The organism is Streptomyces sp. NPDC026246 (genome assembly GCF_055567995.1).
In genome coordinates, this window is sequence record NZ_JBVHPJ010000004.1 from 499294 (window position 1) to 554414 (window position 55121).

General features: G+C 73.6%; 57 protein-coding genes and 1 riboswitch (2 of these 58 only partly in view). Of the genes, 21 read left to right on the top strand and 36 right to left on the bottom strand.

Annotated elements, in window-relative coordinates; translation table 11 throughout:
* Nucleotides 1-782 carry the 5' portion of a FecCD family ABC transporter permease gene (locus ACZ4M5_RS14230; RefSeq protein ID WP_467736394.1) on the bottom strand. It extends 271 nt beyond the left edge of the window, so only the first 782 of its 1053 coding nucleotides appear in the window; it begins with the start codon at nt 780-782; its stop codon lies off the left edge, out of view.
* Entirely contained in the window at nt 779-1804 is a 1026-nt protein-coding gene (locus ACZ4M5_RS14235; RefSeq protein WP_467736396.1) for an ABC transporter substrate-binding protein, read from the bottom strand. Before ACZ4M5_RS14235 ends, ACZ4M5_RS14230 begins: the two co-directional genes overlap by 4 nt.
* 69 nt (nt 1805-1873) lie before the next feature.
* Nucleotides 1874-2060, bottom strand: a riboswitch (cobalamin riboswitch).
* Nucleotides 2061-2138: 78 nt separating this feature from the next.
* Between ACZ4M5_RS14235 and ACZ4M5_RS14240 the strand changes: the two genes are divergently transcribed.
* Nucleotides 2139-2549 (top strand): CoA-binding protein, encoded by a 411-nt coding sequence (locus tag ACZ4M5_RS14240; protein WP_467736398.1) that lies wholly within the window; start codon nt 2139-2141, stop codon nt 2547-2549.
* Nucleotides 2550-2627: 78 nt separating this feature from the next.
* Nucleotides 2628-3851 (top strand): 4-hydroxybenzoate 3-monooxygenase, encoded by a 1224-nt coding sequence (locus ACZ4M5_RS14245; protein ID WP_467736400.1) that lies wholly within the window; start codon nt 2628-2630, stop codon nt 3849-3851.
* Here ACZ4M5_RS14245 and ACZ4M5_RS14250 read toward each other — a convergent pair.
* Entirely contained in the window at nt 3845-4408 is a 564-nt protein-coding gene (locus ACZ4M5_RS14250) for a YbaK/EbsC family protein (RefSeq protein WP_467736402.1), read from the bottom strand. The genes ACZ4M5_RS14245 and ACZ4M5_RS14250 overlap by 7 nt on opposite strands.
* A gap of 43 nt (nt 4409-4451) precedes the next feature.
* Nucleotides 4452-5024, bottom strand: coding sequence for an XRE family transcriptional regulator (locus tag ACZ4M5_RS14255; protein ID WP_369198341.1), 573 nt, complete (start codon nt 5022-5024; stop codon nt 4452-4454).
* A 97-nt stretch (nt 5025-5121) separates the two neighbouring features.
* Between ACZ4M5_RS14255 and ACZ4M5_RS14260 the strand changes: the two genes are divergently transcribed.
* A complete protein-coding gene (locus ACZ4M5_RS14260) occupies nt 5122-5979 on the top strand; it encodes an EamA family transporter (protein WP_467736404.1) in 858 nt (285 codons plus the stop codon).
* A 27-nt stretch (nt 5980-6006) separates the two neighbouring features.
* Here the strand turns inward: ACZ4M5_RS14260 and ACZ4M5_RS14265 are convergent, their stop codons facing one another.
* Nucleotides 6007-6771, bottom strand: a complete 765-nt coding sequence (locus ACZ4M5_RS14265) for an acyltransferase (RefSeq protein ID WP_467736406.1) — start codon at nt 6769-6771, stop codon at nt 6007-6009.
* A gap of 111 nt (nt 6772-6882) precedes the next feature.
* Here ACZ4M5_RS14265 and ACZ4M5_RS14270 point away from each other — a divergent pair, with 111 nt between their 5' ends.
* Complete coding sequence (locus ACZ4M5_RS14270; RefSeq protein WP_467736408.1) at nt 6883-7410, top strand: gamma carbonic anhydrase family protein; 528 nt, start codon at nt 6883-6885, stop codon at nt 7408-7410.
* A gap of 53 nt (nt 7411-7463) precedes the next feature.
* Here ACZ4M5_RS14270 and ACZ4M5_RS14275 read toward each other — a convergent pair whose 3' ends face one another.
* From ACZ4M5_RS14275 to ACZ4M5_RS14290, 4 genes are all read right to left on the bottom strand, one after another.
* The gene (locus ACZ4M5_RS14275) at nt 7464-8102 is read right to left on the bottom strand and encodes a DedA family protein (protein ID WP_467736410.1); all 639 of its coding nucleotides are present in this window, start codon (nt 8100-8102) and stop codon (nt 7464-7466) included.
* A 72-nt stretch (nt 8103-8174) separates the two neighbouring features.
* Nucleotides 8175-10559 carry a phosphoketolase family protein gene (locus ACZ4M5_RS14280; RefSeq protein WP_467736412.1) on the bottom strand — a complete coding sequence of 795 codons (2385 nt, stop codon included), beginning with the start codon at nt 10557-10559 and terminating at the stop codon, nt 8175-8177.
* Nucleotides 10560-11312: 753 nt separating this feature from the next.
* Complete coding sequence (locus ACZ4M5_RS14285; protein ID WP_467736414.1) at nt 11313-13133, bottom strand: RICIN domain-containing protein; 1821 nt, start codon at nt 13131-13133, stop codon at nt 11313-11315.
* A gap of 360 nt (nt 13134-13493) precedes the next feature.
* Nucleotides 13494-13946: a DUF4442 domain-containing protein gene (locus ACZ4M5_RS14290; RefSeq protein WP_398108635.1), complete on the bottom strand. Its 453-nt coding sequence runs from the start codon at nt 13944-13946 to the stop codon at nt 13494-13496.
* Between the two features lie 163 nt (nt 13947-14109).
* Here ACZ4M5_RS14290 and ACZ4M5_RS14295 point away from each other — a divergent pair, with 163 nt between their 5' ends.
* Both ACZ4M5_RS14295 and ACZ4M5_RS14300 read left to right on the top strand, forming a co-directional pair.
* Nucleotides 14110-15117, top strand: a complete 1008-nt coding sequence (locus tag ACZ4M5_RS14295; protein WP_467736416.1) for a DUF8017 domain-containing protein — start codon at nt 14110-14112, stop codon at nt 15115-15117.
* A gap of 25 nt (nt 15118-15142) precedes the next feature.
* Nucleotides 15143-16480 (top strand): MFS transporter, encoded by a 1338-nt coding sequence (locus tag ACZ4M5_RS14300; RefSeq protein ID WP_467736418.1) that lies wholly within the window; start codon nt 15143-15145, stop codon nt 16478-16480.
* Here the strand turns inward: ACZ4M5_RS14300 and ACZ4M5_RS14305 are convergent.
* Together ACZ4M5_RS14305 and tuf are read right to left on the bottom strand one after the other, a co-directional pair.
* A complete protein-coding gene (locus tag ACZ4M5_RS14305) occupies nt 16442-17287 on the bottom strand; it encodes a spermidine synthase (protein WP_467736420.1) in 846 nt (281 codons plus the stop codon). The genes ACZ4M5_RS14300 and ACZ4M5_RS14305 overlap by 39 nt on opposite strands.
* Before the next feature lie 104 nt (nt 17288-17391).
* Entirely contained in the window at nt 17392-18561 is a 1170-nt protein-coding gene (tuf, locus tag ACZ4M5_RS14310) for an elongation factor Tu (RefSeq protein WP_467736422.1), read from the bottom strand.
* A gap of 366 nt (nt 18562-18927) precedes the next feature.
* Between tuf and ACZ4M5_RS14315 the strand changes: the two genes are divergently transcribed.
* Nucleotides 18928-19719, top strand: a complete 792-nt coding sequence (locus ACZ4M5_RS14315; protein WP_467736424.1) for a TVP38/TMEM64 family protein — start codon at nt 18928-18930, stop codon at nt 19717-19719.
* A gap of 43 nt (nt 19720-19762) precedes the next feature.
* Here the strand turns inward: ACZ4M5_RS14315 and ACZ4M5_RS14320 are convergent, their stop codons facing one another.
* Complete coding sequence (locus ACZ4M5_RS14320; protein ID WP_467736426.1) at nt 19763-20932, bottom strand: thiolase family protein; 1170 nt, start codon at nt 20930-20932, stop codon at nt 19763-19765.
* A 103-nt stretch (nt 20933-21035) separates the two neighbouring features.
* On the opposite strand from ACZ4M5_RS14320, the gene ACZ4M5_RS14325 reads away from it, so the two are divergent.
* Nucleotides 21036-21515 (top strand): winged helix-turn-helix transcriptional regulator, encoded by a 480-nt coding sequence (locus tag ACZ4M5_RS14325; RefSeq protein WP_467736428.1) that lies wholly within the window; start codon nt 21036-21038, stop codon nt 21513-21515.
* Nucleotides 21516-21525: 10 nt separating this feature from the next.
* Here the strand turns inward: ACZ4M5_RS14325 and ACZ4M5_RS14330 are convergent, their stop codons facing one another.
* The 6 genes from ACZ4M5_RS14330 to ACZ4M5_RS14355 form a co-directional block, all read right to left on the bottom strand.
* A complete protein-coding gene (locus ACZ4M5_RS14330) occupies nt 21526-22881 on the bottom strand; it encodes a hypothetical protein (protein ID WP_467736430.1) in 1356 nt (451 codons plus the stop codon).
* Nucleotides 22882-23040: 159 nt separating this feature from the next.
* A complete protein-coding gene (locus ACZ4M5_RS14335) occupies nt 23041-23238 on the bottom strand; it encodes a hypothetical protein (protein ID WP_376326096.1) in 198 nt (65 codons plus the stop codon).
* A 159-nt stretch (nt 23239-23397) separates the two neighbouring features.
* A complete protein-coding gene (locus ACZ4M5_RS14340; protein WP_467736432.1) occupies nt 23398-23583 on the bottom strand; it encodes a CsbD family protein in 186 nt (61 codons plus the stop codon).
* 21 nt (nt 23584-23604) lie between these two features.
* Entirely contained in the window at nt 23605-25233 is a 1629-nt protein-coding gene (locus ACZ4M5_RS14345) for an MFS transporter (RefSeq protein WP_467736434.1), read from the bottom strand.
* Between the two features lie 160 nt (nt 25234-25393).
* Entirely contained in the window at nt 25394-28045 is a 2652-nt protein-coding gene (locus ACZ4M5_RS14350) for a winged helix-turn-helix domain-containing protein (protein WP_467736588.1), read from the bottom strand.
* A gap of 112 nt (nt 28046-28157) precedes the next feature.
* Nucleotides 28158-28649, bottom strand: coding sequence for a DUF7144 family membrane protein (locus tag ACZ4M5_RS14355; RefSeq protein WP_467736436.1), 492 nt, complete (start codon nt 28647-28649; stop codon nt 28158-28160).
* 393 nt (nt 28650-29042) lie between these two features.
* On the opposite strand from ACZ4M5_RS14355, the gene ACZ4M5_RS14360 reads away from it, so the two are divergent.
* The gene (locus tag ACZ4M5_RS14360) at nt 29043-29918 is read left to right on the top strand and encodes an undecaprenyl-diphosphate phosphatase (RefSeq protein WP_467736438.1); all 876 of its coding nucleotides are present in this window, start codon (nt 29043-29045) and stop codon (nt 29916-29918) included.
* Nucleotides 29919-30025: 107 nt separating this feature from the next.
* On the top strand, nt 30026-30205 hold the full coding sequence (locus ACZ4M5_RS14365) for a hypothetical protein (protein WP_467736440.1): 180 nt from the start codon (nt 30026-30028) through the stop codon (nt 30203-30205).
* A 20-nt stretch (nt 30206-30225) separates the two neighbouring features.
* Here ACZ4M5_RS14365 and ACZ4M5_RS14370 read toward each other — a convergent pair whose 3' ends face one another.
* A complete protein-coding gene (locus tag ACZ4M5_RS14370) occupies nt 30226-30828 on the bottom strand; it encodes a DUF4291 domain-containing protein (RefSeq protein WP_467736442.1) in 603 nt (200 codons plus the stop codon).
* A gap of 209 nt (nt 30829-31037) precedes the next feature.
* On the opposite strand from ACZ4M5_RS14370, the gene lnt reads away from it, so the two are divergent.
* The gene (gene lnt, locus ACZ4M5_RS14375; protein ID WP_467736444.1) at nt 31038-32612 is read left to right on the top strand and encodes an apolipoprotein N-acyltransferase; all 1575 of its coding nucleotides are present in this window, start codon (nt 31038-31040) and stop codon (nt 32610-32612) included.
* Here lnt and ACZ4M5_RS14380 read toward each other — a convergent pair.
* Nucleotides 32536-33441, bottom strand: a complete 906-nt coding sequence (locus ACZ4M5_RS14380) for a Gfo/Idh/MocA family protein (protein ID WP_467736446.1) — start codon at nt 33439-33441, stop codon at nt 32536-32538. The two genes, lnt and ACZ4M5_RS14380, sit on opposite strands and share 77 nt — an antisense overlap.
* Nucleotides 33413-34639, bottom strand: coding sequence for an FAD-dependent monooxygenase (locus ACZ4M5_RS14385; protein ID WP_467736448.1), 1227 nt, complete (start codon nt 34637-34639; stop codon nt 33413-33415). The genes ACZ4M5_RS14380 and ACZ4M5_RS14385 overlap by 29 nt, the downstream gene beginning before the upstream one ends.
* A 302-nt stretch (nt 34640-34941) precedes the next feature.
* Here ACZ4M5_RS14385 and ACZ4M5_RS14390 point away from each other — a divergent pair, with 302 nt between their 5' ends.
* The 3 genes from ACZ4M5_RS14390 to ACZ4M5_RS14400 all read left to right on the top strand — a co-directional run bounded on the left by ACZ4M5_RS14390 (nt 34942) and on the right by ACZ4M5_RS14400 (nt 36645).
* Nucleotides 34942-35472, top strand: coding sequence for a TetR/AcrR family transcriptional regulator (locus tag ACZ4M5_RS14390; RefSeq protein ID WP_467736590.1), 531 nt, complete (start codon nt 34942-34944; stop codon nt 35470-35472).
* Between the two features lie 42 nt (nt 35473-35514).
* Nucleotides 35515-36027, top strand: coding sequence for a DinB family protein (locus ACZ4M5_RS14395; RefSeq protein WP_467736450.1), 513 nt, complete (start codon nt 35515-35517; stop codon nt 36025-36027).
* 111 nt (nt 36028-36138) lie between these two features.
* Nucleotides 36139-36645, top strand: a complete 507-nt coding sequence (locus tag ACZ4M5_RS14400; RefSeq protein WP_467736452.1) for a hypothetical protein — start codon at nt 36139-36141, stop codon at nt 36643-36645.
* 6 nt (nt 36646-36651) lie between these two features.
* On the opposite strand, the gene ACZ4M5_RS14405 is transcribed toward ACZ4M5_RS14400, so the two are convergent.
* From ACZ4M5_RS14405 to fabG, 5 genes are all read right to left on the bottom strand, one after another.
* The gene (locus ACZ4M5_RS14405) at nt 36652-37161 is read right to left on the bottom strand and encodes a hypothetical protein (RefSeq protein WP_467736454.1); all 510 of its coding nucleotides are present in this window, start codon (nt 37159-37161) and stop codon (nt 36652-36654) included.
* Nucleotides 37162-37285: 124 nt separating this feature from the next.
* Nucleotides 37286-37969: a uracil-DNA glycosylase gene (gene ung / locus ACZ4M5_RS14410; RefSeq protein WP_467736456.1), complete on the bottom strand. Its 684-nt coding sequence runs from the start codon at nt 37967-37969 to the stop codon at nt 37286-37288.
* Between the two features lie 92 nt (nt 37970-38061).
* Nucleotides 38062-39642, bottom strand: coding sequence for an ABC transporter substrate-binding protein (locus ACZ4M5_RS14415; RefSeq protein ID WP_467736458.1), 1581 nt, complete (start codon nt 39640-39642; stop codon nt 38062-38064).
* A gap of 221 nt (nt 39643-39863) precedes the next feature.
* Nucleotides 39864-40622 (bottom strand): SDR family oxidoreductase, encoded by a 759-nt coding sequence (locus ACZ4M5_RS14420; RefSeq protein WP_467736460.1) that lies wholly within the window; start codon nt 40620-40622, stop codon nt 39864-39866.
* A 12-nt stretch (nt 40623-40634) separates the two neighbouring features.
* Nucleotides 40635-41396 (bottom strand): 3-oxoacyl-ACP reductase FabG, encoded by a 762-nt coding sequence (fabG, locus tag ACZ4M5_RS14425; protein WP_467736462.1) that lies wholly within the window; start codon nt 41394-41396, stop codon nt 40635-40637.
* A gap of 227 nt (nt 41397-41623) precedes the next feature.
* Between fabG and ACZ4M5_RS14430 the strand changes: the two genes are divergently transcribed.
* A complete protein-coding gene (locus ACZ4M5_RS14430; protein ID WP_467736464.1) occupies nt 41624-42136 on the top strand; it encodes an excalibur calcium-binding protein in 513 nt (170 codons plus the stop codon).
* A gap of 20 nt (nt 42137-42156) precedes the next feature.
* On the opposite strand, the gene ACZ4M5_RS14435 is transcribed toward ACZ4M5_RS14430, so the two are convergent.
* Together ACZ4M5_RS14435 and ACZ4M5_RS14440 are read right to left on the bottom strand one after the other, a co-directional pair.
* Complete coding sequence (locus ACZ4M5_RS14435; protein ID WP_467736466.1) at nt 42157-42570, bottom strand: DUF3037 domain-containing protein; 414 nt, start codon at nt 42568-42570, stop codon at nt 42157-42159.
* Nucleotides 42567-43322, bottom strand: a complete 756-nt coding sequence (locus ACZ4M5_RS14440; RefSeq protein ID WP_467736468.1) for a HipA family kinase — start codon at nt 43320-43322, stop codon at nt 42567-42569. Before ACZ4M5_RS14440 ends, ACZ4M5_RS14435 begins: the two co-directional genes overlap by 4 nt.
* 195 nt (nt 43323-43517) lie before the next feature.
* Here ACZ4M5_RS14440 and ACZ4M5_RS14445 point away from each other — a divergent pair, with 195 nt between their 5' ends.
* Nucleotides 43518-44003, top strand: a complete 486-nt coding sequence (locus ACZ4M5_RS14445) for a Rieske (2Fe-2S) protein (protein ID WP_467736470.1) — start codon at nt 43518-43520, stop codon at nt 44001-44003.
* Nucleotides 44004-44182: 179 nt separating this feature from the next.
* Nucleotides 44183-44653, top strand: a complete 471-nt coding sequence (locus ACZ4M5_RS14450) for a pyridoxamine 5'-phosphate oxidase family protein (RefSeq protein WP_467736472.1) — start codon at nt 44183-44185, stop codon at nt 44651-44653.
* Between the two features lie 170 nt (nt 44654-44823).
* Here the strand turns inward: ACZ4M5_RS14450 and ACZ4M5_RS14455 are convergent, their stop codons facing one another.
* On the bottom strand, nt 44824-45741 hold the full coding sequence (locus tag ACZ4M5_RS14455) for a LysR family transcriptional regulator (protein ID WP_467736474.1): 918 nt from the start codon (nt 45739-45741) through the stop codon (nt 44824-44826).
* Nucleotides 45742-45816: 75 nt separating this feature from the next.
* On the opposite strand from ACZ4M5_RS14455, the gene ACZ4M5_RS14460 reads away from it, so the two are divergent.
* A complete protein-coding gene (locus ACZ4M5_RS14460) occupies nt 45817-46764 on the top strand; it encodes a DMT family transporter (RefSeq protein ID WP_467736476.1) in 948 nt (315 codons plus the stop codon).
* On the opposite strand, the gene ACZ4M5_RS14465 is transcribed toward ACZ4M5_RS14460, so the two are convergent.
* Nucleotides 46755-48086, bottom strand: a complete 1332-nt coding sequence (locus ACZ4M5_RS14465; protein WP_467736478.1) for an aminotransferase class I/II-fold pyridoxal phosphate-dependent enzyme — start codon at nt 48084-48086, stop codon at nt 46755-46757. The two genes, ACZ4M5_RS14460 and ACZ4M5_RS14465, sit on opposite strands and share 10 nt — an antisense overlap.
* A gap of 23 nt (nt 48087-48109) precedes the next feature.
* On the opposite strand from ACZ4M5_RS14465, the gene ACZ4M5_RS14470 reads away from it, so the two are divergent.
* Together ACZ4M5_RS14470 and ACZ4M5_RS14475 are read left to right on the top strand one after the other, a co-directional pair.
* Nucleotides 48110-48805: a pyridoxamine 5'-phosphate oxidase family protein gene (locus ACZ4M5_RS14470; protein ID WP_467736480.1), complete on the top strand. Its 696-nt coding sequence runs from the start codon at nt 48110-48112 to the stop codon at nt 48803-48805.
* Between the two features lie 170 nt (nt 48806-48975).
* Nucleotides 48976-49107 (top strand): hypothetical protein, encoded by a 132-nt coding sequence (locus ACZ4M5_RS14475; protein ID WP_467736482.1) that lies wholly within the window; start codon nt 48976-48978, stop codon nt 49105-49107.
* A gap of 9 nt (nt 49108-49116) precedes the next feature.
* Here the strand turns inward: ACZ4M5_RS14475 and ACZ4M5_RS14480 are convergent, their stop codons facing one another.
* The 4 genes from ACZ4M5_RS14480 to ACZ4M5_RS14495 form a co-directional block, all read right to left on the bottom strand.
* Nucleotides 49117-50070: a DMT family transporter gene (locus ACZ4M5_RS14480; RefSeq protein WP_467736484.1), complete on the bottom strand. Its 954-nt coding sequence runs from the start codon at nt 50068-50070 to the stop codon at nt 49117-49119.
* A gap of 222 nt (nt 50071-50292) precedes the next feature.
* Complete coding sequence (locus tag ACZ4M5_RS14485; protein ID WP_467736486.1) at nt 50293-51297, bottom strand: EamA family transporter; 1005 nt, start codon at nt 51295-51297, stop codon at nt 50293-50295.
* A gap of 76 nt (nt 51298-51373) precedes the next feature.
* Complete coding sequence (locus ACZ4M5_RS14490; protein ID WP_467736488.1) at nt 51374-51931, bottom strand: peptidase; 558 nt, start codon at nt 51929-51931, stop codon at nt 51374-51376.
* A gap of 221 nt (nt 51932-52152) precedes the next feature.
* Complete coding sequence (locus tag ACZ4M5_RS14495) at nt 52153-52779, bottom strand: PadR family transcriptional regulator (RefSeq protein WP_467736490.1); 627 nt, start codon at nt 52777-52779, stop codon at nt 52153-52155.
* Between the two features lie 174 nt (nt 52780-52953).
* On the opposite strand from ACZ4M5_RS14495, the gene ACZ4M5_RS14500 reads away from it, so the two are divergent.
* Nucleotides 52954-53772: a PhzF family phenazine biosynthesis protein gene (locus ACZ4M5_RS14500; RefSeq protein WP_467736492.1), complete on the top strand. Its 819-nt coding sequence runs from the start codon at nt 52954-52956 to the stop codon at nt 53770-53772.
* Between the two features lie 51 nt (nt 53773-53823).
* Here the strand turns inward: ACZ4M5_RS14500 and ACZ4M5_RS14505 are convergent, their stop codons facing one another.
* Together ACZ4M5_RS14505 and ACZ4M5_RS14510 are read right to left on the bottom strand one after the other, a co-directional pair.
* Nucleotides 53824-54624 (bottom strand): CPBP family intramembrane glutamic endopeptidase, encoded by an 801-nt coding sequence (locus ACZ4M5_RS14505; protein WP_467736494.1) that lies wholly within the window; start codon nt 54622-54624, stop codon nt 53824-53826.
* A gap of 68 nt (nt 54625-54692) precedes the next feature.
* Nucleotides 54693-55121: the 3' end of a glutamate-cysteine ligase family protein gene (locus ACZ4M5_RS14510; protein WP_467736496.1), read on the bottom strand. 1086 nt of this gene lie beyond the right edge of the window; only the last 429 of its 1515 coding nucleotides appear in the window; its start codon lies off the right edge, out of view; the stop codon is at nt 54693-54695.

A 55121-nucleotide genomic window follows, 5' to 3' on the forward strand; every position in this document is an offset into this window, starting at 1 on the left:
GTGACGCACAGCAGCACCAGGCGGGTCCGGGCCACGGAGACCCCGAGGGCGGCGGCGGCGTCCTGCCCGAAGGCGAAGGCGTCGAGGGTACGGGCGTACCCGAGGCACACCACCAGGGCGACGGCCAGGGCGGCGAGGCACAGCCGGACGTCGGTCCAGCCCGCGCCGCCGAGCGAGCCGAGCAGCCAGAACAGCACGCCGCGGGTCGTCTCGGCGTCGGCCGAGGTCATGACGACGAACGAGGTCAGCGCGGAGAACAGCTGCATGGCGGCCACGCCCGCGAGGACGACCCGGTCGGTGGTGCCGCCGAGGGTGTGGCTGAGCAGCAGCACCAGGGCGAAGGAGACGAGGGCGCCGAGGAACGCGCCCGCGGACACCGACACGGCGCCTCCGCCGACGCCCAGCACGACGACCGCGACCGCTCCCGTCGAGGCACCCGAGGACACCCCGAGCACGAACGGGTCGGCAAGCGGGTTGCGCAGCAGCGACTGCATCACCACCCCGCACACGGCGAGTCCGGCCCCGCACACGGCGGCGAGGAGGGTGCGCGGCAGCCGCAGCTGCCAGACGATGCCGTCCCGCACGGGCGTCAGCCCGGAGTCCCCGAGGCCGAGGTGGGCGGCCACGACCGACCACACGTCCCCGACGCCGATGTCGGCGGGGCCGATCGTGATGGCCGCGGCGACCGAGACCACGAGGGTCAGGGCTCCGGCCGCGCCCAGCGCGAGCCCGGCGGCGCGGCGAGGGCGGACGCCGGGAGCGGCCGGATCCAGGGCGGTCACTCGGCCAGCCCGAAGCGGCGCAGCCCGGCGGCCACCTGCTCCACTCCCTCGACCGTGCGGATGGTCGGGTTCATGGCCTGCCCGCTGAGCAGCACGTACCGCCGGTGGCGGACGGCGTCCATGGTCCGGGTGACCGGGTTGGACTCCAGGAAGGCGATCTTCTTCGCGGCCGACTCGGCGGTCTGCGACTTCCGGGTCAGGTCGCCGATGACGAGGACGTCCGGGTCGCGGTCGGCGACGGTCTCCCAGTTGATCTGCGGCCACTCGTCATGGGTGTCGTCGAAGACGTTCTTCGCGCCGAGGGCCCGGGTGATGATGCCGGGCGCGCCGCAACAGCCCGCCATGTAGGGCGAGTCGGAGTTGGCGAACCAGTACAGGAGGGTGACCCGGGAGGCGTCGAGGCCCGCGGTGGCCTTGTCCAACCGCCGTTGCAGGGAGGCCACGAGCCGCTCGCCGCGCTCCCGCTCGCCGAACACCGTGGCCAGGTCGCGTACTTCCCGGTAGACGGTGCCGATGCCGAGGGGCTTGTCGCGGGAGCCGTCGCCGCCGGAGCTGTTGTCCTTGCCGGCGCAGTCGGACGGGGAGACGTAGGTGGGGACGCCGAGTTTCTCGAACTGTTCCCGGGTGGCGACGCCGCCCTTGCCGAGGGTGGAGACGAACGAGGCGGCGACGAAGTCGGGGTCGGCGTCCAGGACCCGCTCGAAGGAGGGGTTGTCGTCGGCGAGCCGCGGCACCTCGGCGTTCTCCTTCTCCAGCCCCTTCATCACGGGGTCGGTCCAGGTGGCCGTGCCCGCGAGGCGGTCGGCGAGACCGAGGGAGAGCAGGATCTCGGTGGTGCCCTGGTTGAGGGAGACGGCGTGCCGCGGCGGGGTCTTCACGCGGACCTCGTGACCGCAGTTGCCGAGCGTGACGGCCGTCTTTCCGTCACCGCGGCCGGAGGGTTCGGTGCCGCCGCAACCGGCGAGGAGCAGGGAGCAGACGGCGAGCAGCACGGCCGCGCGGGCGGGTCGGGCGAGGGGCACGGGGAACCAGTCCTCGGTCGTCGAGGGCTCGATCGCGGAGCCCGGTCGTACGGTGCTCCCCCGCCGCGTCTGCCGCGGGGGCCGCCAGCAGGTCTTCGGACTCGGGTTCGTCCGGATCGGGGCGCCTTCCCGGACACGCGGTGCGTCCAGTGGCCGAGGCCCCGCCCGTCCCCCTCACCGCTGCGCGTCAGTTCCGGATTCGCACCGGATTCCCTGACCCACGTACATGGGTTCGACTGGCCTCGGCAAGCTATCACGGGGGTGGGGGGAATCACCGGGCGGCCCGGGTCGTTGACCGGGAACAGTTCTTTTGCGAATTCCGAGGAGGCCACCGGTGTACGGCGACGAGGCAGCGGTCCGCAGGATTCTCACCGGGCTCGGCGACACCTGGGCCGTGGTGGGCCTGTCGTCGAACCGGCAGCGTGCCGCGTACGGCGTGGCCGCGGTGCTCCAGCGCTTCGGCAAGCGCGTGGTGCCGGTGCACCCGAAGGCGGAGACGGTGCACGGCGAGCAGGGGTACGCGAGCCTTGCGGACATCCCCTTCGAGGTGGACGTCGTGGACGTCTTCGTGAACAGCGACCTGGCCGGCGCGGTCGCGGACGAGGCCGTCGCCAAGGGCGCGAAGGGTGTCTGGTTCCAGCTCGGCGTCGTCGACGAGGCGGCGTACGAACGGACCCGTGCGGCGGGTCTGGAGATGGTGATGGACCGCTGCCCGGCCATCGAGATCCCCCTGCTGGGGCGGTGACGAGGGCCGTCGTCCGGCTGCGGGCGGCCGGGGCCTCGGCCGTTCCGCCGGCCGGGGCCGGCCCCCATAATGAGCCGCATGACCGACGCCTCCTCCGGCCCCAAGTCCCTTTCCCCGCAACACTTTCCGGTCGTCGTCGTGGGCGCCGGGCCCGCCGGGCTGACCGTCGGCAACATCCTGCGGGCGGCCTCGGTGGACTGCCTGGTGCTGGAGACGGAGACCCGCGCGTTCATCGAGCGGCGGCCCCGGGCGGGGGTCATCGAGGAAGGGGCCGTGCGGGGCCTGGAGAAGCGGGGTCTGGCGCGGAACCTGCTGGACCGCGCCGAGTTGCACACCGCCTGCGAATTCCGCTTCGGCGGGGAACGCTACCGCTTCCCCTACGGCGAGTTGACGGGTGCTCACCACTTCGTCTATCCGCAGCCGCTGCTGGTGACGGACCTGGTGCGCGAGTACGCCGACGTCCGCGCCGGCCGGATCCGCTTCGGCGTCCGGGACGTCCGCGTCCACGACGCCGACACCGGCCACCCGTCGGTGTCCTACCTCTGCCCCGACAGCGGTGAACGGGTCGTCGTGCACTGCGACTTCATCGCCGGATGCGACGGGGCGCGCGGCGCGACCCGGGCCGCACTGCCTCCGGACCGGGTGCGGGTCGCCCGGCACGACTACGGCATCGGCTGGCTGGCCCTGCTGGCCGAGGCCCCGCCGTCCGCGGACTGCGTCCTGTTCGGCTGTCACGAGCGCGGCTTCGCCGGCCAGATGCCCCGCAGTCCCGAGGTCACCCGCTACTACCTCCAGTGCCCGCCCGGCGACGATCCCGGGAACTGGCCGCACGAGCGGGTCTGGGCGGAGCTGCGGGAGCGGCTCGGGGCGTCCGGCGTCCCGCCGCTGACGGAGGGACCGCTGATCGAGAAGCGCGTGCTGGACATGCACGACCACGTGGTCGAGCCGGTGACGTTCGGGCGGCTCCACCTCGCCGGGGACGCCGCCCATCTCGTCGCCCCGATCGCGGCCAAGGGCATGAACCTCGCCCTGCACGACGCCTTCCTGCTCGGGGACGCGCTGGCCGCCCGGCTCACCACGGGCGACGACAGCGGCCTGGCGGGCTACGCGGCGGCGAGTGCGCGGCGGGTGTGGGACTACCAGGAGTTCTCGCAGTGGCTGTCCGAGGTGTTCCACGGCACCGCGGCGGGCGACCCGTTCCGTGCGGGCACCACGCTCGCCCGGCTGCGCCGGCTGTTCACCTCGCCGGTGGCGGCCGCCGCGTTCGCCGAGCAGTACCTGGGCACGGCAGCCCGCTACTGAACGGGAGCCCCGAGGCCCTCCACGACCACCGCGCCCGGCAGTTCGGCGAAGGCCTTGCCCGGGACCAGCAGCTTGCCGCGGCGCCGGCCACTGCCGACCAGGACGTAGGGCAGGTCGACCACGGCCGCGTCCACCAGGACGGGCCAGTCGGCGGGCAGCCCGATCGGGGTGATGCCGCCGTACTCCATGCCGGTCTCGCCGGTCGCCGTGTCCGTCGCGGCGAACGAGGCCTTGCGGGCGCCCAGTCGGCGGCGGACCACGCCGTTGACGTCGACCCGGGTGGTGGACAGCACGACGCACGCGGCGAGCGTGGTCTCCCCACCGCGCTTGCCCGCGACGACCACGCAGTTCGCGGAGCGCTCCAGCAGGTCCTGCCCGTAGTGCTCCACGAAGGTCGCGGTGTCGGCCCAGGCGGGGTCGGTCTCGACGTAGACGATCTGGTCGGCGGGGACGCTGCCCCGCCAGTGGCGTACGGCGTCGGCGACGGGGGTGGTCAGCTCGTCGAGGCAGGCGGGGGCGGGCCGGGCGTCGTCGAAGTGTCCGAGGGGTGCGCGCATGGCCGCACGCTAACAACACCGGACGGACCGCCGCCCGGGCGTCTCAGGAGACGGGCGGCACCGAGACGGCCATGACCATCTCCATCGGCACGTCCCCGGTGTTGCCGTACGTGTGGGGGACGCCGGCCTCGAAGTGGACGCTGGCGCCGGCGGGCACCCGGTGCTCGGCCCCGTCGACGGTGAGGGTCAGCTCTCCGGCCGTGACGTGCAGCAGTTCGGTGGTGCCGGCCGGGTGCGGGTCGGAGGGGCTGCTCTCCCCGGGCATCAGCCTCCAGTCCCACATCTCCAGCGGCCCGGGGGCCTCGGTGCCGGCGAGCAGCCGGTTGTAGCTGCCGGCGTCCGTGTGCCACAGCCGGACGGCCTGCTCGGCGGGGACGACGCGGACGTTCGGGCCCTGCTCGTAGTCGAGGAGGGTGGTGATGCTGACGCCGAGCGCGTCACCGATCTTCACGACGGTGCCCAGGCTGGGGTTGGTGCGGGCCTGCTCGATCTGGATGAGCATGCCGCGGCTGACTCCCGCGCGGGCGGCGAGCACGTCCAGCGTGAAGCCGCGCACCGCGCGCCAGTGCTTGACGCTGCGCGCCAGGGACTGGGTCAGCAGGTCGAGGTCCGACACGTTCCGTCCAATATTCTGTATGACATAGTGCAGCGTGCTGCACTATGGTGTGGTTGACCTGATCGTTCACTGAACTGTACTGCGAGGCATCCGTTCCATGACAGCGCTCTTCGCCCTGGCCACCAGCCTGCTCTGGGGCCTGGCCGACTTCGGCGGCGGACTGCTGACCCGCCGCACGCCCGCGCTCACCGTGGTCGTGGTCTCGCAGTCGATCGCGGTCGTCGTCCTGGGCGCGGTCGTCGTCGCCACGGGCGGCTGGAGCGAGGCCGGGCCGCAGCTGTGGTTCGCCGTGGCCGCCGGGCTGGTCGGGCCGGTGGCGATGCTGGCCTTCTACAAAGCCCTGGCCCTCGGGCCGATGGGCGTGGTCTCGCCGCTGGGGTCGATCGGCGTCGCCGTGCCCGTGGGGGTGGGACTGGTGCTGGGCGAACGCCCCGGCCTGCTGCAGTTCGTCGGGATCCTCGTCGCGGTCGCCGGCATCTGTCTCGCCGGTGGGCCGCAGTTCCGCGGCGCGCCCGTGCAGCGCCAGGCCATCGCCCTGACCCTCCTCGCGGCGTTCGGCTTCGGCGCGGTGATGGCCCTGATCGCCGAGGCGTCGCACACCCTGACCGGTCTGTTCCTCGCCCTGTTCGTGCAGCGGGTGACCAATGTGGCCGCGGGCGGGGCGGCCCTGTACGTCTCGGTGCGGCGCGGCGCCCCCGCCCTTCCGGCGGACGGCTTCCCCTGGCGCTCCCTGCCCGCCCTCGCCTTCGTGGGCCTGGCGGACGTCGCCGCGAACGGCACCTACTCGATCGCCGCCCAGCAGGGTCCGGTCACGGTGGCGGCCGTGCTCGCCTCGCTCTACCCGGTGGTGACGGCGGTGGCCGCGCGCGGCGTGCTGCGCGAGCGGCTGCGGGCGGTCCAGGCGGCGGGCGCCGGACTGGCCCTGGTCGGTACGGTCCTGCTGGCCTCGGGCTGAGCACGCCGGCGGGGGCCGCCCCGAGGCTCAGGAGCCCGGTTCGAGCTCCGCGAGGGCGGCCGCGGCCTCCTCGTCCAGCTCATGCAGCGCCCGCAGCTGCTCGGGCGTGACCCCCTCCGGGATGGGCACCGGCGGCGGGGTGCGCAGCGGCGGCTGCCAGCCGTCGGCGGGTGTCCAGCGGCGTACGACGCGGGCCGGCGCGCCCGCCACGACGGAGTGGTCCGGCACCGCGCCCCGGACGACCGCGCCCGCCGCCACCACCACGTTCCGGCCGATCCGGGCGCCGGGCAGGATCACCGCGCCCGTGCCGATCCAGCAGCCCGGCCCTATCTCCACCGGCTCCATGCGCGGCCACTGCCTGCCGATCGGCTGGTGCGGGTCGTCGTAGGAGTGGTTCGTGGAGGTGACGTAGACGTAGGGGCCGAAGTAGCAGTCGCTGCCGATGGTGACCGTCGTGTCCGCGATGACGTGGCTGCCGCGGCCCAGGACCACGCCGTCGCCGATCCGCAGGATCGGGTCGGGACCGAGGTCGAGGTCGGGCATCAGGCCCGCGGTGAGGGTGACCTGCTCGCCGATGATGCAGTGCGAGCCGAGGCGGATCCACGGCTCGCCGAAGACCGTGCCCAGCGGGAAGGCGAGCCTGGTACCCGTTCCCATCGCGCCGAAGCGGTACCGGCCGGGGTGCTCGGCGGTGACGGAGGCCGTCCGCTGCAGCCAGGCCCAGCCCGCGTGGACGGCGCGCTGCGTCAGGCCCCGCCGCCAGGATGAGAACGTGTTCTTGCGCTTCGGCACGGGAGTCACCGTACTCAGCCGGGCGAGCCCTCATGGGGGAGAGGGCCTGTGATCTTCGCCCCACGGCGTGGCGTACGGTGCGGATCGGCAACGACGTGAGTGGAGGCGGGCATGGGTCAGCAGGCGATGATCACGGGTATCGGCGGCCGGGAGCCGGAGATCGACGGGACGGCGTTCGTGGCGCCGACGGCGTCGGTGATCGGGGGCGTGACGCTCGGGGCGGGAGCGAGCGTCTGGTACGGGGCGGTGCTGCGCGGCGACGTCGAGTCGATCTCCGTCGGGGCCGAGAGCAACGTCCAGGACAACTGCACGCTCCACGCCGACCCCGGCTTCCCTGTGCGCGTCGGTGAGCGGGTCAGCATCGGGCACAATGCCGTGGTGCACGGGGCGACCGTCGAGGACGACTGCCTGATCGGCATGGGGGCCACCGTGCTGAACGGGGCGGTGATCGGGGCGGGATCGCTGGTCGCCGCGCAGGCGCTGGTGCCGCAGGGGATGGTCGTGCCGTCCGGTTCGCTCGTGGCCGGGGTGCCCGCGAAGGTCCGGCGGGAGCTGTCGGAGGAGGAGAAGCAGGGCGTCACCCTCAACGGCACGATGTATGCGGAGTTGGGGAAGGCGCATCGGGACGTGCACGCGTAGGTCGGCCGGCGGGTGCGGGCTCGCCGGGGCGTGTCGCGCGGTTCCCCGCGCCCCTACGGGGTGGGCGCCTCGGCCGCTTCCAGGTTCTGGCCGGCCTTCCTCGCCTTGCGCTTGAGCACCAGCATGGAGGTCAGGCCCACCAGGACCGCCGCCACCAGCCCCAGCCACGAGAAGCGCTTCAGCCACGACTCCGCGACGATGCCGACGTAGTAGATGACGGCGGTCGTGCCCCCGGCCCAGACGATGCCGCCCAGGACGTTGGCGATGAGGAACTTCCAGTACGGCATGCGCAGCACGCCCGCCAGAGGGCCGGCGAAGATGCGCAGGAGGGCGACGAAGCGGCCGAAGAAGACGGCCCACATGCCCCACTTTTCGAAGGACCGCTCGGCCGTGGCGATGTGGCCCTCGCTGAAGTGCCGGGGGAATTTCCGGCCCAGCCAGGCCAGCAGGGGCCGTCCGCCCTTGCGGCCGATGGCGTAGCCGATCGAGTCGCCGATGATCGCGCCGGCCGTGGCGCTGGCGCCGAGGACGACGGGGTCGATGTCGCCGTGCTGGGAGGCGAGCAGCGCGGAGGAGACCAGGATGATCTCCCCCGGCAGCGGGATGCCCAGGCTCTCCAGGCCGATGACCACGCCCACCAGCGCGTAGACGGCGACCGCCGGTACGGTTTCGAGCCACTCCTGGACGTGCAACGCCGGTTCCTTTCGCTGAGCCTCCCTGCGTGCCCGGGGAAGCCTACCGGCTCTGAGGACGCCCCTGACGGCTCAGGCGTTCCAGCTCCACTCGGCGACCTCGGGCAGATCCGTACCGTGCTCGCGGATCCAGGAGTGGTGGCGGGTGCGGGCGTCGGCCATCCGCTGCCGTACGGCCGTGGCGCGCACGGCGAGGCCCGGGACCCGGTCGATGACGTCCATGACCAGGCGGTAGCGGTCGAGGTCGTTGCGCACCACCATGTCGAAGGGCGTCGTGGTGGTGCCGGCCTCCTTGTAGCCGCGCACGTGCAGGTTCTGATGGCCGGTGCGGCGGTAGGCGAGGCGGTGGATGAGCCAGGGGTAGCCGTGGTAGGCGAAGATCACCGGCTTGTCCGTGGTGAACAGCCCGTCGTACTCGAAGTCGCTCATCCCGTGCGGGTGCTCCTCCTGGGGCAGCAGCCGGGCCAGGTCCACGACGTTCACCACGCGGACGGACAGCTCGGGCAGGTGCCGGCGCAGCAGGTGGGCCGCGGCCAGGGTCTCCTGGGTGGGGACGTCCCCGGCGCAGGCCAGGACGACGTCGGGATCGCCGCCGTCCTCGGTGCCGGCCCACTCCCAGGTGCCGGCGCCGCGGGCGCAGTGCACCCGGGCCTCGTCCATGGACAGCCAGTCGAAGCAGGGCTGTTTGCCGGCGACGATCACGTTGACGTAGTCGCGGCTGCGCAGGGCGTGGTCGGCGACCGACAGCAGGGTGTTGGCGTCCGGCGGCAGATAGACCCGGACGGCCTCGGGGCTCTTGTTCAGGACGTGGTCGACGAAGCCGGGGTCCTGGTGGGAGAAGCCGTTGTGGTCCTGCCGCCAGACGTGCGAGGTCAGCAGGTAGTTGAGGGAGGCGATGGGGGCGCGCCACGGCAGGCGGCGGGAGGTGCGCAGCCACTTGATGTGCTGGTTGACCATCGAGTCGACGATGTGCACGAACGCCTCGTAGCAGGAGAACAGCCCGTGCCGGCCGGTGAGCAGGTACCCCTCCAGCCAGCCCTGGCACAGGTGCTCGGAGAGGACCTCCATCACCCGGCCGTGCCGGTCGAGTTGCTCGTCGACGGGGAGCGTCTCCGCCTGCCACGCCTTGCCACCGGCGTCGACGACGGCCTGGAGCCGGTTGCTGGCGGTCTCGTCCGGGCCGACCAGGCGGAAGTCGCGGCGGTCGGCGGTGTCGCGCATGATGCGGGCGAGCAGGTCGCCGAGCACCCGGGTCGGCTCGTGCAGCGTCGTGCCGGGCTTGTCGACGGGCACGGCGAAGTCGTCCAGCGACGGCACCGGCAGGTCGCGCAGGAGCAGTCCGCCGTTCGCGTACGGGGTGGCGCCCAGGCGCCGGGTGCCCTCGGGGACGCAGGCGAGGACGTCGGCGACCGGGCGGCCGTCGGCGTCGAAGAGTTCCTCGGGCCGGTAGGAGCGCAGCCAGTCCTCCAGCGCGCGCAGGTGCTCCGGATTGTCGCGGACCCCGGACAGCGGCACCTGGTGCGCGCGCCAGGTGCCTTCGACCGGGTCGCCGTCCACCTCGGCCGGGCCGGTCCAGCCCTTGGGGGTGCGCAGCACGATCACGGGCCAGCGCGGGCGTTGCGTCGAGCCCTCCTCGCGGGCGGCGTGCTGGAACCGCGCGATGCGGTCCAGGGCGCCGTCCATGGCCTCGGCCATGGCCCGGTGCACGGCCGCCGGGTCGTCGCCGGTGACGTGGATCGGCTCGTGGCCGTAACCGCGCAGCAGCGCGTCGAGCTCCTCCCGGGGGAGCCGGGACAGCACGGCCGGATTGGCGATCTTGTAGCCGTTGAGATGAAGGATGGGCAGGACGGCACCGTCGTGCACCGGGTCGAGGAACTTGTTGGCGTGCCAGGAGCCGGCGAGGGGGCCCGTCTCCGCCTCGCCGTCGCCGATCACGCAGGTGACGAGCAGGTGGGGGTGGTCGAGGGCGGCGCCGTAGGCGTGGGCGAGGGAGTAGCCGAGTTCACCGCCCTCGTGGATCGAGCCGGGCACCTCCGGGGCCACGTGGCTGGGCACTCCCCCGGGGAACGAGAACTGCCGCATGAGCAGCTCCATGCCCCGGGCGTCCCGGGACGCGTCGGGGTACTTCTCGCCGTAGCTGCCCTCCAGCCACGCGTTGGCGAGCACGGAGGGCCCGCCGTGGCCGGGGCCCCAGATGCACAGGGCGTCCAGGTTCCGCGCCTTGATGACGCGGTTGAGGTGCGTGTACACGAGGTTGAGCCCGGGTGAGGTGCCCCAGTGGCCGAGGAGCCGCGGCTTGATGTGCTCGGGCCGCAACGGCTCGGTGAGCAGCGGGTTCGCCAGGAGGTAGATCTGACCGGCCGCCAGGTAGTTGGCGGCGCGCCAGTGCGCGTCGAGGGTGCGCAACTCCTCGTCGGTCGGTGTGGTCCTGCTGTCCAGGCGCGGGGCCTCGGGCATGCGTCACTCCCTGGGTTCTGCGGCTGCCTCAGGAGGAGTACCAGTCTGTGCCGGTTCGATGCGCGGCGCCTCCCGGCGATCCGTCCGCCCGCGCCCGCTCCGGCCATGTACGCGCCCACCGGCTCGCGGCCGGCCACCGGCGGGCGGGCGCCTCCTGCGCCCGCCGGAGCGGCTTTGCGACGGCCCCGGGGCGGGCGAACCCTTGAGGCACGCGAGGCGGCCGGGCCCCGGGGGGCCGGGCCACCCGGCTGCGTGCCGCGTGGCGCCAGCCGACCTGCCCCAGCAGCGGCACCCTGCCGGACACGCCGTCGAGCGGCCCGCTCCCCCGGCGGCACCCCGGGCGCCGTTTCGGCGCAGCAGCCCACCTGCACGGCCCATGGGGAGTACCGCTCCGGCTACCCCGACGCGGGCGGGCCCGAGGCCGGTCGGGTCCCGGTGAGCAGCGGCACCGTGCCGGACACGGCCGTCGTCACGGCGTCGAGCGCGCCGGTCACCTCGTGCCCGACCCGCGGGGAATACCGCTCCGGCGGCCCCCGACGCGGGCGGGTCCGAGGCCGGCCGGGGGCGGCACCCCGGGGAACGCTCTTCAGCGCAGGCCGACCTCACCGAGCAGCGGCACCGTGCCGGACACGACCGTCGTCACGGCGTCGAGCACGCCGGTCACCTCGTGCCCGACCCGCGGGGAGTACCCCTCCGGCGGCCCCGACGCGGGCGGGTCCGACCGGCCGGGGGCGGCACACCCGGGAACGCCCTTCAGCGCAGGCCGACCTCCCCGAGCAGCGGCACCGTGCCGGACACGGCCGTCGTCACGGGGTCGAGCACGCCGGTCACCTCGTGCCCGGCCCGCTCCCCCACCGGCACCCCGGGCGCCGCTTCGGCGCAGCAGGCCACCTGCGCGGCCCGCGGGGAGTACCGCTCCGGCGGCGGCGTCGCGTGCCCGGACCCGGTCCGCGGCGGCCTCGGCCGGGGCACCGAGCCGGGCGGCGCGGCGTCCGGCGGGTGCTCCTCCGCCCTCCGCGGGCTCGTCCCGGAAGGCTCCTCGGCTCCCCGGCCGGCCGGGGGGCCGCCCGCGGCGAGCGCCGGTTCCAGCGCCCAGCGCTGGGACGCCGAGCCGTCGCGCGGTGCGACCGTGACCTCCCTGCCCCTTCGCGGAGCCAGGGCACCGCCCTTCCCTTCCCGCGGCAGCAACTCCCCCCGCACGGTCAGGTCGTAGCGGACGGTTCCGGCGTGCACGAGGCAGCCGGCCAGCAGGACCGATCCCTCGGCCGCGTCGGATCCCAGGCAGAGCCGCGGGTCGGCGGCCGAGCGCAGCAGGCCGTCCTCCCGGTACGTCCACTGCGGCGACCCCGCGGAGCAGTCCGCCAGCGTCACACGGGAGTCGGCGCGCAGGCGCCCGCCCCTGACGTCGAGGCACAGGTCCCTGTCGAGGTTGCGCAGCCGCCCCCGGGCCACTTCGGCGGGGTGGGCCGCGGGGGCGGCGGACGCGCCGGGGCGTATCGGGGAGGTTCCCGCGGTGTCCGGGTCGACGCTGTGGCCGCCGGCCGCTTCCCAGGTGGCCTGCGAGGCGGCGGTGCCGGCTTCCTCGCTCCAGCCTCGGGCTGTCAGCAGGGTCGCGAGCAGCACCAGGGACGTCACGCCGACCGCGGCGGCCAGCGCCTTGGCGTGGCGCCGGGAACCACCGGGCCGGCCGTCGCCGTCCGGGGTGCGGGCCTTGAGGCGGTGGCGTCCGCCCGCGGCCGGGGTGCCGTGTCCCTGGTCGCGGCCCGGCCGCGACTCCAGGTAGCGGCGGGCGCCCCACCCGAGCACGGTCTCCGCGAGCAACTCCTCGAGCCCGCCCTCGAAGTGACTGAGCTGCTCGGCCGCGTGCCGGCAGTAGCGGCAGGCCATCAGATGCTGCTGCACGTCCGGCAGCAGGGCTCCCCCGCGGCGCATCGGGACGTCCAGCAGCCGGTTGTAGTAGCGGCATTCCCGGGTCGGCGCGAGTTCCCGGTGGGCGCGTGCGCAACCCGCCCTGAATTGCTCGCGCGCGTGCTCCAGCGCGGCCGCCGCGGTACCGGCGTCCACACCCAGCAGACCGGCCGGTACGGATAGGGACTCGGCCTCGACCTCGGTGTGCCAGAGCAGGCATTGGGAAGCCCCTGGAAGGGCCCGGAAAGCGCGCTCGGCAAGGCGTCGCCTTTCGGGTGTCACGAACCGGGCAGCGCGCAGACCGCGGGCGCCGACGGTTTTGCGGAGTTCCGGCAGCAGAGCGGATATGCCGTCGTCGGCCGCCCACTCCCCGACGGTGTCGCGGACGGCCGTGAGCAGTCGCGGGCGCAGGGCGCCGCCGCCCGGCCGGGCCAGTTCCCGGCGGAACGCGGCGGCGGCCGCCATCGACGCCGAGTCCTGCGAGCAGGCCAGGCAGATCACGGCGTACTCGTGGACCGCACGCCAGTGCCGCGCGAGCAGCAGCGCGACGGCGCGCGGACCCTCACCCGGTTCGGCGACCCGGGCGAGGAGATTGCGGTCGGAATCCGCGGGCCCCGCTCCGGGGCGCGGCGGGTACGGCGGGCGTGGGGGGTGGGGGGACGGCACGGAACCATTTCCTTCCAGCCGCAGGACGGCAGGCGAATGGCGCGTCCGTCCGAATGCAGGGATGTGGCGGGTGCATACCTGTGCCGGGTCGGTTACGGACCCGGCTGTGAGGCGGCTCACCTTCGCACATAGGACTGACAAGTAACAAGGAGTTCGGACGACTTGAGTGCGCGGTACGAGGAAATGCGAATTGTTACCGGCGGTATCCGCACCGGCTTTCGAAGAAACAGCTCGACGGGAAGTGCGAGTTGTGCACGGACAAAGGCGATCGGTCCACGAAATCTCCCCTCGGTCCGGCGCACGACACAGAAGAGCCCCGGCACGCGGCCGGGGGGGCTCGGGCGATACGGCGACGGATCGTCAGCCGTTGGGCCGCAGGGTCCACACCACCGTCATCTCGCCGGTGACGGCGCCGTCGGCGCGCCGGATGGCGATGGCGACCGGGAACTCCGGCCGCTCACCGGCGTCGAGTTCGGCGACGACCTCGGCGGCCGGGCGGCCCAGGGTGGCCGTGGCGGTGACGACCCCCATCGCGAGCTTCTTGTAGGCGATCTCGGCACGGACGGCCAGCGGCACGGCACGCGAGAGCTGGTCCCCGAACGCGGCCAGCACGATCGCCCCGCTCGCGGACTCGCCCAGCGTGAACATCGCACCGGCGTGCGGCCCGCCCACGTGGTTGTGGTACTCGCCCTGGTCCGGCAGGGAGACGACCGCCCGCTCCGGCGAGGTCTCGAGGAACTCGAGGTTCAGGGTCCGGGCCATGGGCACCGTGGCGGCGAGCATCTCGCCGATGGACATCTGGTCTGCGCTCATGCCCGCATGTTACTCACGAGTAGAGTCGTCTGGCCAGGGCCGTGTGACGACCACCGCACACTCCTCCGCCGCATGTCCCGCACGACTCCGTTCCCGGGTTGCTACGCCTCCGTCCACGGGCGGTGACCGAATCGTGTCCGAAGCGCGGCTAGGGTGACTGCCCATGTGGCCAGGACAGCAGCCGCCCGGGGGCGAGCAGAACCCGCAGACGAACAACCCGTACCAGCAGCCGGGGTACCAGCAGCCGAATCCGTACCAGCAGCCGGGCTACCAGCAGCCCGGCCCCTACGGACAGCAGCCGCAGTGGGGCAGCCCCGCGCCGGCCGGTGCGCCGCAGCCCCCGCAGGGCGGCGGCAACCGGACCAAGCTCGTCGCGATCATCGCGGCGACCGCGGTCGTGGTGGCCGCCGGTGTCACCGGCTTCCTGGTGCTGGGTGGTGACAAGGACGACACGGCGGACGGCACGGACGGCAAGAAGAAGCCGTCCCCGACGGCGTCCAAGGACCCCTCGGCCGATCCGAGCGCCTCGGGCGGTGGGGACAACCCGCGCGGCGGCGGGCCGGAGAAGGCGACCGTGCCGGGCTGGAAGGTCGTCGCCAACCCGCGCTTCGGCACCAAGTTCGACGTCCCCTCCGACTGGGAGATCGAGACGCCGGACACGAGCGTGGGCTTCGAGTGGGAGAAGAAGGACGGGGAGATGGACCGCACCACCGTCACCGCCCCCGCCTACTTCAAGTCCAAGTGGTGCACGAGCGACGCGAACAAGGACGGGCGCGAGGAGGACACCGCGCTGGCCACCGCGGGCACCCGCGGCGAGAACGGCGCGAAGAACACGGACATGGCGGCCGAGACCCGCGTCCCGTGGTGGATCTTCGGCGGTTACACCCAGCCCGACAAGAAGAGCGTCAAGTACACCAAGCCCAAGCCCTACACCACCAAGTCGGGCATCAAGGGCAGCGTCGCCACGGCGCACTCGGAGAACACCCCGCAGAACGGCAAGTGCGACAGCGAGGGCAAGGCCATCACCTTCGCCTTCAAGAACAGCGCGGGCGATTTCGTGACGTGGAACCTGTACGGGGCCAAGGGCGTCAAGGACGAGCTGCCCGAGGCGACGATCCAGAAGATCCTCAGCACGGTGCGCCTCACCGAGGAAGCGCCCACGGACTCCTGACCGGGCGGGGCCGACCCGCGCCGTTTTGGCAAGCCGGCCCCTTCCCGTGGATAGTCACGGGGTGCCGACCACCTTCTCCCGCCGCCCCGCCTGGGCGGGCCGCAACTACTCCCTGCTGACCGCCGCCGCGGTCGTCACCAGCCTGGGCAGCGGCGGCGCCCTCGTCGCCGCGGCCTTCGCCGTCCTCGAAGCGGGCGGGGACGGCGGCGACGTCGGCCTGGTGGCGGCGGCGCGGACGCTGCCGCTCGTCCTGTTCCTGCTGATCGGCGGTGCCGTCGCCGACCGGCTGCCCCGGCACCGGGTGATGGTCGCGGCCAACGCCCTGAACTGCCTCTCGCAGGCCGTGTTCGCCGTCCTCGTACTGGCCGGGGACCCCCTGCTGTGGCAGATGATGCTGCTGGCCGCCCTCGGCGGTACCGGGCAGGCCTTCTTCGGCCCGGCCGCCGAGGGCATGCTCATGTCCTCGGTCCAGGGCGAGCAGGCGGGCCGCGCCTTCGCGGTGTTCCGGATGGCGATGCAGGGAGCCGGTCTCGGCGGGGCCGCGCTGGGCGGTGCCATGGTCGCCGCGATGGGTCCGGGCTGGGTCCTGGCCGCGGACGCGGCCGCCTTCGCCGTCGCGGGAGCGCTGCGGGCCTTCCTCGACGTGGGCCACATACCGCCCCGGGCGCCGGGCGGCGGCCTGCTCGCCGACCTGCGCGAGGGATGGCGGGAGTTCGCGGGCCGGCCCTGGCTGTGGGGCATCGTCGTGCAGTTCTCCGTCGCCAACGCCGTGGTCGCCGCCGCCGACGCCGTGTACGGCCCCCTTGTCGCCCGCGACCACCTCGGCGGCGCCGGGCCCTGGGGTCTCGCCCTGGGCGCGTTCGGCGCGGGCACCGTCGCCGGCGCGCTGCTGATGACCCGTTGGAAGCCGCGCCGGCTGCTCCTGGCCGGCACCTTGTGCGTGTTCCCCCTGGCGCTGCCGTCGGCCGCCCTGGCCGTCCCGGTGCCCATCGGCGTGCTGTTCGCGGTGATGTTCGTCGCCGGGGCGACGGTCGAGGTGTTCGGCGTCTCCTGGATGACGGCCCTGCACCAGGAGATCCCGGAGGCCAAACTCTCGCGCGTCTCGGCGTACGACTGGTTCGGCTCCGTGGCGTTCGTGCCCCTGGCCACCGCGGCGGCCGGACCGGCCGAGGACGCCTTCGGCCGCACCGCGGCCCTGTGGGGCTGCGCCGGTCTGGTGGTCCTGGTGACGGCGGCGGTGCTGTGCGTACCGGACGTGCGCAATCTGCGCCGCAGGACCACACCGGTGGCCAAGGGCGTCACCGGTGAGGCCGCCGGACGGCCGTCAGCCGATGCCGAACGCCCCGTCGGGGGGCTCGGGTGACGGTACGGCGTCCTCGTCCCGTACGGCCCGCGCGGCGCCGGTGAACTCCCGCAGCGCGGCGCCGTGCACCACCCGGGCCGGGAAGGCGTCGGCGGCCACGAGCCGGGCCAGGGCGGCGACGTCGACGGGCCCGTGCGCGGCGACGAGCACCGCGTTCCCGAACCGCCGCCCGCGCAGCACCCCGGGCTCGGCGACCAGCACGGTCTCCTCGAAGGCGGTCGCCAGGGTGGCGAGTTGGGAGCGCAGGAAGGCGAAGGGCGCCGCGTCGGGCAGATTGGCGAGGTAGACCCCGTCGGCCCGCAGCACCCGCGCGGCCTCGCGCACATAGCTCACCGAGGTGAGGTGCGCCGGCACCCGGGAGCCGCCGAAGACGTCCGCGACGACGACGTCCGCCGAGTCGCCGGGCGCCTCCTCCAGCCAGCGCCGCGCGTCCGCCGCGTGCAGCGTCACCCGGGCCCCCGCGGGCAGCGGCAGGTGCCCGGTGACCAGCTCCAGCAGGCCGCGGTCGGCCTCGACGACGTCCTGCCGTGAGCCGGGCCGGGTGACGGACACGTACCGGGGCAGCGTGAGCGCCCCGCCTCCGAGGTGCACCACGTCCAGCGCCCGCCCCGGCTCGGCCACGACGTCCAGCGCGTGCCCGAGCCGGCGCGTGTACTCGAACTCCAGGTGGGCCGGGTCGTCCAGGTCGACGTACGACTGGGGCGCCCCGTCCACGGTGAGCAGCCAGGCACGCTCCCGGTCGACGTCGGGCATGAGCTTGGCGAACCCGTGATCGACGGACCGGGCGACGGGGAGTGCTTCCTTCACCCCTCGATTGTGCCGGGGACGGGCACCGGGGAGAGACCGGGGGCCGTGCCCCCGTGCGGCTGCTCCGCACGGGGGCACGGCCGGTGGCGCGGTGCCGCGCCGCCTCAGCCCACCGTGGTCACGGTCCCCGCCCCGACGGTCCTGCCGCCCTCGCGGACGGCGAACCCGAGGCCCGGCTCCAACGGCACGTCCCGGCCGAGCTCCACGCTCATCGCGACGGTGTCCCCGGGCCGGGCCACCGCCCGCTCGCCGAGGTCGACGACCCCGACCACGTCCGCGGTCCGGATGTAGAACTGCGGCCGGTACCCGGTGGAGACGGCCGTGGTCCGCCCGCCCTCCCGCGCGGACAGCACGTACACCTGCGCGGTGAAGCGGCGGCCGGGCACCACGCTCCCCGGCGCGGCCACCACGTGCCCCCGTCGGACGGCGTCGCGCGGCACACCCCGCAGCAGCAGCGCCACGTTGTCCCCGGCCTGCGCCTCCTCCATGGGCTTGCCGAAGGTCTCCAGCCCGGTCACCACGGTCTCCACCGCGGCCCCGAGCACCTCCACCCGGTCGCCCACGCGCACCACGCCCCGCTCGACGGCGCCCGTCACCACGGTCCCCCGCCCGGTGATGGTCAGCACGTTCTCGACGGACAGCAGGAAGGGGGCGTCCAGGTAGCGCTCGGGCATCGGCACGTAGGTGTCCACCGCGTCGAGCAGCGCCTCGACCGACGCCGTCCACCGCGGGTCGCCCTCCAGCGCCTTCAGCCCGGAGACCCGGACGACGGGCACCGAATCCCCGCCGTAGCCGTGCGCGGTGAGCAGGTCGCGGACCTCCAGCTCGACCAGGTCGGTCAGCTCCTCGTCGCCCGCGTCGGCCTTGTTGAGGGCGACGACGACGTGGTCGACGCCCACCTGCCGGGCGAGCAGGACGTGTTCGGCGGTCTGCGGCATGATCCCGTCGAGCGCGGAGACCACGAGGATCGCCCCGTCGAGCTGCGCGGCGCCCGTGACCATGTTTTTGACGTAGTCGGCGTGGCCCGGCATGTCGACATGGGCGTAGTGGCGGGTGTCGGTCTCGTACTCGACGTGCGCGATGTTGATGGTGATGCCGCGCGCCGCCTCCTCGGGCGCCCGGTCGATCCGGTCGAACGGCACGAAGGCGCCGGTGCCGCGGTCGGCGAGGACCTTGGTGATCGCGGCGGTCAGGGTCGTCTTGCCGTGGTCGACATGACCCATGGTGCCGATGTTGAGATGCGGTTTCGTACGGATGTAGGCCGTCTTGGACATGGCTGTACCTCGAAGCGTCTGGCCGGAGGCGCGATGCGCGCGGCGGCGGAGAGAAAAAAATCCGGGGACCCCGAGGCGCTGCCCGACCCTCCCCTCGCGGGGCCCGCCGGACGAACCGGGGAGGGTCAGCTTCGGGCGCCGTCCGCGACGGCCGCGACAGTGACGACGGCAGCCTTCGGAGCGCCCTTGACCAGGGCTGCAGCGAGAGCGAAGGCGTGCCGGAACATGAGGTCGATCCTCGCCGACAACACCCCGCGCGTCGAATGGTTTTCCCCCGGCCCCGGCACCGCGCGCACCCGGGTTCCTGTGACGCTCGTGAGACGAACCATACGGCGATCACACACATATGTCGGTTAGTGTCACCGGATGCTCGATGCCACCAACCGCTCTGGGGGCACCGCAACGGCCTCTCCCCGGGCCGCCACCGCGGAACTCGCCGTCGCCGCTCCCCGGACCACGACCGCCCCGTCCACCGCGTCCTCCGGTTTCGCCGCCCGCTGCACCAGACTTCTGTTCTCCCCGTGGTCCCGGCTGTCCCTGCTCGTGGCGCTGCTCGGCGCCGGTGCCTGCGCGGTGCTGCTGTTCGAGCCGCAGCGACTGCTGACGGAGGGCTGGCCGCCCTACATCGGGGGTGCCATGGCGGCCGTGGTGTTCGCTGCCGCGTACGGCGTGTGCACCGTGGCGTTCGTGCCGAGGCCGCTGCTCAATCTCGCGGCGGGTGCGCTGTTCGGTTCACAGCTCGGCCTCGGCGTGGCCCTGTCGGGCACGGTGCTGGGCGCCGGGATCGCCTTCTGCCTGGGCCGGGCGCTCGGCCAGGACGCCCTGCGGCCGCTGCTGCGGGGGCGCTGGCTGAAGGCCGCGGACGGCCAGCTCAGCCGGCACGGCTTCCGCTCGATGCTGGCGGTGCGGCTGTTCCCGGGCGTGCCCTTCTGGGCCGCGAACTACTGCGCCGCGGTCTCCCGGATGGGCCTGGTGCCGTTCCTGCTGGCGACGGCCCTCGGCTCGATCCCGAACACCGCCGCCTACGCCGTCGCCGGCGCCCGCGCCTCCACGCCGACCTCCCCGGCGTTCCTGATCGCCCTGGCCTGCATCGCCCTGCCGGCGCTGGCGGGCGTGGTGGTCGCCTGGCGCAAGCGGCACCGTCTGCGCGGGCTCTGACCGCCCCTCAGCCGGCCGCTCCCCCGACCCGCGCCGGCCCCGCTCAGACCCGTTCCAGCACCATGGCGTTGGCCAGTCCGCCCGCCTCGCACATGGTCTGCAGCGCGTAGCGGGCGCCGCGTTCGCGCAGGGCGTGCACCAGCGTGGTCGTCAGCCGGGTGCCGCTGGCGCCCAGCGGATGGCCGAGCGCGATGGCGCCGCCGTGCACGTTGACCCGCTCCAGGTCCGCCCCCGTCTCCTGCTGCCAGGCCAGGACCACGCTGGCGAACGCCTCGTTCACCTCGAACAGGTCGATGTCGTCCAGGGTCAGGGAAGCCCTGCGCAGCACCTTCTCGGTGGCCGGGACGACGCCCGTGAGCATCAGCAGCGGGTCGGAGCCGGTGACGGCGAAGCTGTGCAGCCGGGCGAGCGGGCGCAGCCCGAGCCGGGCCGCGGTCTCGCTCGAGGTGATGAGCACCGCCGAGGCGCCGTCGTTGACGGGGCTGGCGTTGCCGGCCGTGACGTTCCACTCGATCTGCGGGAACCGCTCGGCGAAGTGGGGGTCGTGGTAGGCGGGCCTGAGCCCGGCGAGGGCCTCCCTCGTGCTGCCGGGCCGGACGCACTCGTCGCGCGTGACGCCCTCCAGGGGCGCGACCTCGGCGTCGAAGAGCCCGGCCGCCCAGGCGGCCGCGGCCTTGCGGTGCGAGGAGAGCGCGAAGTCGTCCATGCGCTCGCGGGTGAGGGACCACTTGGCGGCGATCAGCTCGGCGCTGATCCCCTGCGGCACGAGCCCCTCGGGGTAGCGCGCGGCGACGCCCGGCCCGAACGGGTCCGCGCCCGCCGGCACGTTGGACCACATCGGCACCCGGCTCATCGACTCCACCCCGCAGGCCACGACGAGGTCGTAGGCCCCCGACAGGACGCCCTGGGCCGCGAAGTGCACGGCCTGCTGCGAGGAGCCGCACTGGCGGTCGACGGTCGTCGCGGGCACCGACTCCGGGAAGCCGGCCGACAGGAGCGCGTAGCGGGTGGTGTTCATGGCCTGCTCGCCGACCTGGTCGACGGTGCCTCCGATGACGTCGTCGATCAGCGCCGGGTCGACGCCGGAGCGTTCGACGAGGGTGCGCAGGGTGTGGGCGAGGAGCTCCACGGGGTGGACGTGCGCGAGGGCGCCGTTCGGCTTGCCCTTGCCGATCGGTGTGCGTACGGCTTCGACGATGACTGCGTCACGCATGGCGGGCCTCCACGGCTACCAGTGAGCTACCAGTGGGTAGGAAATCCGAACTCACAGTAGACCGGCGGGTTGGAAATTCCAACCCTCTCCTACACTGGAGCCCATGGCCGCCACCAAGGACCCGCGCCCCTGCTCCATCGCCGACACACTGGCGCTCGTCGGCGAGAAGCACTCCTTGCTCGTGTTGCGCGAGGTGTGCCTCGGCAACGGCCGCTTCGACCAGCTCGTGCGCAACATCGGTGCGCCGCGCGACATCCTCGCCACCCGGCTGCGCCGGCTCGTCGACGCCGGGATCCTGACCCGGCGGATGTACAGCGAGCGCCCGCAGCGCTACGAGTACCGCCCGACGCAGGCCGGTCTGGAGCTGGAGCCGGTGCTCTGGACCCTGATGGCCTGGGGCGACCGCCATCTCCAGGCGGACGGCGACCGGCCGATGCTGCTGGAGCACTCCTGCGGCCGGGCCCTGGACCCCGCGCTCACCTGCCGGGCCTGCGGCGACGAGGTGCACCACCAGGACCTCACGGCCCATCCGCAGGCGCCGGGCTGGACGGTCACGGGACCCGTGGCGGCCCGGCAGGACTGAGCCGCCGCCCTCAGGTGGCCACCCGCCGCCCGGCCCGGTCCGCCTCCTGGCCGGGTGGCCCGGCGGCGGCGAGGACCGCCGCGGCGATCAGCAGGGCCAGGGCGAGGCCGAGGACGAGGACGACGGCCCCGGCACTCGGCCGGTTCCAGAGCAGCAGCGCCAGCGCCCCGCCCGCCAGGACGACACCGGTGATCCACGTCCGGTGCCGGTCCAGCCAGGACCCCAGCGCTCCGGTGCGCACTCCCGCCCGTCCGAGGGCGCGGCCGGCGGCGGAGGTGCTGCGGTCCGCCGTGCCCCGGACACCGCGGGCGAGCCGTCCGGGGCCGTGGAGATACGCGATCAGCGCGGTGACCACCGCCACCACCAGCAAGGTGGTGGCGCTGTCGCGCAGGAAGCGGACGAAGGTGTCGAAGACGGCCGCGGCGGCGTCGGCGGGCAGGGCCGCGGGGGGAACGGAGTCGAGGTAGACCCGCCGGACCAGGGCCAGCGCGACGAGCAGTACCGCCATCATCACGGCGACGCCGGTCGCGGTGATCAGCAGCATGATCCGGTGGGCCGGAGCGGTCCACACGGCCAGCGCGGCCAGGACGACGGTGAGGACGGGCAGCCAGGCACCGAGGACGTCCAGCAGCCGCATGGCGTCCTGGGCCCGGCCCAGTTGCTCGGTCTCGAACAGCGTGACGGTGCGGTCGGTGTCCGGGATGGCGGCGGCCTTGTCGAACCCCGCGTCGACGAGCCGCTGTTGCACCTGGTCGACGATCTCGCCCACGTTCAGCTGGACGGTGCCGTTCTCCTGGCTCACGGCGCCCTCGCGGTCACCCGTGAGCATGTTCACCACCGCGGCGTGCGAGCGCCGGTTGGCGCCCTCCCAGACCTGCCGGAAGGCATCGCTCGTGACCACCCCGGCGACGGCGCGGTCCACGGCCGTCCGGACCGCGTCCTGCAAGGGCCCCTCCAGCGCTGCGGCCCCGTCGACGACACGGGGTGGCGCGCCCGCGTCCTGAAGGGTTCGCGCCAGCGAGTCCGTGACCGCTTCGACGTCGATACGGTCCACGACGCGGTCGGTGAGACGCTCCGTCAGGACCGCCTGCACGGCGGGGTCGGACGCCAGCGGGGCGACCGTGCTCACGTAGCCGTCGGTGTCGGACACCGTGTCCTCGATCCACGCGGCCACGACGGCCAACGGGGCGAGCAGCAGGGTCAGCAGGAGCAGGACCGACGCCCCGGCCCGACGCGATCGCCGGTGGCGGACGGACGCCTGACGGCGCAGCCGCTCGTAGTCCGACCTCTCCCCCGGGGTCAGCGGCTGCTTCCCTCGCGCGGCGTCGCCCGGATCGGGCCGGCCGGGGTCCGCGGCGTTTCCCATGGGTGCGCCCTCCGACGTTCCGCCGACCGTTGCACTGCCGTGCCCGCGGCTGCGGCAAGTGCCTTGCGCTCGGTACGACCGTCCCAGCCTCGCGCCGTGGGGGGCTGTCGGGATCACCCACCGTGGGTGAACCTGCGGGAAGGGCCACGCGGGGGGGCCTCACTCCGGCGTGGGGCGCATCTCCACGACCCGCAGGCCCAGCGACTGGCAGCGTGCCAGCAGCCCGTACAGGTGCGCCTCGTCCACGACATGGCCGTACAGGACCGTCTGCCCGGCCATCACGACATGTCCCAGCTCGGGGAATGCCTTGGCCAGGGTCTCCGACAGGTGGCCCTCGACGCGGATCTCGTAGCGCACGAGCTTCCTCCCACGGTTGCCCGGGACAGGCGGACGGCGCCCTGTGAGTCATCATCCGGCCCGGTGCCGGGATGGCACCTCACCCGGAGCAGGTGAGCCGTCGCGGGCCGGCGCCGGGCCCTCGACGACCGGGCCGGGACGCCCCGCACGGGTGCGGCCTCAAGAGCGCCCTCGCCTCAGGGAGTCCCGGACGCCTCGGACCCGCTGCAGGACATCGCTGACCGCCTCGCCGGCCGCGGCCTTCGCCTGGTCGGTCCTGCCCTCGGCCCTCAGCCGGTCGTTGCCGGTGAGCCTTCCGGTCATCTCCTTCAGCTTCCCCCTGGCTCTGATCACGGAGTGGTTCATGACGGTTCTCCCCTCGCGGAGCTAGCGTGGCCGGCCGGGTGTCCGGGAGCGGCCGGCGGTGCCCGGGCTTCGCGGCCGGCTCTCCTTGGCGGTCGGCAGGTTCGGGGTGACGAGGAAGCCGGCCGCAGCGATGCCACCGGTGGCCAGGATGGCCGCTTTCAGGCCTTGCAGCTGGGCCGAGGCGTACGAGTCCGCCACCGCCTCGACCTCCGCGGGCGGCAGCCCCGCACGCTGCGCGGCCGAGCGCACCTGGTCCGTGGAGACGAAGGTGACCCCGGCCTCGAGGGCGACACCGACCTCCTCCCGCGTGGCCGCGGACAGCTGCGGATCGTCCTCCACGCGGGTGGTGAACGCGTGGGCCAGCGAGCCGATGAGCAGGGAACCGATGAGTGCCGTGCCCAGCGCGGATCCCAGGTTCTGAGCGGTGAACTGGAGACCGCCCGCCTCGCTGCGCTCCGCCTCCTCCACGCTCGACTGCACGACGTTGCCCAGCTGCGAGGCCAGCAGCCCCATCCCCACCCCGAGCACGGCCATGGCCCCGGCGAACTGCGCGTCGTCGATGGCCGGGTCGATGGTGGCCAGCAACCACACGATGGCCACCACGAGGGTGAGCAGGGCCAGCCGGACCACCCGGCGGGGACCCAGCATCCGCCCCAGTGAGGACGCGCCGAGCGAGGTGACCAGCATGGTGGCCGACACCGGAAGCAGCCGCAGCCCCGTCTCGAAGGCGTCGAAGCCCTGCACCACCTGCAGGTACAGCGGAATGGTGAAGAAGAGCCCCAGCAGGATGAGGTTCTGGCTGAGCAGGGCGAGCAGACCGGACCGCAGGACGGGCCGGCTCAGCAGGGTCAGGTGCACGAGCGGATCGTCGCCCCGGTCGGAGCGGCGCCGCTCCCACCACCGGAAGACGGCGAGGACCACCCCTGCGGCCCCGACGACGAAGAGGGTCGGGGCGAAGCCGAGGACGGTGAAGGGCGGGTTGCGGGGCTGCACCCACCCCCAGGTGCTGCTCTGCAGGACGCCGAGAACCCCCAGCCCGAGTCCGCCGGCGGAGAGGAGCGCGCCGACCACGTCCAGCTGCGGGCGTGCGCCCTGGGCGGGCGCCTCCTTGATCACATGGCGGCACAGCAGCACCGCCGCCACGATCACGACCTCGCCGGCGAAGACCAGCCGCCAGGTCAGATACGTCGTCACCCAGCCGCCCAGCAGCGGGCCGACGGCGATGCCGGCCCCCGCGAGACCGCCGATCACCGCGTACGCGACGGCCCGCTCGCGTCCGCGGTAGGACTCCGCGACGAGGGCGACCATGGCCGGGAGCACCATCGCCGCGCCGAGCCCCTCGATGACGGACCAGCCCAGCAGGAGCACCCACAGTTCGGGCGCCACCGCGGTGAGGGCCGATCCGACGCCGTAGACGGCCAGGCCGAGCAGGAACATGCGGCGACGGCCCACGATGTCGCCGAGCCTGCCGCCGATGATCATGAAGGCGGCCATGACCAGCGCGTACAGGGTGATGACGGCCTGGATGGCGGTGACGTCCGTGTCGAAGTCCTCGACGAGCCGGCTGATGGAGACGTTCATCACGGACGTGTCCAGGACCATGAGGAACTGGGCCGTGCCGAGGACGATCAGAGCCCGCCAGCGTTTCACTGTCTCCACCCCTCCGGGTGAGCCGGGATGCCGGCGCGGCACCGCTTGCGGCACCACGTCGGGCCCCTCAAGGACACACCGGGCGACGGCCGTGCGCCTCACCCGTGAAGAGGGACCCTCGGCCGGATCGAGGGCGTGCCCGCCGCGTGCCGGGGCGAGCTCACAGCATCCGCAGCTCCCGTGCACGGTGCACGGCTTCCGCTCGCCGGCTGACCGCCAGTTTGCGGTAGATGCTCTTGAGGTGGGTCTTGACCGTGTTCACGGACAGGCAGAGGTCTTCGGCGATCTCCTCCGTCGACATCATCCGCGCGACACGTGCCAGGACGTCGTGCTCGCGCGCGCTGAGTTCGACCGCGACGAGCGGCGGTGCCTGCTCCTTCTCGCCGAGCGGCGGCACGGGGCGGAGCCAGCCGGCCGCCAGTTCCCGCAGGGGCCCGGTCGCCAGGTAGGGGCGCAGCCACGCCCCGGCGTCCAGGAAGGGGCGCCGCAGCCGTTCCCGCCGGGCGTCCAGGAGTGCCTGCGCCACGAGCCTGCGGGCGAGGGCGGTGTCTCCTTCCGCCTCTGCGGCCCGCGCCTTGACCAGCACCGCCCGGACGGTCACGGCCGGTCCGGAGCGTCCTTCGGTGCGCAGGGTGCCGAGCAGGTCGAGGGCGGCTTCCGGGCCGCGTGCCGCGAGTTGCAGTGTCGCCGCCTGCACGGCCCACACCAGCTGGTCGCCGGGGACCGCTGCGAGTGCCTCGGCGGCCCGGTCCGCTCGTCCCTCGGTCAGCTGGGCCGTCGCCGCCACGAGCGTCTCGTGCGTCGTCGCCCAGGGGCAGTCCACGCTGGCGCTGACGGCCGGGTCTGCCGCCTCCACGGCGGCCCGTACCTTGCCCCGGGCCAGCAGGAGACGGGCCTCGACCAGCGCGCGTCCCGCCGCCACGACCGGGTCACGACTGTCGCGGGAGAGGTGATCCGCCTGGTCGAGCAGGTCCCCGGCCCGTTCCAGCTCGTCGCGGTCGACCGCGACCGCCGCGAGGACCAGCCGGCCGATGGCGGCGCCGGACGGCTGAGGCGCACCGGGGCGTTCGGTGTCCGGGACCGCCTCGAGGGCCTTGTGTTCCGCCCGCGCGGTCCAGCCGTTGAGGTAGTCGAGCAGGGCCAGGTGCCCCATGGCCTCCTCCCGGGCGGACGCGGTGGACACTCCACCGGCCGTGCCGGCCACACGGGTGAGGACGGCACGCGCGTCCTCGAGACGTCCGGCCCACAGGAGGGTCGAGCCGACGTGGGCCATCAGCAGAGCGTCGAACTCGGGGTGCTTGTCCAGCAGATGGGCCGGCACCTGCCGTCTCAGTCCGGCGGCTGTCTCCGCGGCCCTTTCCACGTCCGGCGGGGAACCCGCCAGCCGGGCGGCCAGGGCGTCCAGCAGGGTGCAGCTCAGCCGGGCCGCCGCGTCGTCGGGCAGGTTCCTCTCGGCCTGGCGCAGGCTGGCGCGGGCGTGATCGACGTCGTGCCGGGACAGGTCCCTTGCGGCGCGCACCAGTTCGGTCGCCGGACCGCGGGCCTCCGGCTCCATGTCGGAGAAGAGCTGGGTCAGGTCGTCCGCGCCGGGACCGGTGAACAGCCGGCCGATCGCCAGGTCCTCGACGAGGGCGTCGGCGGCGAAGTCCCAGTCGCCCGCGGCCGTGCTGTGGGTGAGGGCCTCGGCCAGGCAGCCGTGACGGCGCAGCCACTCGGCGGCCCGCCGGTGCAGCTCCGGCTCCCGGCCGGGCATGCGGACACGCAGGTGCGTGCGCAGAATGGCCCGGAACAGAGGATGCAGCTGGTACCACGAGTGCCCGAGACGCTCGACGAAGGCGTTGGCGCCGTGCAGCGAGGCCAGGATGGGCTCCGCGTCGATGCGCCCGGTGAGCGCGTCGGCCAGGTCGGGGCAGAAGCGCTCCAGGATGCTCACCCGCAGCAGGAAGTCCTGGGTCTGCGGCGTCTGTCCGTTGAGCACCTCGGCCAGCAGGAAGTCTCCCACCGTGCTGCAGTCCGCCTCGAACTCCTTCAGGTAGAGCTCGGGGTCGTTGTTCTCCCTGGCGGCCAGGGCGGACAGGCTCAGTCCGGCGGCCCAGCCGCGGGTGCGGTCGACGAGGTTGCGCGCCGCCTGCACCGGCAGGTTCAGGCCGTGCAGGTGCAGCAGCGCCGCGGCCTCCTCGGGTGTGAAGGCGAGTTCGGCGGAGCGGATCTCCGTCAGGACTCCGGCGGCCCGGTACCGGTGCAGCGGGAGCACGGGTTCGGTGCGGGTGACGAGCACGAGACGCAGGCCGGGGCCGGCGTGGTGCAGCACGAACTCCAACTGCTCGGCGATCCTCGTGTCGGTCACGCGGTGGTAGTCGTCGAGCACCAGGGTCACGGGTCCGTCGCGTTCGTTCAGTTCGGCGGCGAGGACCGAGAGCAGCCTGTGATCGACGTGCGAGGCGTCCGCGGGTGTGCCCACGGCGTCGGAGACCGGCGCGCCGCCCGCGCGCAGGGCCTGCAGGACGTAGGCCCAGAAGACTCCGGGCGGACTGTCCGTCCCGTCGAAGGTGAGCCACGCGAGCGGTGTGTCCACCTCGTCGGCCCAGTCGGTGGCCAGCAGGGTCTTGCCGGATCCCGCCGGCCCGTTGATGAGGGTCAGCGGTGCCCGGAGGGCCTCGCCGAGGTGATCGACGAGGCGCTGGCGCCGCAGGAAGGCGGAGGGCTTCGCGGGCCGGGCGAAGCGGGTGCGCAGGAAGGGATCGCCCAAGGGATCGGTGTGGGTGTGCGCGAGAGCTCCGACGAAGGCGACCGCCGGATCCGGGGAATCCATGTCGATGTCGTCCACGGTGCCCATCACCCCTGTCCACCGGGCCGCAGCATGAGCAGCGCTTGCAGCTACAGCATCCCAGCCCTCACGGCGCTGCGCATGGCGACCGTTCGGGTCACCGCGGGGGGCGCGGGGACATCGTGGAGCGGTACCCCTCGTCGCGTGCGTACGCCGACAGGTCGTCCGACGTCTCCAGGAGGCTGCCCCGCGGCACGACGCACAGAGCCCAGACGATCGAGCCCGACAGCGCGATCATCACGACCGACCAGACGGGATACTGCGGCAGTGACAGGAAGTTGGCGATGATGACGAGCCCCGCGATGGCCACGCCCACGACACGGGCCCACATCGCCGTCCTGAGCAGCCCGAGGCTCACCACCACGGCGACCACGCCGAGAGCGAGGTGGACCCAGCCCCACCCGGTGAGGTCGTACGCGAAGACGTAGTCGCGCGTGGTGACGAAGATGTCGTCCTCGGCGATGCCCATGATGCCCCGGAAGACGTCGAGGAGGCCGACCAGGAAGAGCATCACAGCTGCGAAGGCGGTCAGACCGCCGGCCCATTCGTTCCGCGCCCGGTGCGACGGCTCGGTGTATGTCGTGCTCATCTCACGCCTCGTTCCCGCTGGTCGGCGGCTGTGAGGCACGGTGCACACCACTCAGGGCGGGTCGGTGGCCGATCGCCCGGACCCGGACCCGGCCGCCCCACACTGCCATGTCCCCACCGAGCCTGGGCGTCCGCGGGACGGGTGGCCTCACCCGGCGCGGGTGAACGTGCGGGGTCGCCCCGGCGGATCGCCGGTGACCAGCAGCCCCCCGCACCGGCCCGCCCCTCCACCGGCGCCCCCGCCACCGGTCCGCGGCTTCCAACCCCTGTGTCGGTGCGGTCATCCAAGGGCGCTACGCTTCCCCCTCGGCACACATGATCCCCCGTTCACCGCAACGGCGGTCCGGTGCGCCCGTCGCCCGTCCCACGATCGGCACTTGGACTCCGCTACCTCATGTCTTGGTTCGAATCACTCATCCTCGGACTCGTCCAGGGGCTGACCGAGTTCCTCCCCGTCTCCTCCAGTGCGCACCTGCGCCTGACCGCGGCCTTCTCCGGCTGGGAGGACCCGGGAGCGGCCTTCACGGCGATCACGCAGATCGGCACCGAGGCCGCCGTGCTGATCTACTTCCGCAAGGACATCGGGCGGATCATCTCCGCGTGGACGCGCTCGCTCACCGACAAGGAGCTGCGCGGTGATCCGGACGCCCGGATGGGCTGGCTCGTGATCGTCGGCTCCATCCCGATCGGTGTGCTCGGCGTCACGCTGAAGGACCAGATCGAGGGGCCGTTCCGGGATCTGCGGATCACCGCGACGATGCTGATCGGCATGGGCATCGTCCTCGGCGTGGCCGACCGGCTCGCGGCGCGGGACGAGAGCGGCGGCCGGCACCGCGCGCCCAAGCAGCGCAAGGCCCTGGAGGACCTGGGCGTCCGGGACGGCCTGATCTACGGTCTCTGCCAGGCCATGGCGCTCGTCCCGGGCGTCTCCCGCTCCGGCGCCACCATCAGCGGCGGCCTGTTCATGGGCTACAGGCGTGAGGCCGCGGCCCGCTACTCCTTCCTCCTCGCCATCCCCGCCGTACTGGCCTCCGGCGTGTTCGAGCTGAAGGACGCCACGGAGGGCGGGCACATCTCCTGGGGGCCGACGATCTTCGCCACGATCATCGCCTTCGGCGTCGGATACGCGGTCATCGCCTGGTTCATGAAGTTCATCTCGACCAAGAGCTTCATGCCGTTCGTCTACTACCGCATCGCCCTCGGCATCCTCATCATCGCCCTGGTCGGCATGGGCGTCCTCAGCCCGCACGCGGCTGAGCCGGCGCACTGACCCGACCGCTGACCGGCTCCTGTGACCCGGGTCTCGTGACCAACCGCATAGCGATCCCGTAGCCGTCCGGTAGCGGTCCGTCAGGGGCTGCCCCTACGCTGGTCGTCATGTCCCCCTTTTCCCTGACCCCTGGTTCCGTGCGGTCCGCTGCCCAGGTCAACGAGGAGATCCGTGCGCTGTGGCGGCGTACGGGCGGCACCCTGTCCGCCGAGGAGCGCGCGGAGTACGAGCTGCTGGTCGTCGAGTGGGCCACCGCCGTCCGCGCCCACGTCGTCAAGGCGGCCTGACTCCACCGCGTCCGGGGTGCTCAGGCACGCAGCGGCGCCAGCACCTCCTCGTCCACCTCGAACGGCCGCTCCTCGGGCAACAACCGGGCGGCCGCGTCCAGTTCACCGGCCTTCACACGGGCGTGCACCTGCCTGGCGAGCGGCGTGACGTCCTCGATCCCGACGATCCACTCGTCGGCGTACCGGGCCGCAGCCTCCCCCGCCAGCCCCAGCTGCAGCGAGCGGTGGGGCAGGGCGGCCAGCCGCAGGTCACGCTCCGGGTCCCACTGCACCCGAGCCGGCGCCTGCCGCAGCCGCCGCTTGAACTCCGCCCGGTCCCCGTGCAGCGCGGGCACGTGATGGGACAGGCACGCGTGCCGCAGCGCCCAGCAGAAGCCCTCCCGGCTGATCTCGACGGCCAGCACGGTCTCCTGCCCCTCCTTGGTGCCCCAGCCGCAGCGGTACATCATCCACAGGAACGAGGGCTTGATCCAGGTCATGCGGTCGCGCTTCCACGACGACGGGAAGCGGCCCGTGCGGGCCGCGGGGCCGCCGATCTCCGGGCGGTAGGCCTGGTAGACGGTGAGCGTGGAGTCGGTCTGGCGGGCACGTATCCGGTGGCGGGGTTCTCGATGATCGTTCACGCGGAACAGGCTGTGCCCGGGGGGCCGGTCGGGGCCACCGAATTTGCAGGGCGTCCGCCCGCCGACCTCCTCGTCCGGCACAAGGGTGGCGTTTCCCGGGCGGCCGAGGGTGCCGGTGGTCACTTGGACCCGTGTCCTGTGTCCTGTGTCCTGTGTCCTAGATCGTCCGCAGGGCGCACACTGAAGGCAGCACGGGGTAGGAGGCGCCCATGAAGACGCTCGGCCACTGGCTCGCCTCCCCCTGGCGGCGTTCGGCCGCCGCAGCGGTCGCGGGCGCCCTGCCCGTCCTCGCCTTCCCCGCCCCCGCCCTGTGGTGGTGGGCGTACGCCGCCCTGGTCCCCTGGCTCCTGCTGCTGCGCACCGCGCCGACGGGTAGGCGGGCGGCCTACGACGGCTGGTGCGGCGGCTTCGGGTTCATGCTGGCCATGCACCACTGGCTGCTGCCGAGCCTGCACGTGTTCACCTTCGTCATCGCCGCCCTGCTCGGCGCCCTGTGGGCCCCGTGGGGCTGGCTGGTGCGCCGGCTGCTGGGCGGCGTGCCCTCGCGCGCCCGGGTCGCGACGGCGCTGCTGGTGCTGCCCTCGGGCTGGCTGGCCGTCGAGCTGGTGCGCTCCTGGCAGGGGCTCGGCGGCCCCTGGGGCATGCTCGGCAGCAGCCAGTGGCAGGTGCAGCCGGCGCTGCGCCTCGCCTCGGTGGGCGGAGTGTGGCTGCTGAGCTTCCTGCTCGTGGGGCTGAACGTGTCCGTCGCCGTCCTCGTCGCGGTCCGCCGGGCACGGGTGCCCGCCGTGGCCGGGCTGGTCGCCACGGCCGCCGCCACCTCGGCCGTCTGGGCCTTCGCGCCGCGTCCGGCCGTCGACGGCCAGGTGCGGATCGCCGTCGTCCAGCCCGGGGTCGTCGCCGGGGCGGACAGCGCCGACCGCCGCTTCGCCCGCGAGGAGCAGCTCACGCGGCGGCTCGCCGGGCAGGACGTCGACCTGGTCGTCTGGGGCGAGAGCAGCGTGGGATTCGACCTCGACGACCGGCCGGACCTGGCCCGGCGGCTGGCCGCCCTGTCCCGCGCGACGGGTGCCGACATCCTGGTCAACGTCGACGCCCGCCGCTCGGACAAGCCCGGCATCTACAAGAGCTCGGTCCTCGTCGGGCCGGACGGCCTCACGGGGCAGCGCTACGACAAGATGCGGCTCGTGCCGTTCGGCGAGTACATCCCGGCCCGCTCGATGCTCGGCTGGGCCACCTCCGTCGGCAAGGCGGCGGGCGAGGACCGCAGGCGCGGCTCGCGACCGGTCGTGATGAACATCGGCGACGGACTGCGCGTCGGGCCGATGGTGTGCTTCGAGACCGCCTTCCCCGACATGACCCGCCACCTCACCCGCGAGGGCGTGGACGTGCTGGTCGGCCAGTCGGCGACCTCCACGTTCCAGCACAGCTGGGCGCCCGCGCAGCACGCCTCCCTGGCCGCCCTGCGGGCCGCCGAGACCGGCCGGCCCATGGTGCACGCGACCCTCACGGGCGTCTCGGCCGTCCACGGCCCGGACGGACGGCCCGTCGGATCACGGCTCGGGACGGACGCCTCCGCGGCACTGCGCTACTCCGTGCCCCTCGCGCACGGGACGACGCCCTACGTGCGCTTCGGCGACTGGACCGTGTACGCGGCCCTGCTGATCCTCGGCGTCTGGGTCGTCGGGGAGGGGACGCGGACGGTGCGGCTCAGGCGGTCGGCCCCTGGATCGCCCGTACCACCCGTTCGCACAGCTCATGAGTCTGAAGCGCGTCCCTCGCGCTGAGCACCCGCCCCGCCCCGACCGCGTCCAGGAACGCCAGCACCGCCTGCTCGATCCCGCGCTGGCGCGCGACCGGCACCCAGTCCCCGCGCCGCCGCACGGTCGGCTGCCCCTTGTGGTCGACGACCTCGGCCAGATTGACGACCTGCCGTTTGGTGTCCTGCCCGGACACCTCCAGGACCTCCTCGGCGGAGCCGCTGAGCCGGTTCATCACGCCGAGCGCGGTGAAGCCGTCCCCGGCGAGCTGGAGCACCACGTGGTGCAGCAGCCCGTCGCGGACACGGGCCCGCACGGTGACGTCGTCGACCTCTCCGGGCACCAGGAACCGCAGCGTGTCGACGACGTGGATGAAGTCGTCGAGGATCATCGCGCGCGGTTCCTCCGGCAGCCCGACGCGGTTCTTCTGCATCAGGATCAGCTCGCGCGGATGGTCGGCGCACTGGGTGTAACCGGGGGCGTGGCGGCGGTTGAAGCCGACGGCCAGGCTCACGCCCCGCTGCTCGGCCAGCTCCACCAGCCGCGTGGAGTCGGCGAGTTCGTAGGCGAGCGGCTTGTCGACGTAGGTCGGTACGCCGGCCTCCAGCAGCCGCGTCACGATCTCCGGGTGGGCGAGTGTGGGCGCGTGCACGAAGGCCGCGTCGAGGCCCTCGGCGATCAGGGAGTCGAGGGTGGTGTGCCGCCGCTCCCGGGGAACGCGCAGTTCGTCGCCGACCCGGTCGAGCGTGGCGGGCGTCCGGGTCTGCAGGTGCAGCTCCAGGCCCGCCTGGAAGGCGAGGACCGGAAGGTAGGCCTTGCGCGCGATGTCACCGAGTCCGATGCAGCCGACCTTCACGGGACGCGTCTCCTCCAACGGTTGCCTGCCGGGTCTGCTCGGAAGCATACGGCTGCCGCGGCGGCGCCCAGTCGGCGATGCCGTCGAAGCTGCGCACGAACAGGGCGGGCCCGGCCAGCGACAGCAAGCTCATGGCCGTGTCGCGCGCGGCGCGACCGGCCCGGCTGCTCATCAGGCTGAGCCGGGACGCCTTCACGGCCTGGCGGGCGATGGCGGTCGTCCGGGGGCGCCGGGCGGCGGTGTAGGCGGCGAGATCGTCGTAGTGGTGGGCGAGCACCACGGCGTCCTCGATGGCCTGGTTGCCGCCCTGGCCGAGACTCGGCGGCATGGCGTGCGCGGCGTCGCCGAGCAGCGCCACCCGGCCCTGGTGATAGGCGGGCAGGGGGTCGGCGATGTGGTGGACGTCGTGGCGCAGGACGTCCTCGGGGCGGACCGCGGACAGCACGGCGGGGATCGGATCGTGCCAGTCGCCGAACAGGCGCAGCAGTTCCGCCTTCTCGTCGTCGCGGGCCCGTCCGCCGGCGGGGGTGGTGGCTCCGGCGTAGGCGTAGACGCGGCCGTCCTTCAGCGGGTGGGTCCCCCACAGGCGGCCGGGGCCCCAGGTCTCGTGCGAGGCGAACCGGGCGCCGGGTACGGGGATGAGCACCCGCCAGGTCGTCCAGCCCGAGTAGACGGCGCCCGGGTGGTGCGGGAAGAGCGTCCCGCGCACGGCGGACCTGATCCCGTCCGCGCCGACCACCAGGTCGGCCTCGACCTCGCCGTCCGCGGTCGCCACGCGGGCCGGCCGGCCGGGACCGCCGCAGTCGGTGAGGGTCGCCGCGGCATCCGTCCGGACGGCCCCTGCCGGGAGCAGGGCGGCCAGGCGCTCGATCAGCGTGGCGCGGGGCAGCAGCACGAGCGGACCGCCGAAGCGCCGGGCGGCCGCCTCGCCGGAGGTGCGGGACAGCCAGCGTCCCTTCGGGGTGCGCAGGCCCCCGTCCCCGGACCAGGCCGCGAGGTCGCGGATCTCGTCGCCCAGCCCGATGACGTCCAGTGCGCGCAGGGCGTTGGGCGCGAGGGAGATCGCCGCGCCGACCGGCTCCAGCGACCGGGCGCGCTCCAGCACGGTGACGTTCAGGCCGCGCCGGTGCAGGGCGGCCGCGGCCGTCAGCCCTCCGATGCCGCCACCGATCACGACGGCCCGACTCGGCTGTGCCATGGCTCCTCCAAGGTTGACTACATCTGTAGTGACACCACCGACGCTACTACAGATGTAGTCAGACGGGTAGCGTGGGACCCATGCCCGCACGCACCCCCGCCTCGGCCGACACCACCGCCTCGGCCGACACCACCGCCTCGGCCGGTACCACTGCCACACCCGGCACCACCGCCCCGGCCCGCACCGCCGCGCCCGCCCGTCCGCCCGTCTCCTCGCGCACCGCTGCCTCCGGGCGCACCGCTGCCTCCGCGCGCACGGCTGCCTCCGCACGCTCCGACCTCGTCGCCGACACCGCCCTCGCTCTGCTCGCCGAGCGCGGGATGCGCGGACTGACCCACCGGGCGGTCGACGAGACGGCCGGGCTCCCCCAGGGCTCCACCTCGAACCTGGCACGCACCCGGCAGGCCCTGCTGGAGCTGGCCGTGCGGCGCCTGGCGGACCGTGAGGCGAAGGTGCTGGCCCTGCACGAGATGCCCGACCCGAGGTCCGGGCCGCGGTCCATGGCCGACGCACTCGCGCTCGCGGCCCACCGCGCGCTCACGGACCACAAGGCCCTGACCCTGGCCCGCTACGAACTGGCCCTGGAGGCCACGCGCCGCCCCGAACTGCGCACCTTCTTCGACGCCACCGGCGCCCGCTTCCGGGACCAGCTGACCGCCCTGGTCACCGCGATGGGCTCGACCGACCCGGACCGGCACGCGCTGTCGCTGATCGCCTGGGCGGACGGGCTGATGTTCAGCTGCGTGGCCGGCTCGTTCGGCGCCCGGGTGCCGAGCCTGGACGAGGTGCGGGCCGGGGTGCGTGAGCTGCTGACCGGCATGCTCGGAGCCTGAAAACCACGTGTGCCGTAAGGGCGTCTCGGACAGGATGCGTGCATGACCGACGAACGCCGGATGCCCGGCACCACCGCCGACGAACGCACCATGCTGGAGGGCTGGCTGGACTTCCACCGGCAGACCCTCGCCTGGAAGTGCGAGGGCCTGACCGACGAGCAGCTGCGGTCCGCCTCCGTGGAACCCTCGAACCTCTCCCTGCTGGGCCTGGTCCGGCACATGGCGGACGTGGAGCGCAGCTGGTTCCGGCGCGTGCTCGCCAACGAGGACGCGCCCCCGCTCTTCTTCAGCGAGGCGGACCCGGACGGCGAGTTCCACCTCACCGAGACGGACACCTGGGAGCGGACCCGAGAGGTCTGGGAGGCGGAGATCGGGGCCGCCCGGGCCAACGCGGCCCGCTTCGGCCTGGACGACATCACCGAGGGCAAGCACCGGCGCACCGGGGAGCGGTTCAACCTGCGCTGGCTGTACACCCACATGATCGAGGAGTACGCGCGGCACAACGGCCACGCCGACCTGATCCGCGAACGCATCGACGGCGCGACCGGCGACTGACGGCCCGCCCGTCACCCGTGCGAGCCTCGCGGGCGCGGGAGATCACCCGTGCGGGGCATCCTGCGCCGGTCCGCCGCCCCACCGAGGGCCCCCGGCACCAGAGTTGCGCGGGTGCACCGAAACACGACCGCAGCGACGCTCCTGCTGACCGTGGCCGTAGCGGCCCTCACCGGCTGTACGACGGTCCGGCAGCCGCCCGTTCCGGGGCCTTCGGCGCCGCCGCCGCCCGCGGCGCCGCGGCCGGAGGGACGCTCGCCGGCTCCGGTCGTCCAGGCTCCGGCGCGTGGGGTCCTGCAGCTCATCGAGGAGTCCGACGAGCCGGAAGCAGCCGCGGCGCCGACCCGCGAGGTCCCGCCGTCCCCCGCTGCGCAGCCGGACCGCGTGCGCCCACCGCTGAGGGCTCCGGCTCCGCGTCCCCGCCCGGAGCGGCCCGGGCCGGGCGCACGCGGCCCCCAGCGCCCGCGCACCGGCGCCCCGGACGTCTCGGGGCCGGCGGGGCGCGAGGTCCGCGAGCAGGTGCCGGGCGGCTCGGACGTGTGCGCCCTGGGCCGGCGCTACGGGGGCTGGCACGCGGACAGCCCGGAGGCGACGATCTGCCGGGACACGTACAGCGACTGACCTCGTCTAGGGCCGCTGTCTCGGCGGTGTCCGGCTGCCCGGGCCGCCCTCGCCCAGCCGCCGCTCCAGCCGGGCGATGGCCGCCCATACTCCGTCGCCGTGCCGGTCGTCCGCGAGGGCGAGCGCCGCTTCCCTGGCGCGAGCCAGGTGGACGCGGGCGGCGTCGTGCCGGCCGAGTCCGAGGTAGTCGTCGGCCAGGTTGAGGTGCAGGGACGGACGGAAGGCGCGCACCGCGAGGCCGTCCGACCGGGAGGACGGCCCGTCGACGACCTCCTGCGCGGCCGACAACGCTCGCAGGTCCCACGCGAGTTCGTCGGCCGGGTCGTCCTGCGTGTCGGCCAGGTAGTGGGCGAGGGTGCAGCGGTGCAGCGGGTCCCCGTGCAGGCCGATCTCCGCCCACAGGTCCAGGAACCGGTGCCGCGCCTCCTCCCGGTCGCCCGCGTGGTGCAGCATGACGGCCTGTCCGATCCGGGTCGGCACGGCGTCCGGCACCGTCCGTCCCTGTCGTTCCGCCACGGCACCCTCCGCGCACTCGCCGGCTGTTCCCGCCGACGCTAACCGCAGGCCGGCGCGAAGCGGCTCAGGCGGCTCCGGACGCACCGGGGCGCTTCCCCCACGAGCCCCGTTGCGCGCGGTGCACTCAGCCCAGGTCGGGGATCGTCCAGTCGATCGGCGGGTGCCCCTGGGCGGCGACCGCTTCGTTGATCTGCGTGAAGGGGCGCGAGCCGAAGAACTTCTTCGCCGACAGGGGCGAGGGATGCGCCCCCTTGACCACCACGTGCCGGGACTCGTCGATCAGGGGCAGCTTCTTCTGCGCGTAGTTGCCCCACAGCACGAACACCGCCGGGTCGGGACGCTCGGCCACCGCGCGGATCACCGCGTCCGTGAACCGCTCCCAGCCCCGGCCCTTGTGCGAGTTGGCCTCGCCGGCGCGGACCGTGAGCACCGCGTTGAGCAGCAGCACACCCTGCCGCGCCCACGGCATCAGATAGCCGTTGTCCGGGATCGGAGTGCCCAGCTCCTGGTGCATCTCCTTGTAGATGTTGCGCAGGGACGGCGGAGTCCGCACCCCGGGCCGGACCGAGAAGCACAGCCCGTGCCCCTGGCCCTCGCCGTGGTAGGGGTCCTGGCCGAGGACCAGGACCTTGACCTCCTCGTACGGCGTGGCGTCCAGCGCCGCGAAGACCTCTTCGCGGGGCGGGTAGACGGGGCCCTTCGCCCGCTCCTCCTCGACGAACTCCGTCAGCTCCTTGAAGTAGGGCTGCTGCAGTTCGTCGCCCAGAACCCCGCGCCAGGACTCGGGCAGCATGGCGATGTCGGTCACGTCAACGTCCTATCGATGTGCGGTCACTTGCCGCTTCCAGAACCTACCGGCGACCACTGACAACGCCCCCCGAGGGAGCCGGGCCGGGGTGATCACCAGGCGGTCTTGCGGTGCAGCTCCCACATCGTCATGATCGTCGACGGGTCCAGGGCCCGCTCCGCGCCCGAGATGTCCCGGCTGGCCGCCACGTACTGCCGGCCCTGCCACAGCGGCAGCAGCCGTGCGTCGTCGACGAGGATCTGCTGGGCCTCCTCGAACTCCTTCACCACGTTCGCGCGGTCGCTCTCGCGGCGCGAGCGGGGCAGCAGGTCACCGGTGATCTCGGGCGCCGGATAGGGCGTGCCGAGGGCGTTCTGCTCACCGACGAACGGCGCGATGAAGTTCTCGGCGTCCGGGAAGTCGGGGAACCAGCCGCGGCCGAACACCGGGTACTCGCCCTTCTGGTAGCCCTCGACGTAGGTCTTCCAGGGACGGCTCTTGAGGGTGATCGTGAACAGGCCGGAGCCGTCGAGCTGTTGCTTGAGCTCCTTGAACTCGGCGGCGGTCTCGGAGCCGTAACGGTCGCTGGTGTACCAGAGGGTGAGGGGGACGCGCTGGTTGATGCCCGCCTCGCCGAGGATCTTGCGGGCCTTGGCGACGTCGGGGTCGCCGTAGTCGTCGAAGAAGCCCGTGGTGTGACCGGCGAGGCCCTTGGGGACCATCGAGTACAGCGGGTCGACGGTGTCCTTGTAGACCTTGTGCGCGATCGCCGCGCGGTCGACGACCTGGGCGATGGCCTGGCGCACGGCCTTCTTCTCGGCCCAGGGGTCCTTCGGGTTGAACACCAGGTAGTTGATGTCCGTGCCGGTGCCCTCGACGAGCTGGATCTCCTGTTCCTTGGCGCTCTGCAGGTCGACGACGTCACCGGCGGCCAGACCGCGGTAAGTCACGTCGATCTTCTTGTCCCGCAGGGCCTTGACCATGGTGCCGGAGTCCTGGAAATAGCGGACGGTCACGGCGTTGTTGCGGCGCTCCGCGAAGCCCTTGTAGGAGTCGTTGCGGGCGAGGACGGCCTCCTGGCCCTCGTCGTACGAGTCCAGGGTGTACGGCCCGGAACCGACGACGTCGTCGCTCTTGCGCAGGCTGTTCTGCGGGTAGGCCTTCGGCGAGACGATCGACATGGCCGGGGTGGCGAGCACGAACGGGAAGGTCGCGTCGGGCTTGTTGAGGTGGAAGATCACCTCGCGGTCGTTGGGCGCCTGGACCCGTTCGAGGCTGCCCAGCAGACCGGCCGGACCGCCGTTGACGTTGATCCGGCGGATGCGGTCGAAGGAGTACTTGACGGCCTGCGCGTCCAGGGTGTCCCCGTTGGAGAACGTCAGGCCCTCGCGCAGTTCGCAGCGGTAGACCTGGTTCGAGGAGTCGCTGAACCCGCACTGCTCGGCGGCGTCCGGCTGGGGCTCGGTCGCGCCGGTGGGGTAGCTCAGCAGCGTCTGGTAGATGTTGCGGAACAGCTCCCAGGAACTGTCCCAGGACGCAGCGGGATCGAGCGTGCTGGGGGCGCTGGTGGTGCCCACGACGATGGGTCCTTCGTCCTCCGGTGCGTCGGACGACAGCACCCCGCACCCGGTGACCAGGGACGATATGGACGCGATGGCCGCCACCCGCCGCAGGCATCGGTTCCGGTTGAACACGCGCACGCTCCTCGATCTGCCATACCAAGGGTCGGCAGACCATACCGCAGTGCCGCGCCCGCTGACCCTCCCCGGAACGCTGCTTCTTGATCGGTAAACCTATGACGACGTTGTCAGTCCGTTTTGCGTATGTTCCACGGCCGGTTCACGTCCCCCGCACATCGGCACGGGCGCCCCCCGCGGTGGAGGAGCGCCCGTGCCGGACCGCGGGTGGCGCCGGATCAGCCGGTGCCGGCGTTGAGGAAGATGCCGCCGTCCACCACGAGCGTCTGGCCGGTGACCCAGTCGGACTGCTCGGAGGTGAGGAACGCCGCGGCGCCTCCGATGTCGGAGGGCACGCCGAGCCGCCCGAGCGGGTAGGCCGCAGCGGCCTCCTCCTCGCGCCCCTCGTACAGGGCCTGGGCGAACTTGGTCTTCACGACGGCCGGAGCGATGGCGTTGACCCGCACCCCGGGGGCGAACTCGTGCGCCAGCTGCACCGTCAGGTTGATCATCGCCGCCTTGCTGACGCCGTACGCGCCGATGAAGGGGGAGGGCGAAAGGCCCGCGACGGAGGCGATGTTGACGATCGCGCCGCCGTTGTCCTTCTGCCAGGCGTGCCAGGTCCGCTGGGCGAAGCCGAGGGCGGAGACCACGTTGGTCTCGAAGACCTTGCGGGCGACGTTCAGGTCCAGGTCGGCGATCGGGCCGAACACCGGGTTGGTCCCGGCGTTGTTGACGAGGAAGTCGACCCGGCCGAAGGCCTCCATCGTGCGGTCGACGGCGACGGCCTGGTGGGCCTCGTCGTGCGCCTTGCCGGCGACGTAGATCGCGCGGTCGGCGCCGAGCTGCTCGACGGCCTCCTTCAGGGCGTCCTCGTTGCGGCCCGTGATGCAGACGCGGTCGCCGCGGGCGACCAGGGCCTCGGCGACGCCGTAGCCGATGCCGCGGCTGGCGCCCGTGACGAGGGCGACCTTGCCGGAGAGTTCCGTGGAAGTCATGTTCTCGGTCCTTTAGTCGAGCGGCCCGCCGGCCACGTACAGCACCTGACCGGAGACGAACCCGGCGGCCTCGCCCGTGAAGAAGGCGATGGCGTTGGCGATGTCCTCCGGCTCACCGACGCGGGCCACCGGGATCTGGGTGGCGGCGGCCGCCTTGAAGTCCTCGAAGCCCATGCCGACCCGCTCGGCGGTGGCCTTGGTCATCTCGGTGGCGATGAAGCCGGGGGCGACGGCGTTGGCGGTGACGCCGAACTTGCCGAGCTCCTTGGCGAGGGTCTTGGTGAAGCCCTGGAGGCCCGCCTTGGCCGCCGAGTAGTTCACCTGGCCGCGGTTGCCCAGCGCCGAGGACGACGACAGGTTGACGATGCGGCCGAAGCCCGCGTCCACCATGTGCTTCTGGCACGCCTTGGACATCAGGAAGGCGCCGCGCAGGTGCACGTTCATGACGGTGTCCCAGTCGGAGACGCTCATCTTGAACAGCAGGTTGTCGCGCAGCACGCCCGCGTTGTTGACGAGGATCGTCGGCGCGCCGAGCTCCTCGGCGATCCGGGCGACGGCGGCCTCGACCTGGGTCTCGTCGGAGACGTCACAGCCGATCGCGACGGCCTTGCCCCCGGCGGCGGTGATCTTCTCGACGGTGTCCTTGCAGGCGGCCTCGTCGAGGTCGAGCACGGCGACCGCGTGCCCCTCGGCTGCCAGTCGTACGGCGGTGGCGGCACCGATCCCGCGCGCTGCACCGGTGACGACGGCGACCCGCTGCTCAGTGGTGGACATGACTGGTTTCTCCTCAGGTGAGCGACCGCTTAGTACCTTCAGTGGATGTGACGCTAGAAGCCCTGGCACGCGGTGTCAACGGCCGGACCGGCCATGTGAGCCATCCCCCGTGGCCCGCACGTCGGCGGCGGGTGCGCAAACACCCGATCGGCCCAGGGCCACGAGCCGCTCCCGCTGGTCGCCCATAGCGTCGAAGGGTCCGTCCGCGGCCCGAAAGGAGACGCCTCATGCGCCGTCGCACCGGTGTTCTCGGCACGCTGCTGGCGATCGCCGCGATCGCGTCACCCGCCGTCCCCGCGCACGCCCAGACCGACCGGGACTGCCGGGACTTCGTCTTCCAGGAGGACGCGCAGGCCGTCTTCGACGCCGACCGCAGCGACCCGAACCGGCTCGACGAGGACCAGGGCCCCGACGACGGCATCGCGTGCGAGGCGCTGCCGCGCCGGGGCGGGACGGGCATCATCGACCCCGTCACCCCGCCGGCCACCCCCGCGCCGGCCACCTCCCGGCCTGCCCGCCCGTCACCGGCCACCTCCCGGCCGGTCACCCCGTCACCGGTGACCACCGGGCCGGTCACCCCCACCGCCACCGCCACCGCAGCGCCGTCGCAGGGCGTGCGCGGCGGGCTCGGGGGCACCGCGACCGACGGTCCGAGCGGCTGGGAGATCGGTGTCGGCCTGGCCTTCGCCGGCGGCGCCACGCTCGTGGCCGGGTACCTGCTGCGGCGCCGGCGGGCCTGACCTGGGGCCCCGGTCGGCCGTCACTTCACCAGCAGGTCCAGCAGCCGCGCGAGTTCCGCCGCCGGGTCCCGGGTCAGGCCCGTGTGCACCGGGCCCGGCTGGACGATCGTCGAGCGGGGGGCGACCAGCCAGCGGAAGCGGCGGCCGGGGTCGTCGGCCGCGGCCTGGCCGGCCGCGGCACCGCCGGTGCAGACGCCCTCGACAGCTCCGAGGGCCGCGCGGACACCGGCGACGTCCGCCTCGGGGTCGAGAGCCAGCAGGCGCGCCTCGTCGAGGTGGGTGAGCGCGCCCACATAGGCCGCCGCGCGGCAGTAGACGAGGACGCCCGCGTTGATGCACTCGCCGCGTTCGACCCGCGGGACGACGCGCAGCAGGGCGTATTCGTAGACCTGGCGGTCGCGCGGGCCGCCCCTGATGATGTGCCGGTCGTTCACGTGAGCCCCTGGATGCGGTCGTGGATGACGGCGGCCCGGGCCAGCAGCGGCCGCGCGTAGGCCTGCCGCAGCTCGTCCGGTGTGCCGAAGCCGGGCTCGTCGGCGAGCCAGGCCCCGGGGATCTGCGCGGTGACCTCGGCGAGCAGCTCCTCCGTGACCTGCGGCGCCAACTCGGCGGAGGCGGCGGCGACATCCGGGGCGAACGGCGCGAGCGCGTGGTCGGAGGCGTCGTACGGGCGGGCCGCGGAGGCTTCCACGCCGGGCCAGTTGTGGTGCCAGATCAGGGTCGCGCCGTGGTCGACGAGCCACAGTTCGCCGTGCCACATCAGCAGGTTGGGGTTGCGCCAGGACCGGTCGACGTTGTTGACGAGCGCGTCGAACCAGACGACGCGCCCGGCCTCGCGCGGGTCCACGCGGAACGCCAGCGGGTCGAAGCCGAGCGCGCCGGACAGGAAGTCCATGCCGAGATTGGTGCCGCCGCTGGACCTGAGCAGGCTCTGCACCTCCTGGTCGGGTTCCCCCAGCCCCAGGTCCGCGTCGAGGTCGACGGTGACCAGGCGCGGGACCCGCAGGCCCAGCCGTCGCGCCAGCTCCCCGCAGACGACTTCCGCGACGAGCGTCTTGCGCCCCTGTCCCGCGCCGGTGAACTTCAGCACGTAACGGCCGAGGTCGTCGGCCTCGACCAGGCCCGGCAGCGAACCGCCCTCGCGCAGGGGCGCGATGAACCGGGTCGCGATCACTTCCTTGAGCATCGCCCCAGGTTACTGAGGCGGGAGCGGGCAGCGGCGGCGGCCTCGCGGTGCGGGGCCGGAACCCGACAGCGAACCGACAGCTCCCCTTTATCCCGGTCCTGCCGCCCACGGGTCAGGATTTCGGTGGTCTCTGAACAGCCGGTCCCCGAGGGCCGTACCTCTGCGCAGATCACGCAACCCGGAAGGAACGTCAGCATGACCAGCGAATCAGTTCAGCCGGTGCCGGGCCCGAACCGCCGTGCCGTCGTGGCGGCGGCCGGCGCGGCGGGGCTCGCCGTGGCGCTGACGGCGTGCGGCTCGGACGACAAGGCGTCCGGTTCGTCGACCGGACAGGGCGCGGCGGACGGCGGCGCGACGAGCGAGGGCGGCGGCGCGTCGGCCGGGGCGGGAGGCGGCACGGCACTGGCGAAGACCGCCGACATCCCCGAGGGCGGCGGCAAGATCTTCAAGGACGAGAAGGTCGTGGTGTCCCAGCCGGCGGCGGGCGACTACAAGGCGTTCTCGACGATCTGCACCCACCGCAACTGCCCGATGGTGGATCTCGAGGGCGACACCATCTCCTGCACCTGCCACGGCAGTCGGTTCTCGGTCCTGGACGGCAGCGTGAAGAAGGGCCCGGCGGTCGAGCCGCTGGAGGCCAGGAAGGTCACCGTGGACGGCGACTCGATCACGCTGGCCTGAGCCCGCCCGGCTTCCCACCGGCCCGGCGGGCCCCGTCGCGGGAGCGCCCGCACTCGGCGTTCCCGCGACGATCCGCCGCGCCCCGGCGTCCCTTGCCCCCGGACGAGCCGGCACCCATCCTTCTCCGACGTGATGGCAGAGGATCACCTCTGCCACGACGCGGGAGAAAGAGGGGGAGCATGACCGCCACACAGCAGCGCCGGGGCCGGAAGATCATGATGACGCCGGGCGAGCTGGACGCGTTCCTCACCGCACAGCGCACCTGCCGGGTCGCCACGGTGTCGGCGGACGGCGCTCCGCACGTGAGCACGCTGTGGTTCGCCTGGGACGGCACGTCGATCTGGCTGTACTCGGTGGTGCGCAGCAAGCGGTGGGCGGATCTGCGCCGCGATCCGCGCGTGGCGATCGTGGTCGACACGGGCGAGGAGTACGACGAACTGCGCGGGGCCGAGCTCTCGGGCACGGTCGAGTACGTGGGCGAGATCCCGCGCACGGGTGAGCTGTGCGCCGAACTCGACGTCCCCGAGACGCTGTTCGCGCGGAAGAACTTCGGGCTGGAGGAGATGCCGCACGACGGGCGGCACGCCTGGCTGCGGCTGACACCGGCCAAGATCGTGTCCTGGGACTTCCGCAAGCTCGGCGCGCACTAGGGGGTGTCCGCAACGTCGCGTCGTTGGCCGGAGGGCGGGCTCTGCGGCGTCCGGTGCGTGCCCTCGGCGTGCCGGGCGAGCGCCCGCGCGCCGGCCCCGCTCGGGTGTGCGCCCGGTGCGGCGGGAGACGTGCCCGGCCCCGCGGGGCGGGGAGGACTTGGCGGCCACCCCTAGCGCCGGGCCGGCCGGCCGACGTCCTCCCCCGCCGCGCGCAGCGCCGAGACCGCCGCCCGGATCGACGGGCGGCGGTCGGCGTCCGCGCGCCAGACGACGTACACGTGCCGCCGCACGCGCTGCTTGAGGGGGACGGTGACGACCCCGTCGGGCACGGGGTGGCGGCCCAGCAGGGGGGCGATGCACACGCCGAGACCGGCGGCGACCAGGGCGAGCTGGGTGTGGTGCTCGGCGGCGCGGTGGCCGACGATCGGCTCGACGCCCTTGGAGCGGAGCGTGAACATCAGCCACTCGTGGCAGAACTCGCCCTCGCCCCAGGTGATCCACTCGTCGTCGGCGAACTCGGCGAGGTCCGCCTCCGTACGCCCGGCGAGCGGGTGGGCCGCGGGCATGGCGACCTCGGCCGGGTCGTCCAGGATCGACGCCTTGACCAGTCCGTCGGGCAGCGCCATCGGCTTGTTGTACCAGTCGAGGACCACGGCGAGGTCGAGGTCGCCGCGCACCACCCCGGCGATGCCCTGCTCCGGTTCCAGCTCGTTCGAGCGCAGCCGCAGCGCGGGGTGCTGCTCGCGCAGCGCGGACAGGGCGTGCGGGAACAGTCCGCGCGCGGCCGTCGGGAACGCGGCCAGCCTCAGCTCGCCCACGACCTGCCCGCGCTGTGCCTCCAGATCGGACTGGGCGAGTTCGACCTGGGACAGGATGCGCGCGGCGTGCTCGGCGAGCAGCCGGCCCGCGTCGGTGAGCCGCACGCCCCTGCCGTTCTTGGCGAGCAGCTGCTGGCCGACCTCCCGCTCCAGTTTGGACATCTGCTGCGAGACGGCGGATGTCGTGATGTGCAGCCCTTCGGCGGCGGCGCTGACCGAGCCGTGACGGGCGAGGGCGTCGAGGGTCCGCAGGCGCTCCAGGTTCAACATGTAAGGGATACTACGCAATATCGCGTGCGAATTCTCGCTTGTGCTACGAGGACGTTCTGTCGCAAGGTGACGGTCATGAGCACCGTGACCACCACCGGCCGGGTCGCCGCGACCCCGTCCCCCCTGCCCTCCCGGCCCCGCCTCGACTGGCGACTGCGCTTCGCCGCCCTGTCCTTGATCTGGGGCTTCAGCTTCCTGCTCATCAAGGTGGGCACCGGCGGGTTCGCCCCGTTCCAGGTGACCCTCGGACGGCTGGTGTTCGGTACGGCGGTGCTGGCCGCGGCGATGGCGGTGCGACGCGAGCGGCTGCCGCGCGGCGCGCGCACCTGGGCGCATCTGGCGGTCGCCGCGTTCCTGCTGAACGCCCTGCCGTTCTCCCTGTTCGCGTACGCCGAGCTGACCATCCCGTCGACCCTGGCGGGCATCTGCAACGCGACCTCGCCGCTGTGGGGCATGGCGCTGTCGCTGGTCGCCCTGTCGGAGGACCGCCCGACCCGGATCCGGGTGGCGGGGCTCGGCCTCGGGTTCCTGGGCGTGCTGACCGTGCTGGGCGCGTGGCAGGGCTTCCACGGCCTGGACGCCACCGGCACGGCACTGGCCCTGCTCGGTTCCCTCAGCTACCCGGTGGGCTGGATCTACGTCCGGCGCACCCTGGCGGGCACGGGCCACTCACACCTGTCGATGACCGGGGCCCAGCTGCTCCTGGCCACGGTCCAGCTGGCCGTCGTGACGCCGCTGTTCACGACCCTGCCCACCGGCCTGCCCGTCGTGCCGCTGCTGGCGGTCGCCGCCCTGGGCGCCCTGGGCACGGGTCTGGCCGTGCTGCTGCAGTACGGCCTGGTCGCCGAGGTCGGCCCGACGACCGCGCAGATGGTCACGTACTTCATCCCGGTCATCGCAACGGCCGCCGGTGTCGCCGTGCTGGGCGAGTCCCTGAGGTGGTCCACGCCGGTCGGTGCGGTGATCGTGCTGGTGGGGGCGGCCCTCACGCAGGTGCGGCCCCGGCCCCGGCCTCAGACGTAGCCGCGCGCCGGGGCGGGGCGGAGCGCGGAGGCGACGGCGTCGGCGAGGGTCTGCGTGTCGTCCTCGGTGAGCGTCGAGACGGTGATGCGGATCCCCGGCGGAGCGCTCAGCCGGAAGCGGGCGCCGGGGGACACGGCCCAGCCGGCGTGCAGCAGCCGGGCGACGGCCCCGGTCTCGTCCGGCACGGGCACCCACACGTTCATGCCGCTGCGGCCGTGCGCCGCGACACCGCGCCGCGCGAGCGCCGCGATCAGCGCGTCCCGCCGCTGCCCGTACGCCGCCGCCACCCCGGCCGTGTCCACGGCGCCGTCGGCCCACAGCCGCACCAGGGCCCGCTGCGTCAGCAGGCTCACCCAGCCCGGTCCGAGCTGCTGCCGGCCGCGGACCCGGTCGAGGGTCACCCTGTCCCCGGTGAGCAGGGCGAGCCGCAGGTCCGGCCCGAAGGCCTTGGCGGCCGAGCGGATGAACGCCCAGTGCCGGGTGGCGCCGGCCAGCGGGTGCAGGGGCAGGTCGACGATGCCGTGGCCGTGGTCGTCCTCGATCAGCAGCAGCTCCGGGTATTCGCGCAGGACCGCCCGCAGGGCACGCGCCCGTGCGGCGCCCACCGCGGCACCGGTGGGGTTCTGCGCCCGGTCGGTGACGATCAGGGCGCGTGCCCCCGCCGCGAGGGCCCGGCGCACGGCCTCGGGCCGCGGCCCGTCGTCGTCGACCCCGACGGGGACGGTGCGCAGGCCCAGGGCCGGGACGAGGTCGAAGATGCGCCCCCAGCCCGGGTCCTCGACGGCGACCGTGTCACCCGGCTTGAGGTGCGCCGCCAGCACCCGCTCCACTCCGTCGAGCGCACCGGAGACCACGGCGAGCGGCCCGTCCGGCACGCCGTCGGCGTCGAGCCCGGCGCGCGTGGCACGGGCCAGGGCGGGGTCCACCGGATCGTCGTCGTACAGCACGGGCGTCCGGTCGCCCTGGGCGGCCGCCGCCGCGAAGGCGCCCGCGAGCGGCGGCAGCAGCGCCGGATCCGGGTTGCCGCCGGCCACGTCCCGCACCCCGTCGGGAACCTCGACCCGGATGTGGTCCCGGCCGGTCGTGGCCGGCACGGGACGCACCCGGCTGCCGCGCCGGCCCGCGGTCTCGATGACCCCGCGCTCCCGCAGGGTCCGGTACGCGGCCGCGACCGTGTTCGGGTTCACTCCGAGCTGCTGCGCCAACTCCCGCATCGGAGGCAGCAGTTCACCCGGTTGCAGTTCTCCGTCGCCCACGGCCCGCTCGATGCTCGCCGAGATGTCCGCTGCGCGCCGCCCGCTGATCCGATACTCTCCTAGCACAAACTTGATTATGCACTAGTACAATGGAGAGCGCCATGCAGGGGCCCGCGCAGACGCCGCCGACCGACACCGCCTACACCCGGACCGACCGCACCGTCCCGACGCGCTCCGCGGAACGGGCCTCCTACGACAAGGATCTGGTGCACGCGATACTCGACGAGGCCTACGTCTGTCACCTGGGCTTCGTCCGGGACGGCGCGCCGGTCGTCCTGCCGACGCTGTACGCCCGGGTCGGCGAGCGGCTCTACGTGCACGGCTCCACGGGTTCGCGCCCGCTGCGGGCGGCCGGCCAGGCGGACCCGGGGCTGCCGGTGTGCCTGACCGTCACCCACGTCGACGGTCTGGTCCTGGCACGCTCGGCCTTCCACCACTCGATCAACTACCGCTCGGTGGTGGTGCACGGCGTCGCGTACGACGTGACGGACCCGCAGGAGAGGCGCGAGGCGCTGGACGCCCTGGTCGACCACGTCGTCGCCGGGCGCTCCGCCGACTCCCGCCCGGCGAACAAGAAGGAGCTGGCCGCCACGGCGGTGATCCGCCTCGACCTCGACGAGGTCTCCGCCAAGCTCCGCACCGGCGGTGTGAACGACGAGCCGGAGGACCTGGCCCTCCCCCACTGGGCCGGTGTCGTCCCGGTACGCACGGCTTACGGCACCCCGCTCCCCGACCCGGACCTCGCCCCCGGCACCGCGCTGCCCGGCTACCTGCGGTCCCTGTGACGCCGAGTCCACCCCCGGGCCATGCGCTCCCGGCTCCGCTGCCGCGCCCTGCCGTGGACGGCCCCCGGCGCAGCAGGCGGTACTGCCCGACCCTGCGGTCGACCACTGTCCAACCTCGGGGCGTCTCGGCGCAGGGATCCGCGCCCTGCGCCTCGAAGTGACCGACGCGCGTGCCGAGTTGCAAGTTCGCGGCCCGCGAGCCGGCCGAGGTGCGGGAGCGGATCGCCGCGGGCCTCGCGGCCCGCGGCGGCCCGGGTGACGCCCGGGCGCGGGAGCATTTCCTGCGCGGACGGGAGACCTGAGCTCGCGGCTCAGCCGAGCGGCACGGGCTCCCTCTCCGGGCGTGCGCCCCGCGCCTCCGCGACCGCGAGACCGGTGACCGATCCGAGCATCAGCAGGGTCCCGGCCACCGTGGCGCCCGTGAGGTGCTCACCGAGCAGCAGGACGGCCAGCGCGGCGGCGCTCACCGGTTCCAGCAGCATGATCACCGACACGGTGGCGGACCGTACGACGGCCGCGCCCGCGAAGTACAGGCCGTAGGCGAGGGCCGTCGGCACGGCGGCGACGTACACCAGCAGGAGCAGCAGCCGGCCCGGCGCGTCGGTGTGCGGAACCAGCCCCTCCAGCACGGCGAAGGGCAGCAGGCACAGGCTCGTCACGGCGAACGCCCCGACGGTCGTCCCGGAGGAGTCGGCGCCGCCCTCGCGGCCCCACCGGCGGGTGAGCAGCGTCATCGCGCTGTACCCGGCCGCCGACAGCAGCGCCAGCAGCACTCCTGACGGGCGCACGGTCGTACCGCCACCGCCCAGGACCAGCACCGCGAGGCCCGCGAGGGCGCCCGCGACGGCGGCGGTTCCGCCGCGGCCGAGCCGTTCCGCCAGGGTCAGCCGCGCGCCGAGCGCGATCAGCACCGGCCCGGCGCCCAGGGTGACCACGGTGGCCACGGCCAGGCCCGTGGCGGAGACGGCGGCGAAGTAGGCCGTCTGGAAGACGGCGAGCCCGAGCCCCGTGACGCCGGAGCGCGTGACCCTACGGCCGAGCGGCTCGCGGACGGGCGCCGGTTCGGTGCGTGGCCGCAGCGCGCGGACGGCGAGGAGGACGGCCAGTCCGGCGGCGCAGCGCCAGAAGGAAAGGGCGACGGGCCCCATGTCACTGGCCCGGTAGACCAGGGAGGCCGCCGCGCCCGCGGTGCCCCAGGCGGCACCGGCGACGATCAGGTAGAGGAGGCCTCGCCCCACGGGCAGGCCGGTAGCGGTGTTCGACACGTGTTCTCTCCGCAGAGCGCACGGCACGCCGTCACGGCGGAGGCGGCGGTGCGCGGAAGTTCGGAAGGGACCCCGGGTCGATGGACCGGCGGGATCCGCGGACTTCGTCTGCGGGCAGCACCTTCAGCGCGTCGGCGAGAGCGCCGGGCGCGGTTTCCGGAGGGCCCGCCTCAGGCGGCCGGAGGCGGGAGAACGAGTGCGTCGGACGGCATGATCGAGACCCTACGCGCTGCTCCCGCGCCGGGACAATTCCCTTTCCGGACCGCCCCTGGCCACCGGCTGCTCCGCTCCCTTCGCGGGCGTGGACGACTGCGCGATGAACGCCCCCACCAGCACGATCACACCCCCGGCGATCTGCGGGGCGGACAGGTGCTCGCCCAGCAGCACCCAGGCCAGGACGGTGGCGATGACCGCCTCCAGGCAGGCCACCACCCCGGCGACCTGCGGCGAGAGCCGCCGCACGGAGATCACGCCGGTGACGTACGCGACGACTGTGGCGACCAGGACGATCCACGCCAGCAAGGCGATCGCGGCGACGGGCGTGCCGTCCATGTGCGCGGTGCCCGTGAGCACCGACCAGTCCATGCTCCAGGGACGGGCGACCACGGTCAGGACGGCGGCGCCGACCAGCAGCCCGTAGGCGATGACGCCGAGCGGGTCGGGCGTCTCCTCGCCGGCGTCACTGCCCTGGTCGGACAGGACGAAGTAGCCCACCTGGCAGCAGGCGGCGCCGAGGGCGAGCAGCAGACCCAGGGCGTCGAAGCCCAGGCCCGACCACACCTCGACGACGCAGGCGAGGCCGCCGACCGCGAGGACGACACCGACGGCGGCGGCACGGGTCACGGGCCGCCGCTGGACGAAGCGCACCCAGCCCAGCACGAGCGCGGGCGCCAGGTACTCGATGAGCAGCGCGACCCCGACGGGGATCCGGGACAGGGCCGCGAAGTAGCAGGCCTGGACACCGGCCACCGCCAGCAGGCCGAACCCGGCGAGCAGCCCGGGGCGCCGGCGCAGCAGGGACCGGTGCCGCACGGCGAGCGGCAGCATCACCAGGGCCGCCCCGGCGACCCGGAGCCAGACCACGTGGAGCGGGTCGAGGCCCGCCTCGATCAGCGGCTTGGCCGCGACACCGGACCCGCCGAAGGCCACCGCGGAGCCGAGCGCGAGGCTCAGCCCCACCCCCCTGCCGCGTCCGCTCGCGCTGCTGTCAGTCGTACGCACCGGCACATGATGACAGGCGCCGACAGGAGCGTCACCCCCTATGACACCTGTCTCAACCCGTGGACGACCGGAGCGCGGCCGCTCACGGGCCGGTCTCGCCGCACTCCTCCGTGGCGCCGGGCCGGTCCCCGATCAGGGGGCACACCTCGCGCGGGTCGATCCCGGCCCACCGGACCACCTCGACCGCGCGCGCCTGGGGGTCGGCCAGGAGCGCGGCGAGCAGGTCGGTGCCGCGGGCCTGTTCGCCCCGCGCGGCGGCCCGTTCCCGGGCCTCGTCGAGCGACGCGGACGCGAGCGGCGAGAAGCCCGCCGCTCCGGGTGCCGCGGGGAGGGCGCCCGAGTCCTCGACCCGGCCCTGCCAGCGCAGTCCGTAGCCGATGCTGCGCTGGACGAGGTAACCGAGCAGCCGTGCGATCCGCGGCCCGTCGCCGAAGGCGGCACGCACGGCGGGGTCGGACTCCAGCAGGGAGTGCAGCAGATGGGCCGTGTCGACCTGTTGGTCCCCGTCCCGGACCGCCCGGCGGCGGGCGCCGCCGATCACCGGGGCCAGCACGGCACCGAATCCGGCATCGTTGTCGGCGCGCTGACCTTCGGGCTCCCGGGCCGACTGCCGGGGGATCGGGGATCGCGGGGATTGCACACCCCCACCCCATCAGCCCCGCCCGCCCGGGTCATCGGCGGCGGGAACCATCTCCGCGTCCCACGGGAAGTGGACGCGGCCGGGCGGAATCTCCTCCTTGCGGAGGACATCAGACGGGCTCCCCTCGCCTCCCGGTACGACGGACGGCCGGCGGGACCGGCCCACCGGTACACGCCAAGGCGCCCCCGGATCCCTCCGGGGGCGCCTGCCGCAGACCGGCCTCAGTCCTCGTCGGCGAGGATCAGGTACAGCTTCTTGCGCGCCTCGTTGATGACGCCGAGCGCCTTCTCCCGCTGCTCCTTGCTGCCGGTCTTCCAGACCTGCCCGAAGGCTTCCATCAGCCCGAACCCGGCCTGGCGGATCTCGCCGAGCGCTTCCCAGTCGACCCCGCGGGAGGCCTCCTCCCAGGGTGCCTCGGGCCCCTCGCCGGCGGCCTCCCGGCCCGCTTCGGTGAGGGAGAACAGCTTCTTGCCGCCCTCCGACTCGCTGACGATCAGGCCCTCGTCCTCCAGCAGCTGAAGGGTCGGGTAGACCGAGCCGGGGCTGGGCTTCCACGCCCCGCCGCTGCGCTCGGCGATCTCCTGGATCATCTCGTAGCCGTGCATCGGCCGGTCCTTCAGCAGGGCCAGGATCGAGGCCCGCACGTCACCGCGCCGCGCCCGCCCCCTCGGCCCTCCGCGCCCGCGCCCGCCCCAGGGGCCGGGACCGAAGCCCGGCCCGCCGGGCCCGCCCCAGCCGGGACCTCCCGGGCCGAAGGGACCGAAGGCCGCGCGCAGCCCCTCGAAGCCGCCGAGGCCGTGCCGGTGTCCACCGGGTCCGTGTCCGTGCTCGAAACCGTGGGTACGCATTGCCACCACTCCATTCCATCGTTGATCTGTCGCGATGCTTCAACGATATATCGGAACAGCTCGCCCGACAAGGCCCGTCTCCTCAGCGCCCGGGCACGCGTGCCCGTCCGAAGCGGTCCGCACGTCGCGGATTGGCCTTGGCCTGCGGCGTCACCCAGGACCTAGCGTCGGGACATGCGGATCCGAATCGTCGACGCCTTCACCGACCGCCCCTTCTCCGGCAACCCGGCCGGAGTACTGCTGCTGCCCGACGCGGACGCCTTCCCGGACGACACCTGGCTCCAGGACGTCGCCCGGGAGGTCAACCACGCCGAGACGGCCTTCGCCCACCCCCTCCCCCCGGGCGGACGAGCCGACTGGGCCCTGCGGTGGTTCACCCCGGCCACCGAGGTCGCCCTGTGCGGGCACGCCACCCTCGCCACCGCCCACGTCCTGCACACCACCGGCGCCCACGAGGGCCCGGTGCGCTTCGCCACCCGCAGCGGCGTGCTCGCGGCCGCGCCGGCGCCGGACGGCTCCGTGACGATGGACTTCCCGACGGCGCCGCTCACCCCCGCCGATCCGCCCGCCGGCCTCGCCACGGCCCTGGGCGCCGAGCCGCTCACCGTCCTCGACACCGGCCCGGACGTCGGCGACCTGCTGGTCGAGCTCGCCGATGAGCAGACGGTCCGCGGCCTCGTCCCCGACCTGCGGGCCCTCGCCGCCTGCTCCGAGCGCGGCGTCATCGCCACGGCGCGGGCCGCGGACCCGTCCCGGGGCTACGACTTCGTCTCGCGCTGCTTCTTCCCGAACGTCGGCATCGACGAGGACCCGGTGACGGGGAGCGCCCACACCGCACTGGCCCCGTTCTGGTCCGGGCGCCTGGGCCGCCCCGGCCTCACGGGCCTGCAGGCCTCACCCCGCGGCGGCCGCGTGCACACCCGACTGCGCGACGGGCGCACCCTGCTCACCGGCCGTGCGGTCACGGTCCTCGACGGCCGTCTGCTGGCCTGAGACGCCGAAGGGGCGTACGACAACCGTCGTACGCCCCTGTCGCGCCGGCCGTCACGCCGTCGGCAGCCAGCCCACCTTGCCCGCCAGGAGCGCGTACCCGACGAACGCCCCGATGTCGAGCAGCGCGTGCGCCACCACCAGGGGACCGACCCGGCCCCAGCGGCGGTAGAGCCAGACGAAGACGACGCCCATGACCATGTTCCCGACGAAACCGCCGATGCCCTGGTAGAGGTGGTACGAGCCGCGCAGCACCGAACTGCCCACCAGCGCGGCCGTCGGTGTCCAGCCCAGCTGCCCGAGACGGCGCAGCAGGTAGCCGACGACGATGACCTCCTCCAGTACGGCGTTCTGGATCGCCGACAGGATGAGGACCGGGTACTTCCACCACACGGCGGGCAGCGCCTCGGGCACCACGGTGAGGTTGAAGCCGAGGCCGCGGGCCGCGAGGTAGAAGGCGATGCCCGTGCTGCCGATGACCGCGGCGACCGCCGCGCCGCGCCCGAGGTCGGGCCACGGACGCGTGCGGTCGAAGCCGAGGGTGCGCAGGCTCGCGCCCTCGCGCAGCAGGAAGTGGGCGACGAGCGCGACGGGCACCAGCGCGGTGGTGATCCCGAACAGCTGCCAGGCGAGGTCGAGCCAGGGGCGGCCGGGTGCGGCCGAGGCGTTCATGGTGGCCGCCTGGTCCTTGAGCCCGCCGGGCCTGGTGACCGACCCGATGAAGCTGATCAGCGCGGAGACCCCGCTCGCTCCGAGCGACAGCGCGAGGACCAGCAGCGTCTCGCTGCGCAGCATCCGCCGCGAGAGCCCCTGCCGGGGTAGGGAATCGCCCACCGGGCTCGCCTCCGCCTGCACACCCGCCTCCACTTCACCGACCTGTCGGATCAGTATGGCGGCAGCGGGAGGCGGCCCGGTGTGCGCCCTCAGCCCAGCGACACCGGCTCGGGCAGTCCCACGGGCCAGCTGTGCACCGGGTCGCCCTTGTGCATCAGCTCGCGGTACCGCCGGGTGGTGGCGGCCAGCGCGTCCTCCCGGCCGAGGCCCGCGTCGAGTGCCTGGTGGAAGGTCGCGGCCTGCCAGCCGGCCCCGTTCGTGCGGCGCCGGCAGCGCTCCTCGATCACGCCCAGGTACAGGTCGCGGTCGGCCGGTTCGACGCCCCAGGCGTCCAGGCCCGCCTCGGCGAGCGGGAGCAGCTCGTCGCGGATCAGGTTCACCGCGTCGACCTGTGTGACGCCGCCGTGGCGGCCGCGGGGCCAGGTGAAGCGGGCGTCGATGCCGTCCTTGCAGGCGGCGTCGAAGTTGGCGGCGGCCGCCTCGAACGGCAGCCGCGTCCACACCGGCCGGCTCTCCTC

What these genes read in the sequence shown, in the direction of transcription:
- ACZ4M5_RS14245 (WP_467736400.1), top strand. Translation starts at nt 2,628, where the DNA reads ATGACCGACGCCTCCTCCGGCCCCAAGTCCCTTTCCCCGCAACACTTT.
- ACZ4M5_RS14250 (WP_467736402.1), bottom strand. Translation starts at nt 4,408, where the DNA reads ATGCGCGCACCCCTCGGACACTTCGACGACGCCCGGCCCGCCCCCGCC.
- ACZ4M5_RS14260 (WP_467736404.1), top strand. Translation starts at nt 5,122, where the DNA reads ATGACAGCGCTCTTCGCCCTGGCCACCAGCCTGCTCTGGGGCCTGGCC.
- ACZ4M5_RS14270 (WP_467736408.1), top strand. Translation starts at nt 6,883, where the DNA reads ATGGGTCAGCAGGCGATGATCACGGGTATCGGCGGCCGGGAGCCGGAG.
- ACZ4M5_RS14280 (WP_467736412.1), bottom strand. Translation starts at nt 10,559, where the DNA reads ATGCCCGAGGCCCCGCGCCTGGACAGCAGGACCACACCGACCGACGAG.
- ACZ4M5_RS14290 (WP_398108635.1), bottom strand. Translation starts at nt 13,946, where the DNA reads ATGAGCGCAGACCAGATGTCCATCGGCGAGATGCTCGCCGCCACGGTG.
- ACZ4M5_RS14295 (WP_467736416.1), top strand. Translation starts at nt 14,110, where the DNA reads ATGTGGCCAGGACAGCAGCCGCCCGGGGGCGAGCAGAACCCGCAGACG.
- tuf (WP_467736422.1), bottom strand. Translation starts at nt 18,561, where the DNA reads ATGTCCAAGACGGCCTACATCCGTACGAAACCGCATCTCAACATCGGC.
- ACZ4M5_RS14315 (WP_467736424.1), top strand. Translation starts at nt 18,928, where the DNA reads ATGCTCGATGCCACCAACCGCTCTGGGGGCACCGCAACGGCCTCTCCC.
- ACZ4M5_RS14320 (WP_467736426.1), bottom strand. Translation starts at nt 20,932, where the DNA reads ATGCGTGACGCAGTCATCGTCGAAGCCGTACGCACACCGATCGGCAAG.
- ACZ4M5_RS14325 (WP_467736428.1), top strand. Translation starts at nt 21,036, where the DNA reads ATGGCCGCCACCAAGGACCCGCGCCCCTGCTCCATCGCCGACACACTG.
- ACZ4M5_RS14330 (WP_467736430.1), bottom strand. Translation starts at nt 22,881, where the DNA reads ATGGGAAACGCCGCGGACCCCGGCCGGCCCGATCCGGGCGACGCCGCG.
- ACZ4M5_RS14340 (WP_467736432.1), bottom strand. Translation starts at nt 23,583, where the DNA reads ATGAACCACTCCGTGATCAGAGCCAGGGGGAAGCTGAAGGAGATGACC.
- ACZ4M5_RS14350 (WP_467736588.1), bottom strand. Translation starts at nt 28,045, where the DNA reads ATGGATTCCCCGGATCCGGCGGTCGCCTTCGTCGGAGCTCTCGCGCAC.
- ACZ4M5_RS14355 (WP_467736436.1), bottom strand. Translation starts at nt 28,649, where the DNA reads ATGAGCACGACATACACCGAGCCGTCGCACCGGGCGCGGAACGAATGG.
- ACZ4M5_RS14360 (WP_467736438.1), top strand. Translation starts at nt 29,043, where the DNA reads ATGTCTTGGTTCGAATCACTCATCCTCGGACTCGTCCAGGGGCTGACC.
- ACZ4M5_RS14365 (WP_467736440.1), top strand. Translation starts at nt 30,026, where the DNA reads ATGTCCCCCTTTTCCCTGACCCCTGGTTCCGTGCGGTCCGCTGCCCAG.
- lnt (WP_467736444.1), top strand. Translation starts at nt 31,038, where the DNA reads ATGAAGACGCTCGGCCACTGGCTCGCCTCCCCCTGGCGGCGTTCGGCC.
- ACZ4M5_RS14385 (WP_467736448.1), bottom strand. Translation starts at nt 34,639, where the DNA reads ATGGCACAGCCGAGTCGGGCCGTCGTGATCGGTGGCGGCATCGGAGGG.
- ACZ4M5_RS14395 (WP_467736450.1), top strand. Translation starts at nt 35,515, where the DNA reads ATGACCGACGAACGCCGGATGCCCGGCACCACCGCCGACGAACGCACC.
- ACZ4M5_RS14420 (WP_467736460.1), bottom strand. Translation starts at nt 40,622, where the DNA reads ATGACTTCCACGGAACTCTCCGGCAAGGTCGCCCTCGTCACGGGCGCC.
- fabG (WP_467736462.1), bottom strand. Translation starts at nt 41,396, where the DNA reads ATGTCCACCACTGAGCAGCGGGTCGCCGTCGTCACCGGTGCAGCGCGC.
- ACZ4M5_RS14430 (WP_467736464.1), top strand. Translation starts at nt 41,624, where the DNA reads ATGCGCCGTCGCACCGGTGTTCTCGGCACGCTGCTGGCGATCGCCGCG.
- ACZ4M5_RS14440 (WP_467736468.1), bottom strand. Translation starts at nt 43,322, where the DNA reads ATGCTCAAGGAAGTGATCGCGACCCGGTTCATCGCGCCCCTGCGCGAG.
- ACZ4M5_RS14445 (WP_467736470.1), top strand. Translation starts at nt 43,518, where the DNA reads ATGACCAGCGAATCAGTTCAGCCGGTGCCGGGCCCGAACCGCCGTGCC.
- ACZ4M5_RS14450 (WP_467736472.1), top strand. Translation starts at nt 44,183, where the DNA reads ATGACCGCCACACAGCAGCGCCGGGGCCGGAAGATCATGATGACGCCG.
- ACZ4M5_RS14455 (WP_467736474.1), bottom strand. Translation starts at nt 45,741, where the DNA reads ATGTTGAACCTGGAGCGCCTGCGGACCCTCGACGCCCTCGCCCGTCAC.
- ACZ4M5_RS14460 (WP_467736476.1), top strand. Translation starts at nt 45,817, where the DNA reads ATGAGCACCGTGACCACCACCGGCCGGGTCGCCGCGACCCCGTCCCCC.
- ACZ4M5_RS14470 (WP_467736480.1), top strand. Translation starts at nt 48,110, where the DNA reads ATGGAGAGCGCCATGCAGGGGCCCGCGCAGACGCCGCCGACCGACACC.
- ACZ4M5_RS14495 (WP_467736490.1), bottom strand. Translation starts at nt 52,779, where the DNA reads ATGCGTACCCACGGTTTCGAGCACGGACACGGACCCGGTGGACACCGG.
- ACZ4M5_RS14500 (WP_467736492.1), top strand. Translation starts at nt 52,954, where the DNA reads ATGCGGATCCGAATCGTCGACGCCTTCACCGACCGCCCCTTCTCCGGC.